57 protein-coding genes, 1 tRNA gene and 1 riboswitch (1 of these 59 only partly in view) are annotated in these 57,671 nt (G+C 39.4%); of the genes, 13 read left to right on the forward strand and 45 right to left on the reverse strand.

Annotated elements, in window-relative coordinates; all coding sequences use genetic code 11:
• From BM146_RS19335 to BM146_RS03940, 11 genes are all read right to left on the reverse strand, one after another.
• A partial coding sequence (locus BM146_RS19335) for a hypothetical protein (RefSeq protein ID WP_207649892.1) occupies window positions 1-1,005 on the reverse strand: 1,005 nt, incomplete at its 3' end.
• Between the two features lie 174 nt (window positions 1,006-1,179).
• Entirely contained in the window at window positions 1,180-1,674 is a 495-nt protein-coding gene (locus BM146_RS03895) for a Gx transporter family protein (RefSeq protein ID WP_074884638.1), read from the reverse strand.
• A gap of 31 nt (window positions 1,675-1,705) precedes the next feature.
• Window positions 1,706-2,095: a NusG domain II-containing protein gene (locus BM146_RS03900; RefSeq protein ID WP_074884642.1), complete on the reverse strand. Its 390-nt coding sequence runs from the start codon at window positions 2,093-2,095 to the stop codon at window positions 1,706-1,708.
• A gap of 136 nt (window positions 2,096-2,231) precedes the next feature.
• Window positions 2,232-3,017: a CheR family methyltransferase gene (locus BM146_RS03905; RefSeq protein WP_074884645.1), complete on the reverse strand. Its 786-nt coding sequence runs from the start codon at window positions 3,015-3,017 to the stop codon at window positions 2,232-2,234.
• Window positions 3,018-3,296: 279 nt separating this feature from the next.
• The gene (gene rpsA / locus BM146_RS03910) at window positions 3,297-4,436 is read right to left on the reverse strand and encodes a 30S ribosomal protein S1 (RefSeq protein WP_074884648.1); all 1,140 of its coding nucleotides are present in this window, start codon (window positions 4,434-4,436) and stop codon (window positions 3,297-3,299) included.
• Window positions 4,417-5,271 carry a 4-hydroxy-3-methylbut-2-enyl diphosphate reductase gene (ispH, locus tag BM146_RS03915; protein ID WP_074884651.1) on the reverse strand — a complete coding sequence of 285 codons (855 nt, stop codon included), beginning with the start codon at window positions 5,269-5,271 and terminating at the stop codon, window positions 4,417-4,419. The genes rpsA and ispH overlap by 20 nt, the downstream gene beginning before the upstream one ends.
• Window positions 5,272-5,273: 2 nt before the next feature.
• Complete coding sequence (gene cmk / locus BM146_RS03920; RefSeq protein WP_074884655.1) at window positions 5,274-5,939, reverse strand: (d)CMP kinase; 666 nt, start codon at window positions 5,937-5,939, stop codon at window positions 5,274-5,276.
• A gap of 43 nt (window positions 5,940-5,982) precedes the next feature.
• Window positions 5,983-7,239: a BaiN/RdsA family NAD(P)/FAD-dependent oxidoreductase gene (locus BM146_RS03925; RefSeq protein WP_074884657.1), complete on the reverse strand. Its 1,257-nt coding sequence runs from the start codon at window positions 7,237-7,239 to the stop codon at window positions 5,983-5,985.
• A complete protein-coding gene (locus tag BM146_RS03930; protein WP_074884660.1) occupies window positions 7,239-8,189 on the reverse strand; it encodes a MurR/RpiR family transcriptional regulator in 951 nt (316 codons plus the stop codon). Before BM146_RS03930 ends, BM146_RS03925 begins: the two co-directional genes overlap by 1 nt.
• Entirely contained in the window at window positions 8,186-8,737 is a 552-nt protein-coding gene (locus BM146_RS03935; RefSeq protein ID WP_074884662.1) for a TetR/AcrR family transcriptional regulator, read from the reverse strand. The genes BM146_RS03930 and BM146_RS03935 overlap by 4 nt, the downstream gene beginning before the upstream one ends.
• Before the next feature lie 155 nt (window positions 8,738-8,892).
• Window positions 8,893-9,591, reverse strand: a complete 699-nt coding sequence (locus BM146_RS03940) for an MgtC/SapB family protein (RefSeq protein ID WP_074884665.1) — start codon at window positions 9,589-9,591, stop codon at window positions 8,893-8,895.
• A 282-nt stretch (window positions 9,592-9,873) separates the two neighbouring features.
• Here BM146_RS03940 and BM146_RS03945 point away from each other — a divergent pair, with 282 nt between their 5' ends.
• Window positions 9,874-12,441 carry a bifunctional diguanylate cyclase/phosphodiesterase gene (locus tag BM146_RS03945; protein ID WP_074884669.1) on the forward strand — a complete coding sequence of 856 codons (2,568 nt, stop codon included), beginning with the start codon at window positions 9,874-9,876 and terminating at the stop codon, window positions 12,439-12,441.
• A 194-nt stretch (window positions 12,442-12,635) separates the two neighbouring features.
• Here BM146_RS03945 and BM146_RS03950 read toward each other — a convergent pair whose 3' ends face one another.
• The 5 genes from BM146_RS03950 to BM146_RS03970 all read right to left on the reverse strand — a co-directional run bounded on the left by BM146_RS03950 (window position 12,636) and on the right by BM146_RS03970 (window position 18,646).
• Window positions 12,636-12,941: a hypothetical protein gene (locus tag BM146_RS03950; protein ID WP_074884671.1), complete on the reverse strand. Its 306-nt coding sequence runs from the start codon at window positions 12,939-12,941 to the stop codon at window positions 12,636-12,638.
• Between the two features lie 147 nt (window positions 12,942-13,088).
• Window positions 13,089-16,163, reverse strand: a complete 3,075-nt coding sequence (locus BM146_RS03955; protein ID WP_074884673.1) for a DEAD/DEAH box helicase — start codon at window positions 16,161-16,163, stop codon at window positions 13,089-13,091.
• A 39-nt stretch (window positions 16,164-16,202) separates the two neighbouring features.
• Window positions 16,203-17,186, reverse strand: a complete 984-nt coding sequence (locus tag BM146_RS03960; RefSeq protein WP_074884676.1) for an acyltransferase family protein — start codon at window positions 17,184-17,186, stop codon at window positions 16,203-16,205.
• 43 nt (window positions 17,187-17,229) lie between these two features.
• On the reverse strand, window positions 17,230-17,730 hold the full coding sequence (locus BM146_RS03965) for a shikimate kinase (RefSeq protein ID WP_022773066.1): 501 nt from the start codon (window positions 17,728-17,730) through the stop codon (window positions 17,230-17,232).
• Between the two features lie 130 nt (window positions 17,731-17,860).
• Entirely contained in the window at window positions 17,861-18,646 is a 786-nt protein-coding gene (locus BM146_RS03970) for a histidine phosphatase family protein (protein WP_074884679.1), read from the reverse strand.
• Between the two features lie 248 nt (window positions 18,647-18,894).
• On the opposite strand from BM146_RS03970, the gene BM146_RS03975 reads away from it, so the two are divergent.
• Window positions 18,895-19,965, forward strand: a complete 1,071-nt coding sequence (locus tag BM146_RS03975; protein WP_074884683.1) for a P-loop NTPase family protein — start codon at window positions 18,895-18,897, stop codon at window positions 19,963-19,965.
• A gap of 42 nt (window positions 19,966-20,007) precedes the next feature.
• Here BM146_RS03975 and tpiA read toward each other — a convergent pair whose 3' ends face one another.
• The 3 genes from tpiA to gap all read right to left on the reverse strand — a co-directional run bounded on the left by tpiA (window position 20,008) and on the right by gap (window position 23,203).
• Entirely contained in the window at window positions 20,008-20,754 is a 747-nt protein-coding gene (gene tpiA / locus BM146_RS03980) for a triose-phosphate isomerase (protein ID WP_022773064.1), read from the reverse strand.
• A gap of 114 nt (window positions 20,755-20,868) precedes the next feature.
• Window positions 20,869-22,107: a phosphoglycerate kinase gene (locus BM146_RS03985; RefSeq protein WP_074884685.1), complete on the reverse strand. Its 1,239-nt coding sequence runs from the start codon at window positions 22,105-22,107 to the stop codon at window positions 20,869-20,871.
• Window positions 22,108-22,177: 70 nt separating this feature from the next.
• Window positions 22,178-23,203, reverse strand: coding sequence for a type I glyceraldehyde-3-phosphate dehydrogenase (gap, locus tag BM146_RS03990; protein ID WP_022773061.1), 1,026 nt, complete (start codon window positions 23,201-23,203; stop codon window positions 22,178-22,180).
• A 197-nt stretch (window positions 23,204-23,400) separates the two neighbouring features.
• On the opposite strand from gap, the gene BM146_RS03995 reads away from it, so the two are divergent.
• The 8 genes from BM146_RS03995 to BM146_RS04030 all read left to right on the forward strand — a co-directional run bounded on the left by BM146_RS03995 (window position 23,401) and on the right by BM146_RS04030 (window position 28,607).
• Complete coding sequence (locus tag BM146_RS03995; protein WP_074884688.1) at window positions 23,401-24,234, forward strand: histidinol-phosphatase HisJ family protein; 834 nt, start codon at window positions 23,401-23,403, stop codon at window positions 24,232-24,234.
• Window positions 24,235-24,243: 9 nt separating this feature from the next.
• Window positions 24,244-25,212 carry a transglutaminase-like domain-containing protein gene (locus BM146_RS04000; protein WP_074884690.1) on the forward strand — a complete coding sequence of 323 codons (969 nt, stop codon included), beginning with the start codon at window positions 24,244-24,246 and terminating at the stop codon, window positions 25,210-25,212.
• Between the two features lie 10 nt (window positions 25,213-25,222).
• Window positions 25,223-26,278: a type II secretion system F family protein gene (locus BM146_RS04005; protein ID WP_074884693.1), complete on the forward strand. Its 1,056-nt coding sequence runs from the start codon at window positions 25,223-25,225 to the stop codon at window positions 26,276-26,278.
• A gap of 4 nt (window positions 26,279-26,282) precedes the next feature.
• Window positions 26,283-26,624, forward strand: coding sequence for a hypothetical protein (locus BM146_RS04010; protein ID WP_074884696.1), 342 nt, complete (start codon window positions 26,283-26,285; stop codon window positions 26,622-26,624).
• A gap of 13 nt (window positions 26,625-26,637) precedes the next feature.
• Entirely contained in the window at window positions 26,638-27,132 is a 495-nt protein-coding gene (locus BM146_RS04015) for a DUF4860 domain-containing protein (RefSeq protein ID WP_074884699.1), read from the forward strand.
• Window positions 27,133-27,654, forward strand: coding sequence for a hypothetical protein (locus BM146_RS04020; RefSeq protein ID WP_074884702.1), 522 nt, complete (start codon window positions 27,133-27,135; stop codon window positions 27,652-27,654). It begins immediately after the preceding gene.
• Between the two features lie 2 nt (window positions 27,655-27,656).
• Window positions 27,657-28,067 carry a hypothetical protein gene (locus BM146_RS04025; RefSeq protein ID WP_074884705.1) on the forward strand — a complete coding sequence of 137 codons (411 nt, stop codon included), beginning with the start codon at window positions 27,657-27,659 and terminating at the stop codon, window positions 28,065-28,067.
• Window positions 28,068-28,244: 177 nt separating this feature from the next.
• Window positions 28,245-28,607, forward strand: coding sequence for a response regulator (locus BM146_RS04030; protein ID WP_022773049.1), 363 nt, complete (start codon window positions 28,245-28,247; stop codon window positions 28,605-28,607).
• Window positions 28,608-28,690: 83 nt separating this feature from the next.
• Here the strand turns inward: BM146_RS04030 and BM146_RS19130 are convergent, their stop codons facing one another.
• From BM146_RS19130 to BM146_RS04090, 13 genes are all read right to left on the reverse strand, one after another.
• Entirely contained in the window at window positions 28,691-28,852 is a 162-nt protein-coding gene (locus BM146_RS19130; RefSeq protein WP_177201576.1) for a hypothetical protein, read from the reverse strand.
• 106 nt (window positions 28,853-28,958) lie between these two features.
• Entirely contained in the window at window positions 28,959-29,261 is a 303-nt protein-coding gene (locus BM146_RS04035; protein WP_074884708.1) for a hypothetical protein, read from the reverse strand.
• The gene (locus BM146_RS04040; protein WP_074884711.1) at window positions 29,249-30,010 is read right to left on the reverse strand and encodes a HipA domain-containing protein; all 762 of its coding nucleotides are present in this window, start codon (window positions 30,008-30,010) and stop codon (window positions 29,249-29,251) included. The genes BM146_RS04035 and BM146_RS04040 overlap by 13 nt, the downstream gene beginning before the upstream one ends.
• Window positions 30,007-30,552 (reverse strand): helix-turn-helix domain-containing protein, encoded by a 546-nt coding sequence (locus BM146_RS04045; protein WP_074884715.1) that lies wholly within the window; start codon window positions 30,550-30,552, stop codon window positions 30,007-30,009. The genes BM146_RS04040 and BM146_RS04045 overlap by 4 nt, the downstream gene beginning before the upstream one ends.
• A 115-nt stretch (window positions 30,553-30,667) precedes the next feature.
• Window positions 30,668-32,608 carry an ABC transporter ATP-binding protein gene (locus BM146_RS04050; protein WP_074884718.1) on the reverse strand — a complete coding sequence of 647 codons (1,941 nt, stop codon included), beginning with the start codon at window positions 32,606-32,608 and terminating at the stop codon, window positions 30,668-30,670.
• 114 nt (window positions 32,609-32,722) lie between these two features.
• Window positions 32,723-34,471, reverse strand: a complete 1,749-nt coding sequence (locus BM146_RS04055; RefSeq protein ID WP_074884721.1) for an ABC transporter ATP-binding protein — start codon at window positions 34,469-34,471, stop codon at window positions 32,723-32,725.
• A 42-nt stretch (window positions 34,472-34,513) separates the two neighbouring features.
• Window positions 34,514-34,993, reverse strand: a complete 480-nt coding sequence (locus BM146_RS04060) for a MarR family winged helix-turn-helix transcriptional regulator (RefSeq protein ID WP_074884723.1) — start codon at window positions 34,991-34,993, stop codon at window positions 34,514-34,516.
• A 148-nt stretch (window positions 34,994-35,141) separates the two neighbouring features.
• The gene (locus tag BM146_RS04065) at window positions 35,142-36,761 is read right to left on the reverse strand and encodes a clostripain-related cysteine peptidase (RefSeq protein WP_074884725.1); all 1,620 of its coding nucleotides are present in this window, start codon (window positions 36,759-36,761) and stop codon (window positions 35,142-35,144) included.
• A gap of 116 nt (window positions 36,762-36,877) precedes the next feature.
• Complete coding sequence (gene ptsP, locus BM146_RS04070) at window positions 36,878-38,584, reverse strand: phosphoenolpyruvate--protein phosphotransferase (protein ID WP_074884728.1); 1,707 nt, start codon at window positions 38,582-38,584, stop codon at window positions 36,878-36,880.
• A gap of 52 nt (window positions 38,585-38,636) precedes the next feature.
• Entirely contained in the window at window positions 38,637-38,900 is a 264-nt protein-coding gene (locus BM146_RS04075) for an HPr family phosphocarrier protein (RefSeq protein WP_022773040.1), read from the reverse strand.
• A gap of 76 nt (window positions 38,901-38,976) precedes the next feature.
• On the reverse strand, window positions 38,977-40,905 hold the full coding sequence (locus BM146_RS04080; RefSeq protein ID WP_074884731.1) for a PTS fructose transporter subunit IIABC: 1,929 nt from the start codon (window positions 40,903-40,905) through the stop codon (window positions 38,977-38,979).
• Window positions 40,906-40,923: 18 nt separating this feature from the next.
• The gene (gene pfkB / locus BM146_RS04085; protein ID WP_074884734.1) at window positions 40,924-41,829 is read right to left on the reverse strand and encodes a 1-phosphofructokinase; all 906 of its coding nucleotides are present in this window, start codon (window positions 41,827-41,829) and stop codon (window positions 40,924-40,926) included.
• 16 nt (window positions 41,830-41,845) lie between these two features.
• Window positions 41,846-42,592 (reverse strand): DeoR/GlpR family DNA-binding transcription regulator, encoded by a 747-nt coding sequence (locus BM146_RS04090; RefSeq protein ID WP_074884737.1) that lies wholly within the window; start codon window positions 42,590-42,592, stop codon window positions 41,846-41,848.
• 322 nt (window positions 42,593-42,914) lie between these two features.
• On the opposite strand from BM146_RS04090, the gene fliY reads away from it, so the two are divergent.
• Window positions 42,915-43,511, forward strand: a complete 597-nt coding sequence (gene fliY / locus BM146_RS04095) for a flagellar motor switch phosphatase FliY (protein ID WP_242949335.1) — start codon at window positions 42,915-42,917, stop codon at window positions 43,509-43,511.
• Window positions 43,512-43,519: 8 nt separating this feature from the next.
• Window positions 43,520-44,656 carry a DUF4317 domain-containing protein gene (locus BM146_RS04100; RefSeq protein WP_074884742.1) on the forward strand — a complete coding sequence of 379 codons (1,137 nt, stop codon included), beginning with the start codon at window positions 43,520-43,522 and terminating at the stop codon, window positions 44,654-44,656.
• Window positions 44,657-44,867: 211 nt separating this feature from the next.
• On the opposite strand, the gene BM146_RS19340 is transcribed toward BM146_RS04100, so the two are convergent.
• From BM146_RS19340 to thiW, 13 genes are all read right to left on the reverse strand, one after another.
• Window positions 44,868-45,026 (reverse strand): hypothetical protein, encoded by a 159-nt coding sequence (locus tag BM146_RS19340; RefSeq protein WP_177201583.1) that lies wholly within the window; start codon window positions 45,024-45,026, stop codon window positions 44,868-44,870.
• A 168-nt stretch (window positions 45,027-45,194) separates the two neighbouring features.
• Window positions 45,195-46,541 (reverse strand): NADP-specific glutamate dehydrogenase, encoded by a 1,347-nt coding sequence (gdhA, locus tag BM146_RS04105; RefSeq protein ID WP_074884748.1) that lies wholly within the window; start codon window positions 46,539-46,541, stop codon window positions 45,195-45,197.
• Between the two features lie 161 nt (window positions 46,542-46,702).
• Complete coding sequence (locus BM146_RS04110) at window positions 46,703-48,154, reverse strand: cell wall hydrolase (RefSeq protein ID WP_074884752.1); 1,452 nt, start codon at window positions 48,152-48,154, stop codon at window positions 46,703-46,705.
• Between the two features lie 12 nt (window positions 48,155-48,166).
• Window positions 48,167-49,279, reverse strand: a complete 1,113-nt coding sequence (locus tag BM146_RS04115) for a Gfo/Idh/MocA family protein (protein WP_083413389.1) — start codon at window positions 49,277-49,279, stop codon at window positions 48,167-48,169.
• A gap of 27 nt (window positions 49,280-49,306) precedes the next feature.
• The gene (locus BM146_RS04120; RefSeq protein WP_074884755.1) at window positions 49,307-50,623 is read right to left on the reverse strand and encodes an SH3 domain-containing protein; all 1,317 of its coding nucleotides are present in this window, start codon (window positions 50,621-50,623) and stop codon (window positions 49,307-49,309) included.
• Window positions 50,624-50,671: 48 nt separating this feature from the next.
• Window positions 50,672-50,743: transfer RNA gene (locus BM146_RS04125), tRNA-Arg, on the reverse strand.
• Between the two features lie 45 nt (window positions 50,744-50,788).
• Window positions 50,789-51,688: a DUF5688 family protein gene (locus tag BM146_RS04130; protein ID WP_074884758.1), complete on the reverse strand. Its 900-nt coding sequence runs from the start codon at window positions 51,686-51,688 to the stop codon at window positions 50,789-50,791.
• A 130-nt stretch (window positions 51,689-51,818) separates the two neighbouring features.
• The gene (gene efp / locus BM146_RS04135) at window positions 51,819-52,376 is read right to left on the reverse strand and encodes an elongation factor P (protein ID WP_074884761.1); all 558 of its coding nucleotides are present in this window, start codon (window positions 52,374-52,376) and stop codon (window positions 51,819-51,821) included.
• 135 nt (window positions 52,377-52,511) lie between these two features.
• On the reverse strand, window positions 52,512-53,816 hold the full coding sequence (thiC, locus tag BM146_RS04140; protein WP_074884764.1) for a phosphomethylpyrimidine synthase ThiC: 1,305 nt from the start codon (window positions 53,814-53,816) through the stop codon (window positions 52,512-52,514).
• Window positions 53,817-53,850: 34 nt separating this feature from the next.
• Window positions 53,851-54,636 (reverse strand): bifunctional hydroxymethylpyrimidine kinase/phosphomethylpyrimidine kinase, encoded by a 786-nt coding sequence (gene thiD, locus BM146_RS04145; protein WP_074884767.1) that lies wholly within the window; start codon window positions 54,634-54,636, stop codon window positions 53,851-53,853.
• Window positions 54,633-55,274, reverse strand: a complete 642-nt coding sequence (gene thiE, locus BM146_RS04150; RefSeq protein ID WP_074884770.1) for a thiamine phosphate synthase — start codon at window positions 55,272-55,274, stop codon at window positions 54,633-54,635. The genes thiD and thiE overlap by 4 nt, the downstream gene beginning before the upstream one ends.
• 27 nt (window positions 55,275-55,301) lie before the next feature.
• Window positions 55,302-56,135 (reverse strand): hydroxyethylthiazole kinase, encoded by an 834-nt coding sequence (gene thiM, locus BM146_RS04155; protein WP_074884773.1) that lies wholly within the window; start codon window positions 56,133-56,135, stop codon window positions 55,302-55,304.
• On the reverse strand, window positions 56,135-56,668 hold the full coding sequence (gene thiW / locus BM146_RS04160; protein WP_074884776.1) for an energy coupling factor transporter S component ThiW: 534 nt from the start codon (window positions 56,666-56,668) through the stop codon (window positions 56,135-56,137). Before thiW ends, thiM begins: the two co-directional genes overlap by 1 nt.
• Before the next feature lie 121 nt (window positions 56,669-56,789).
• Window positions 56,790-56,894: riboswitch (TPP riboswitch) on the reverse strand.
• A 396-nt stretch (window positions 56,895-57,290) separates the two neighbouring features.
• Here thiW and BM146_RS04165 point away from each other — a divergent pair.
• Window positions 57,291-57,671, forward strand: partial view of an HAD family hydrolase gene (locus tag BM146_RS04165; RefSeq protein ID WP_074884779.1) — the 5' portion only. The gene runs 63 nt beyond the window's last position; only the first 381 of its 444 coding nucleotides appear in the window; it begins with the start codon at window positions 57,291-57,293; the stop codon falls past the right edge of the window.

Here is a 57,671-nt window from a genome sequence, read left to right on the forward strand (position 1 = left end):
TTCATCTAACTTGCTGCTGGCCGCTGCACTCATCTCATCAAGCTTATTACTTGTAGATGCATGCACTTCATCTAACTTACTGCTGGCCGCTGCGCTCATCTCATCAAGCTTTTTATTTGTGGATGTATTCACTTCATCTAACTTACTGCTGGCTGCTGAACCCATCTCATCAAGTTTTTTGTTTGTAGCTGAATGTATTTCATCTAACTTGCTGTTATTTGACGCACTCATCTCATCAAGCTTACTTCTATTAGTTTTATCCATATCTGCAAGTCTTTTCGAAGTCGCTTCAATAAGATCTTTTATATTTTTTTCCAGAACATCCACAGACTTGCTCATATCTGCTATAAAATGCTTATCGAGTTCAGAAAGCTTTGTAACAAGATCTGTATACTGTTTTAAGTTTTCATCTGTCATCTTTGCGTCATTGCTCTTAATTACATTTTTAATAGAATCCATAAGCTCTTTATTTTCAATCTGTGCTTGTGAATAATTATTCTCTATCTGATTAAATCTTTCGGAAACCTGGCTGAACTCCTTATTTAACCTATCTGCATTTTCACCTCCATTTTTCTCAATCATTTCCTTAATATTTTGAATCTGGCTGTCAGTCTTAACTACCTCACTGTGGAGCTCTTTTAAGCTGCCGCCAAGTGTAGTAACCTTCTCAGTTATTCGCTCATTTGTCTTATCTTCTTTTGTAAGCTCATAAAAAGAATCCAATCCATTTTTACCATCAACAATACTCTTATCAAGTTCCGTCAAATATTCATGAAGTTCATCAAGTTTTTCATTTGTAACTTCTTTACTTTCTTTCTCACTCTCTTTAAACTCCTCTTTTGCTGTTGCCATAGCTACCGGTGTACTGATATAGATCAATCCACCACACAGCAACAGTGCAATAATGACCGCAATCGCCACCACAACGGTATCATGTCTCTTAAGCTTTTTTAGCAAAAGCTTAACAGAATTGTTTTGTTTGTCCCATTTGCCTCTAAAAATCATAACAATGTCCCTTTCTGTAATTGCTCGCAAAAAGGCACAGATACGCCCAATGCAAGCGTTGTTAATAAAAATAAGTGGAAAATCACCGGAAGAATTTCCGTGATTTATGTCAGCTGAATGCCGACAAAGGAACATTATACACAAATCATATCAGAATGCAAGAACAATTTTAATTTAAACAGAAACCTTTATTCTTTTGACGATTATAGCGCCGATAAGTCCTATAAGTAGACCGCTGAGGATACCTGAAAGCCAGAGAACGGGAAGGTACCAGATGATTGCTTTGGTGTTTAAAAGAAGCATCGCAGCAAGGATCTGACCGATGTTATGAGTGATGCCGCCTGCCACACTCACTCCTACTGTACTGAATTTGTCAGTCTTTTTAAGGAGTATCATTACCAGTGTGCTGAGCATTCCTCCTGCAAAAGAAAAAGCGAAGCTCATAAGAGTACCAAATAATAGCGAAACTGCAATGATTCTTACAATATTGATGAAAATGGCGCTTTTGTTTCCCATTTTGTAAAGCGCAACAATTACAACTATGTTGGTAAGTCCCATCTTAACTCCGGGAATGGCCACGAAGGCAGGAAGTTGCATCTCTACATAGCTTAGTATCATTGCAAGTGCAGCCATAACTCCATATGTAGCTATCTTTTTTGTTTTGTCCATCCTTATCCCCTAACAACACTTAATCTCTGATTTAACCAACTATTGCATCGAACTCTTTTGGATCACTTTCATTGTCATCTCTTATTTCCACAACAACTCTATTTGGAAGGCATATGATTGACTGACCCTGACTACTTATCTTCCCCATGTGAACGCATAAAAGGTCAGGGCATGAAGCTTCAGTAAGGCAAGCCTCACCATCCTTAATCACAAGGTAGTTGGTGCCACCTTCATACCCTTCTATCTTAAACTCAAGATCTTCATCCAAAGTGAAAGTATATTTTTCTACACCATCTACAGATACCACAACTGTCTTTCCGGTCTTTTCCGTAAGCCTGACCCCCAGTGCTATGATAGCTGTAATAGCTAAAAGTCCGATTATAAGTATGATGTCATAGCGAATTTTGCTCTTATTTTTCATCACAGATTCCCAACTTGCCCAATTTTCCTATATTTTCTCACAACTAAACTTTAGCAATTTATTTTTCACATGTCAAAAAAAGCTGCCCTTGGCCATACGCAAGTATGACAAGGGCAGCTTATGCAATATCAAATCTTTATGCCTTTGGTTTCTCATAATAGAATGAGTTCTTACGGATAAAGCCGATATCCTTATAGTTTACGATCTGCTCTGTACTTCCGATAAAGAGGATTCCTCCCGGTGTAAGGTTAGCATAATATTTTCTGAAAATGTCATCCTTTGCTTCTTCTGTGAAGTAGATCAGAACATTTCTACATACAATGAGGTTACAATCCTTTGGATATGGATCTCTTAAAAGATCTGCCTGCTTAAATGTAACTCTTGATGTGATCTCACTTGAAACCTTCATTCTTCCGTCAGGAGTCTCTGTAAAGTATTTCTTCTTAAACTCCTCAGGTACATTTGCAATTTCCTTTTTATCGTAAATAGCAGCCTTAGCCTTTGCAAGAACTACAGCATCAAGGTCAGTTGCATAGACATTGATCTGATTAAGAGGCACATGCTTGGAAAGAAGCATAACGATCGTATATGGCTCATCACCTGTAGAGCATGCAGCACTCCAGATTTTTAATTTCTTTCCAAACTTACCCATAAGTTCAGGAACCATTTCTTTGTCCATCAGGTTCCACTGATCCATATTTCTAAAGAATTCAGAAACATTGATTGTAAGGTAAGTAACAAAAGAATCAAGGGCTTCTCTGTCCTTCTTTATAAGAGCCAAAAAGCCATCATATCCCTTAACCTCATACTTTCCGATAAGAGTATCAATTCTTCTCTTCATCTGTTTTTCTTTATATGCATTAAGGTCAATCTTAGTCAGGTCATATACGCCCTTTTTAAACCACTCATAATCATATTCCATAGATAGGCTTCCTCCTAGTAAATGTTTGTAATACCGTTTCTTACTAAATTGTATATTAGATATATTTTTATGTAAAATGAAATTATTCTAAAGATACAGTTAAAAAATAGAGAGTCGCTCGCGACTCTTCGCGCCCGAGCGGTATTGCGAAGCAATTAATTTCATTGCCGCGAGGTGCGCATCCTTAGCGGAGCGTTTTTTTTATCATAGGAAAGCAATTTCCTATGATATAAAAAAGGACTGTGGTATAAGCCACAGTCCCTTGAAAATTTTATCTGATTAGTTCTCTTCGTTCTGCTCAGCGATTACTTTGTCGATATCAACTGAAACAACGTCTCCATCTTCAACTGCTTCTTCGTTAGATTCTGGAGCAAACATAGCCTTGATTGAAAGGCTGATTTTCTTCTCTTCCTCGTTGAAATCTACAATCTTAGCTTCAACTTCCTGGCCAACCTTAAGTACATCTGCCGGCTTCTCAACATGCTCTTTAGCAATCTGAGAAACATGAAGAAGTGCATCGATACCAGGCTCAAGTTCTACAAAAGCACCGAAGTCTGTCATTCTTGCAACTTTACCCTTTACGATGTTACCTACAGCATATTTTTCTGTAGCATCCTTCCAAGGATTCTCGTTGTCGAACTTTCTTGAAAGAGCAATCTTGCTACCATCGATAGACTTAACAAGAACCTTAACTGTGTCGCCAACCTTAAATACTTTCTTAGGGCTTTCAACGCGTCCCCAGCTCATCTCTGAAATGTGAAGAAGTCCATCTGCTCCGCCAAGATCGATGAATGCACCGAAATCTGTAACATTCTTAACAATACCGTCAACAACGTCACCTGCTTTGATAGAATCAAAAAGCTTCTTAGCTGCTTCAGCCTTTTCAGCTGTAACAAGCATTCTTCTGTTTCCAATATATCTTCTTCTCTTAGGATTGTACTCAGTTACAACGAATTGAATTTCCTGATCCTGATACTTTGAAAGATCTTTCTCATAGCTATCAGAAACAAGGCTTGCAGGGATGAAGATTCTAACTTCATCAACTACTACTGTAAGTCCGCCCTCAAGTACCTGAACAACCTTAGCTGTAAGTACTTCTTTATTGTTGTAAGCTTCCTCAATTCTCTTGTTGCCTCTGTCGATGGCAAGTCTCTTGTATGAAAGAATAACCTGTCCGTCTGCGTCGTTGGTCTTAAGGACCTTAACATCCATTGTGTCACCAACTTTAACGACGGTTGTAAGGTCAATGCTGTTGTCGTTACTGTATTCGTTCTTTGTTAAGATACCGTCGGACTTGTAACCAATGTTAAGGATTATCTCGTCAGGCTTAACGTCAATAACAGTTCCCTCAACAACCTCCCCTGTGTGAATTGTTTTGAACGATTCGTTAAGCATCTGTTCAAAAGTTTGTTCTGACATAATTCTGAACCTCCTCAATAATGTTCTTTGGGGTTGATGCCCCGGCGGTAATCCCTACAAGCTTGATGTCATGATTTGTATTAAAATGCAAGTCTTCCAGGGTTTGAATAAAATATGTCTGCTCACATTTCTGGCTGCATATGTCATACAGTTTCCTGGAATTAGAACTATGAGCGCCTCCGATGACTATCATGGCATCAACCTTGGTTGCAATTTCCTCAGCTTCTGACTGACGTTCGTCGGTTGCATTACATATAGTATTCACAATATTAATATTGTAACCGTTATTTTCAAAGATTTCAACGGTTTCTTGAAATTTATTCTTGTTAAATGTAGTCTGCGACACTAATGTGTATTCAAGTTCCCTGTCTTGGCTGAAATTTTCTGCCTCTTTTGGAGAGTCAACAACAAACACCGGACCTCTCGCATAGCTGACAATTCCCTCAACCTCTGGGTGATTTGCACTCCCCACTACTATAATGCTCTTTCCCGCCTTACTCTCTTCATCCACAATTTTATGGATTCTTTTCACAAAAGGGCAGGTTGCATCGATAATATTTAGTCCTGTCTCTACAATCTTCTGATGCACTTCTTTGGTAACACCATGTGATCTTATTACTATTGTACCACTTTTAACGTCATCAAGTTCGTCAATTGAATTTATTACTTTAACACCTTTTTTCTCAAGGTCACCGACAACAATCTCATTGTGGATAATAGGTCCGTATGTATAAATATTCGTGTCTTTACCATTTTTAATCTGATCATATACAGTTTCAACCGCCTTTGTAACACCAAAGCAAAAACCTGCATGTTCAGCAACAATGACTTCCATATTCAGATTGCCTTTCTGTATAAATCAATAATTGTCTTTGCAACTTCATCTATTGTCATATCGGAAGAATCTACCAATGTGGCATCGTCAGCCTGCTTTAGAGGGGATATCTCTCTGTGCATGTCTCTGTAATCTCTCTCTATGATATCTTTTTCAATAACATCGATATCGCACTTTTCTCCCTTTGCAGTGAGTTCTTTGAATCTGCGCTCAGCTCTTACTCTTGAACTTGCTGTAAGGTAGACCTTTACATTAGCATTTGGGAGCACCACTGTTCCTATATCCCGGCCATCCATTACCACATCAGCTTCGCTTGCAAGCTTTTGCTGCAGCTCCACAAGTTTTCTTCTGACATCTCCATTTACAGAACTGGCAGAAGCCATATTTCCGACCTCTTCTGTTCTTATTTGTCCGTTTACATTTTCTCCGTTTAAAAAAACAACCTGTTCGCCATTTTCATGTCTGATAGTAATATCAGCGCTATCACAGGTCGCACTGATTTTGTCAGATTCCTCTGCCTTAATTCCGTTTTTTAACATATACAAAGCCATAGCTCTGTACATAGCCCCTGTATCAACATAAATAAAGCCAAGTTCAGCTGCTACTTTCCTTGCTATTGTACTTTTACCTGCTCCTGCCGGTCCGTCTATCGCAATCTGCTTACTCATAAATAAAACTCCTTACATAAAAATCTAAAAAACTGCTCATGTATTACATTGCAGCACTTTCACCCGCAAGATGTCCCGTTGACCAGGCAACCTGAAGATTAAATCCGCCGGTTTCAGTATCTACATCAATAACTTCTCCCGCAAAATAAAGGCCTGAAACAAGCTTGGACTCCATAGTGGAAGGATTTATCTCTTTTACATTAACTCCGCCCTTTGTAATAATAGCCTCATTAAATCCTCTTGTCCCGGTAATTGTCATTGGAACACTCTTAATAAGTTTCACAAAAGCTATTCTTTCCTCTTTTGTAATTTCATTAACCTTCTTTTCGGGATCGATTCCCGACAACTTTATCATAACCGGAATCATTTTTGAAGGAAAAAGACCTCCTAAAATGTTTTTAAAACTCTTATTAAGTCCTTCCTCAAAATCCCTCAAAACTCTCTTGTCCAATTGTTCCTCATTGAGAGCCGGTTTAAGATCAAGGAATAGTTCATATTGCTTTTCTTTATCATAATAGCAGCTAACCGTCAGAACAAGAGGACCACTGATACCAAAATGAGTAAAAAGCATCTCTCCAAAGCCGTCATATACCGGCTTTCTCTTTTTAGCTGTTCTGCTATCAATGGTGAACATTTTAAGTCCAACATTTTTAAGCGACAACCCCTGAAGATCCTTGCACCAGCTTTCCTTTATTTCAAACGGAACAAGTGAAGGGGATGGTGTTACAACGCTGTGTCCCAATTCCCTTGCAAATCTGTAACCATCACCTGTTGAACCGGTTGAAGGATATGACATTCCTCCGGTACATACAATCACAGAATCAAACTCTTCTCTTGTAATCGGATCATCAAAAGATGAGTAAGTCACTGCGCTAACATGTCCTCCTGATGCTTCAACAGATAAAACAGTTGTAGAAAATAACACCTGCACTTTTGCTCTTTTTACAGCATCAAACAAGGTCCTTATTATGTCCGAAGAATGATCAGATACAGGAAAAACTCTCTCTCCTCTCTCAATTTTCAGATGGCAGTTGTTATTTTCAAAAAAATCCATTACTGCACTATTATCAAAGCCATAAACAGCACTGTACAAAAATCTCGCATTTCTGTGAACAAAGTTAAAATAATCCTCTACAGCGCAGGCGTTGGTCACATTGCATCTGCCTTTGCCTGTGATATAGATCTTCTTTCCGGGTTTTTCATTTTTTTCAAAAATAGTGACGCTGCTGCCGCCAGAAGCTGCAGAAAGCGCCGCCATCATACCAGCTGCACCGCAGCCAATAATTGCAATTTTTTTCATTAAATATCCTCTTGCTCTGACTCATTTGACCTGTTCTGAAGCGGAAGTCCTATCATAGGCGCATCAGAAGCAAAATCTATCTCATCATTTAAATATACCTGGTAATTATTCCAGGATTCTTCCAACATTTTAAGGTTTGCTTTCACGTCAGCCGGTCTTCTCATACAAAGAGCAACAACCAGCGCATTTATGACACTGAGTGGTGCCACAAGTGAGTCAACAATTGATGCCATCTCACTTTTGGCCAAAAGATTACATGAAGAATACAAATTCATAGGTGAATGAACTGTATCTGTGATAGTTATAACCTTGGCATTTCTGTCATTGGCAAACTCCATGCATTTCAGAGTCCTCATGGAATACCTCGGAAAACTTATACCTATTATGCAGTCCCTGTCATTTATTCTTATCATCTGCTCGAACATTTCAGTAACACTTGTAGTTTTTATAAGAATATTATTACCTCGTATAGTATTCAGGTAAAAATGCAAAAAGTCTGCCAGGGGCTCACAACTTCTAAGTCCCACAATATAAACAGTCTTTGACTTCAGGATAATATCAACCGCTGTTTTAAAAGCTGCCACATCCATATTGTTTATAGTGTATTCAATATTAGAAATATCCGACTGCAGAATAGTCTGTAGTATTTCGCCGTCACTACTTCTTCCAAACTTGCGACCAACCTTTTCAACCGAACCGAATTTGTCGCTTACCCAAACCGAAAGTGCCTTTTGGAACTGAGGATAGCCCTCATATCCAAGGCTCATGGCAAATCGTACAACTGTAGATTCGCTCATTCCAACTATCTTACCAACCTCTGCTGCTGTCATAAAAACAGCCTGTTCATAATGATCGCAGATATAAAGTGCAATGGACTTCTTGCCTTTACTCATCTTGGGATAACATTCATTTATTCTGGTGATCACATCAACATCTTTTTCGAACTTCATAAACCAAATGCCTTATATGCTGACTCAAGCATCTCTACTGAAGCAGCTTCATCAAGATCGTAATCACCTGTTACAGCCATGCATGCTGCGCCGTGAATAAATATCCACATATGCATAAAGAGCTGCTGCGCATTCTTAGCCCCCATGCTCTGAGCCTTGCCAATCTCCTTTACAACATTCTCTGCTGATCCATTTACAAGATCATACATACTCTTTGTGTCCTTATCCTTTTCAGAGATAAAAAGAAGTCTGAAAAGATGTGGATATTTCTGTGCAAAACCAATATACGCAAGTCCAAGGTCAACAAATGGTGTCTCATGAGTCTTGGCACTGTCATTATAATAATCCTCGTAATATGCTGCCGCTTTATTATAAACGTCTATCTTAAGTGCATCCATATTCTCATATATACGGAAAATAGGCTGTGTTGAGCATCCTGCCTGCGCCGCAAGCTTTCTGGATGTAATCTGCTCAAAGCCCTCTTTTCTTGTTATCTTAAATGCCGCATTTACGATTTCTTTTTGTGTTATGGTTGCTTTTCTGGACATGGTATTCCTCCCCCCAACAGTAAAATAATTATGTTATTTAAAAGAGCACGCGTTATTATTTTACAAAATGAAAAAGGCTGTGTCAATCACAGCCCTTTCCTGACTTTGCGCTATTTATCAGCACATTTTTTACTTGCAAAAACTTATTTCGATCATCAAATTTCCTCAACATAACTTACAAAATCAAGTTCTGTCAGGGCATTTAGCACTTCTTTATGCGATCTCTTCCTGTCAAAATCAATGTCTACGATAAGCGCAGCATCTGATGAAAGAAGAGTCTTTTCCTTGCTCTTTGTCATGCTGCTGACTTCAAAGCCCTGTTCTGATATCCATTTTGAGAGTTTTTTTACACCTGCATTTTTGTTCACCTCGATGTAAAGGCTTAAGTACTTACTGTATTCTTCAACTACTTTACTAAGCTGCATAAGGATAACGTTAGCTATCATTATCAGTATGAAACAAACAGTGCCAACTACCAGGTAGCCTCCGCCAATTGCCATTCCCATGCATGCTGTTACCCAAAGAGTTGCTGCAGTTGTAAGTCCCTTTATCTGTTTACGCCCCGTAACAAGGATAGTTCCTGCTCCCAAAAAGCCTATGCCGCTCACAACACCTGCAGGGATTCTGCTGGTATCAGCTGAAAGTCCGGGTATCATAGCAAGATAGATGTTTAGCGCCGTGGTAACAGCACTTCCAAGACTCACAAGCGCAAATGTCTTTATTCCTGCGCTATGTCTTTTTACAACTCTCTCCCATCCTACAAGGCATCCGAAGAGCGTTGCCAAAATAAGTCTGATTGCTACCGCAGCATCGCTTGTTCCCTCTAAAAATTCAAGTACAGTCATTCCGTTCATAAAACTCACTCCATTCCCCATAAAATAATATCCAAAAGATATTTTGATAATAATTATAATACATACACTAAAGCCCGGAATCTATTTCATTCTTTGCTGTATTTATAATAATTATTCTCACTTTTTGTTTTTTATGTACTCAGCTCCTCTTTACATTGGCGCCAGTATAAACCAGCCAAATTGTCCAAAGCAAATTTCTTCTGTATGATTATCATTTTTGTGATAAAATAAAATTGTATTTTTATTACGTATTTGTTTTTCAAAATTCTCAGGAGACCAACTTTGGACTCAAGTAAAACTAATAATGCTGATTTTGAAAAATACATTTTAGATAACCTGGACAGGGCTTTGGATGAAGAATGGATAAAAGCTTACCATCAGCCCTTGATTCGCGCTGCAAACGGCAAAGTTTCCGACGAAGAGGCCTTTGCACGATGGGAAACACCAGATGGTGATATCTATCCCGCTTCTCTATTTATCCCTATACTTGACAAGCATAATCTGACCTATAAACTAGATCTTTACATGGTAAACCGGGTTTTGGAAAAGTTAAAAAGCCAGGCATCACATGATCTTTTTATTGTTCCCGAATCAGTAAATCTATCCGGGACAGATTTTAAATGCTGTGACATGGTATCTGAGATCATAAAGCTTGTTGATAAGTCAGGGCTTTCAAAGGAAAAGTTCTGCATTGAACTGTCTGAAAAGGATATTTCTTCAGACATGGATTATTACAAAGATATCATAGATAGCTTCAGGTCAGCCGGCATCAAAGTCTGGATGGATAACTATGGAAGTGGCTATGCTTCTCTTCTGATCCTGTTAAAGATTCATTTTGACCTGCTTAAAATAAACGAGGCATTTACTCATCTGATCGGTAAAGATGAGGCCGGACAAATACTGCTTACTGAGGTTGTAAAGACAGCTCTTTCACTTGGAACAGATACTGTTGCTCAAGGAATTGAAACAAAAGAACAGGCGGACTTTTTGACAGAGATAGGATGTACCAAGCTTCAGGGTTTCTACTACATCCATCCTATATCCCTGGCAGAGATTGTCGAAAGAAACGAAAAAGGCATACAGATAGGGTTTGAGAATCCTGAAGAATCATCCTACTTTGAGCAGGTAGGAAAAATAAACCTCTATGACCTGTCGCTTTCGCAAAATGATGACAAGACTTTTACGGATTATTTCGATGTTACTCCTATGGTGATTTTTTCCATAGGTAAAGATAAAGCTACATTTGTCAGATGTAATAAGAGTTTCCGCAGTTTTATATTAAAAAAATTTCCTGAGTTCAGTGCAATAAATGAGATCGACTATTCTTCTGTCAAGCCGGGAGTTGGTTATTACTCCTTCAAAGCTGCCATACAGTGCGCAGAAGATGGAAAAAGAATAATAATTGATGACAGGATGAATGACGGAATGATCGTTCAGCTGCTCATGTTCAGGATTGCAGTAAATCCTGTTACCGGTGACGCAGCTGTTGCCACAGTAATTTTGTCTGTTTCTGACCCCGACAGTAAGAACTCACTGACTTACAACTACATAGCAAGAGCACTCAGCGGGGATTATATAACACTATTCTTTGTGGATATGGATAACGATTCTTTTACCGAGTATTCTCCCCACGGCGAGAGTGGCGATATATCTTTTGAAAGAAAAGGCTCTAATTTCTTTGACCTGGACAAGGCCGACTTTGATCCTCCGATCATTGAAGAGGATAAAGAACAGTTCAAAAAATTGTTCACGAAAGAAGTAGTAGCAAGCGAACTTGAAAAGAGTGGAATATATTCCGTTGTTACAAGAATGCTTATTAAGGGTGTCCCGACCTTTGTCACTGTTAAAGCGGTAAAAGTTAAGGGAAAAGGAAACCATGTAATTATCGGCATTAACAATGTTGATACTCAAATAAAAGCCCGTGAAGTCCTTGAGCATGCAAAAGAAGAAGAAATAATATACTCCAGGATTGGCGCTCTATCAGGCAATTACATATATATTTTCTCTATTGATCCTGTTACAGGTCACTATAAGAAATATATTCCAACAAACAAACGTGTTGCCTCAGAGCTTCCTGAAGAAGGCTATGATTTCTTTGGGGATATGATAAAAATCATTCCTAAAGTTGCATATCCGGATGATGTGGATGGCATATTATCTGCTTTTACCAAAAAAAAGGTGATGAAACATGTACGGTCTGCCGGTGTTTTTGAACACCGTCACAGGCTTTTATATGGTGATTCCTTTATATATGTTGCCATGAGAGCTGTTATGGATAAAAAAGACGGAGAGGAAAAGCTGGTCGTCGGCGTTCTTGATATTGATGAAGTTGTACGACGAGAGCAGGAATACAACGAAAATCTTTATGCTGCAGAAACCAAAGCCATCATCGATGAGCTTACGGGCGTAAAGAACAAACATGCATATGTCGATACCGAGCTCATGATGAATGAAATGATTTCAGACGGCACCATCGAAGATTTTGCCCTTGCGGTATTTGACTTAAATGGTCTCAAACAGGTAAATGATACTTTAGGTCATCAGGCCGGTGACGAATACATCCAAAAAGGCTGCTCGACCATTTGTAGATATTTCAAGCACAGCCCTGTATTTAGAATTGGTGGTGATGAATTCGTAGCAATAATCCAGGGTCTGGACTACCTTAACAGTTCATCTATAATGACCAAACTAAAAAAGCACAACATCAAAAATCACTACAAGGGGGACGTTGTTGTTGCAGCCGGTCTCTCTAAATACACGAAAGGCGACAGAACACTATCCCAGATTTTTGAGCGTGCTGACAAAGAAATGTACAAAAACAAAAACGAGATAAAGCAGTACAAAAAATAAACTACTTTTATATAAAAAAGAATGTCGCTTGCGACATTCTCGCGCCGAGCGCGGTTGCATTTATGCAACATCTTCCACTCGCGCGAGTGCGCTTCCTTAGCGGAGCGATTTTTAATATCATAGGAAGCAATTTCCTATGATATTAAAAGATCGGTGGTCATTTAGACCACCGATTAAAGAATAAAACTATTAAATTACTCGCTTTTGTCTTCCTTCATTGTCTGCTGACCACTATTTCTTATCATATTGATTCCTTCAATGGCGACCTGATAGATCATAGCCATCTCACGGGAAGCAGGGTCATTGTAGCTGCATTTAGACTTAAGAGTTTTAAAATGCTGCTCAGCCTTCTCAATTACAGGCTTTGTGATCATTATTCCATCGCAATACAGCGTTCCTGTCTGAGCATCATATTTTGAATCTTTATATTTTGTCTGTGCAAAATCCCCTGCACCCATACTTGCTGCAAGCTGATTGATAAGTTCTTCTCTACCTGACATTAAAATCCCCTCCTGTTTCAAAAGATTGCATTTTTCTTTAAAAAGTAATCATATTATAACGCAACGCCACTGATATCATTAATAAAAAACTGTAAAATCTAAATCGTAACAATTAAATCTACAATTAATGTATTGTAATCATGCCCTTCATCCAAGCAATTCAAGCAGCTCTTCTTTGGAAAGTTTAGGCGTACTCAGAGCATCAGAATTAAGAAGCTGATCAGCAAGCTCTTTCTTCCTATTCTGGAGATTTATTATTCTCTCCTCAATTGTATCTTTCATAACAAGCTTATACACAGTAACCACATTCTTTTGACCTATTCTGTGGGCTCTGTCCGTGGCCTGATTCTGAACTGCCACATTCCACCAGTGATCGTAGTGAATAACTATGTCTGCTGCCGTAAGATTAAGTCCCGTTCCACCCGCCTTTAGCGATATGCAGAACACAGATGTATCATCTTCCTGGAATGCATCCACCATCTTTATTCTATCTTCTTTTTTAGTTGCCCCCGTCAAAAGATAATGCTTTATATCCTCTTTAACAAGCCTTTGCACAAGTCTGTCCAGCATTGACGTAAACTGTGAAAATAAAAGAACTTTGTGTCCGCTTTCAGCCGCACTTTTTATCATTTCGATCACAAGATCCACTTTAGCCGCGCCACCATCGTAATTATCATAGATCAGTCCCGGATCACAGCAAAGTTGCCTAAGTCTTGTAAGTTCAGCCAAAATAGCAATTCTGTCTCTTGTAACTTCTTTTTCATCTTTAGAATTAACTAAGAGTTTTACCCTCTGAACGTGGGCTCTGTAGAGTTCTTCCTGAGGCTTTGTCATCTGAGTGACAATGGTTTCCTCAAGCTTATCCGGAAGGTCTTTTAACACATCCTTTTTTAGGCGCCTTAAAACAAATGGAGAAATCATCCTCTTTAGACGCTCCATCTCTTCGCTATCACCATCAACTGTAACCGGAATCTCAATTCGCTCCTTAAAGCTCTTATAGTTAAAAAGATATCCCGGCATACAGTAATCAAATATGCTCCAAAGCTCGCTCAACCTATTCTCTATAGGAGTTCCGGTAAGAGCCACCTTAAACAAGGCTCTTATACCTTTTACAGTTTTTGCAACCTGAGTGGTTGGATTTTTGATAAACTGAGCCTCATCAATTATCATGCACTCAAAAGACAGATATTTATAAAGCTCCGCATCACGTCTTAAAAGGTCATAAGAAGTTATGATAATATCTGTTTTTTCCTCGTCTATCTCAGATGTAATCCTCTCCCTGTCAGGCTTTATGCCTACAGCAAGTTCGCACTTTAGCTGAGGTGTAAACTTTTTTATCTCATGCTGCCAGTTATACACAAGGGACGCCGGGCACACTATGAGACTGCAGTGATGTTTATTACTGCTCCTTTCATTGTCTTCTTTTATGGACAAAAGAAGCGACAATATCTGCAAAGTCTTTCCAAGCCCCATATCATCGGCCAATATTCCACCAAAGGCATTTCTCTTTAATGCCTTAAGCCAGAAAAATCCCGTCTTTTGATAGTCTCTAAGTACTCCCCGAAGACTTTCAGGTACCGTAAACTCTTCTTCATAATCACCGGCAAAAGAGTTTACAAGGTTCTTAAAATCCCTGCTCTTACTGATATAGCTATAGTCAAAATCCTTGCTCTGATCAGAGAGTTCCTCCAAAAAAAGTGCCCGAAACCTGGGGACCGCAACATGCCCCTCTTCAAGGTCCTTTTTGGATAGCATAAGGCCATCGGAAAGAGAATAGATAACTCCCATTTCCTTGCTGGCAAGGTCAATTACATCCCCGTTTTTAAGCTTAAAAAACTTCCTTTTTCTGTCATATTTATGAAGTATCTCATCCAGTTCTTTTACTGAAATATCCTCCGGTTTTATAGATACTTCCAAAAGATCTGAAACAAAAGAAACGCCGAAATTCACCTTGGGCGCAGCTTTTATATTTATCTTGTGAATGGCATCTGAAAGATATACCTCGCAAAGTCTTTCAAGCTGTGGAAGGCTTTCAGTCAGAAAACCATATATTTTATCTTCGCTGTGATTATCAGCCTTTAGCAAAAGAAGTCCTTTTTTTGTATCAAGTTCATCAAAGAACGGGCTTATACTTCTGGCTGTCTGATTCTCCTGATACATGTCTCTTTTTATCTTTATTTCTTTTTCTGATTCCTTATCCGAAGCACTCTCCGAATAATCCGTTGCAAATATATGATAGATCTCTTCATTTATGGTATCGGCATTATATACCGCCTGAACATCACAAGAAATCGTAAGAGAGTCCGGCATATCCACATATATCCTGAACTTAGGCACATCAGGCGAATACCTTGAGGGATCAAATCCATCAAAGCTCACATTCATATATTCCTGAAGAACCGGTAAAAGACCTGTTGTGAAAAGAGTCAGATCTTTTTCCGCGATAAAAAGCTCGTTGTCTGTTCTTCTTGCAGAAAGGAAGTTTAAGAAAGGCAGTATCTGCGCCACATCCTTTCTTGGAATCACATGGATCTTTTTGCGCCTCTCAAAATAAATGTTGGAATGCCCTTCAAACATGGTAAAAGAGCTGGTTTCAAAATTCACTCCGGTTGCAGCCTTCTCGATATTTAGATCAATTTCAGGGAATACTATGGCCTTTTGAAGGAGCCTTTCTTCTGTGAAATGGGCTCTGAAATCTGCGTTCAAAAAATAGAGTTCATCAACAGAATTCATGAACTCATCTATCTCGACTCCGGACAGTTCAATCTGCTTGCTGTGCCCTTTACCATATGGATACAAGGATGCATTTTTTTCTCTGAAATAATCATTTAAAAACTCAATTATCCTCTGAGTTTTATCTGAAAATGCTGCCATGTCATGGGTAAAGGTAAGATGCTTGCCATAGCTTACTGTCTCTCTTTCAGCCACAGCAGTAACGAAATCTGAAATATCTTTTAAAACATAACTTACTCCCCCTGCACTGCAAATATTAAAACTAAGCTGCATCTTGTCCCTGTTATAGGAAACATGGGGCTCAAGCTCGACAAGCGCAGTCTTTTTGTACATTGCAGGTGAAGTACTTTCAGGCGAATATGCCTTTAGAAGTTTCTTGGTCTCAAATGAAGTGTAATGGTACTCTTTTGGAGCATCAGAAATAAACCGTCTCCCTGAGGCGGTGACAAATGTGCTTCTTAAATTATCATCTTTACCATTAATATTCATATCAATACTTAATTATAGCACAGCAAAGCCCTACTTTCCTCAAGTAGGGCTAATATGTGATTCTTTTTGAATAATAAGCACACCGGTTATTTTGCTGATAAGCCTTTTGTAAGCTGTATTTAGTATCTCCAATGATAAGCCAAAGCATATGACAAGAGATAGCATAGCTGCAGCAGCCACGTTGCTCCAGGTATTTGAAAAAGATAATACCTTACTCTGGCCTACAGCCTTGATTACAAATATATGGACAAGATAGATACAAAGACTGTTTCTCCCCATTATTGTAAAAAAGTACTCTTTTGAAGGCATAAGGCCTATGAGGCTAAAAGTAATGATAAATGCCAGTACCATCATGATAATTCTCATCTCAATTCCGGCTGCATTGCTAACCTTAGTTGATGAATAAGACTGGATATACTCATACATCTTAACCGGAATGATATGCTTATAGTATAGCGTTGTTGTTAATACTATACTTCCTATTAGTGCCAAGGCCAAATACAGCTTTTTTATCTTCTCTATCCATTTGAAAGAAAATTTGTATCCTATCAGAAAAAAAGTAAAAAAGCACACTGCCCTGGATATAGACATAAATCTGTCAGCATTTGGACATGTCCCTATGTAAAGTGTAAAAAGAATTGAAAGAGGCACTGCAAACCTTATACCGTCAATCGCTCCTACAGATATTCTCCAAAAGCACAAGCACAACAGATACCAGTAAATAAGCTGTGGAAACAGGAAATTAAATGGTGAATCCACGTGCCAGGGAGAGATTGCAAAAAGCGTATTAAATATCAGATATGTTACAAGGTATTTGACAACAACTTCTGACACAGAGCTTTTTGATCTGCTGGCAAAATACCCTGAAATAAAAACAAAAGCAGGCATATGGAATGAATAGATAACTGCTCTTAACGCTCCATATGTGTCATTAACTCCATATAAATATTCCAAAGAATGCCCTAGAACGACAAGGAATATTAACAAAGCCTTTATATTATCAAATTTAAAATCTCTTTTCATAACTTCCCCTTACCTGTCATATTCTAACAGGTAATATATACCATTAGCTGATTGCAGAAAGAATATCAGCAATTACTTCCTCCATTGTATGGGTTCCCTCATCAATGGTATAATCAGCATATTTCTCATATAGAGGAGTTCTTTCGTTGTAAAGTGAGACTAAAGACTGTCCCTCTCTCATGACAACTCCTCTCTGCTTAACATCATTCAGACGCTTAGTAAGGACATCCATGGAGACTTTCAGATACACAACTTTTCCTATATTCTTGTAGTGCTCCATGGCTTCTTTTCCATACACTACGCTTCCGCCGGTGGAAATAACGGTCTTTTCAGTTTCAATTTCGGAATTGATCCTGTTTTCCAAATCTACAAATCCATCTATTCCTTCTGCTTCTATAATCTCAGAAAGCTTTCTTCCATCTTTCTCCTGGATCACTATATCCGCATCAATAAAGTTATATCCAAGAATCTTCGCAAGAATTACACCTACTGTGCTCTTTCCGGAAGCAGGCATACCTATCAGTATTATATTGTTTTTTTTCATAATCGCTCCATTTTTCCAGCCTATTGATAGCAGGTCAAAAGATATCCTTCCTGCCACCACGAATACCAAGTAACTATATCACACTTAAGGCAATTGAACCAATCGTATTGGATCGCAAAAAACTTAATTATCAGTGTCGTTCGTCCATATTCTCATACTTTTCGCAGAATCTTGCGGAAAATGAAGCTTTTTCGCCGCCCATTGATAAATGCGTTGTATCGCCAACCCGAAGTGTTCTGAAGGTTACAATGCCCTTTTCGCGCTCCTCAGTTACAACTTCAGTGACTGAGGTAGGAGCTGTTGCAAGGAACTGAAGCGGAATAAATGGTGATACATTCCATAGATGTGATAACAATACACCGGTTATACCGAAATGGCAAAAAAAGGCCAATGTCTTGTCATTGCCATTATCAGTCTTATATATTAGGCCATCTCTTTTATACCCATGGCCAGAAAGAAGCGCGTCAAAATTTTGTATGACATTATCGTATTTAGGGAGCATATCAGATGCCTTTACAAGGTCTGAATCACGCCATCCAATAACATCAAAAAGCTCAGGATGATCACCATAGTATGAAGGAAGCATATCCCATAATATACGCTTGTGATATAACCCTGTGCTTTCATCTTTTATCAGTTCTGTTTTATATGCCCTTTTTGTCTCATCATCAGCAATATTCGCATCAAATTCAGCAGGAAACTCTCTGAGCCAGTCGCAGGTTGTAGCTGTCATATTAAGCTCTTTTAACGAATAATCTGCTGTAGCCCTTGCTCTTCCCAGAGGTGAGACAAAAGCTTCATCTATACCAAAATTTTTAATCTGTTTTGCCAAGAGCTGAGCTTCCACTTTGCCCTTATCTGTTAATCCGTCAATCTCATAATTTGGGTCTCCGTGCCTTATAAATATCAGTCTCATTCTTTTGTCTTATCCTTTTCTTATGTTCATTACAAAAACACTATTCTCTTTATTTTTTCCCAACTATGATAGCACGTTTTTAGACATAGATACACGCTCATTACTCTTCCCATGTTACTACTCATTGATAAACAAGCTGGAAGATGGTATAAATTATATTGAATTATATAGTTTCCTTGAATTATATAGTTTTATATAGAATTATATAGATGAATTAAATTATATAGATTTATATAGGATGGTGGATTATGGCAAGTAAAAACCCTTATACAATAAGTTTTGGAAAAATCCCGACTCAGTTCATCAGTAGAAGTAGCATAATTGACAGCATTACTGATGCTCTTGACAGTGAAACCCCCGATGAGCAGGCCTTTAAGCTAACAGGAATCAGAGGAACTGGCAAGACAGTAACATTAACAGCAATTGAGCGCTATTTTAGAGAAAGAGATGAGTGGATTGTTATTGGAGTACGCCCTGACGCAGAAATAATGACGGATATTGTATCAAATCTATATAGTGCTGTGCCCGCTTTGACTAAGTTCATAGATGCAAATCTAAACTTATCTGCTTTTGGAATTGGCCTTAACCTTTCAAAGAAGAGTCCTGCAACAAGCATGGATTATGTACTTAAAACGTTATTAAGAGAACTTTCAAAAAATGATAAGCGGCTTCTCATAACGATTGATGAAGCAAGGAAGACGAAGGGCATTATTGATTTTATACAGGAGTTTCAAATTCTCATAAGGGAAGAGTTTCCGATAAATCTTGTGGTTGCAGGGCTTTATGAAGACATCGAGAGTATAGAAAACACTGACGGCCTTACTTTTTTCCTTCGCGCCACGAAGTTTGAGATGACTCCTCTGAATATCACCTATATAAGATCAGATTATCAGAATACTTTGGGCGTATCCTATGATGATGCAGAGAAAATGGCATTTATTACAAAGGGATATGCTTTCGCATATCAGGTGCTTGGAAAATACGTATGGGATTCTGGTAAAAAAGCCCTTACAAAAGAAGTCATTATGAAGTTCGACGAAGTTTTAGCAGATAAAGTATATAAGAAGATATGGAGTGAACTGGCACCCAAAGATAAGTACTTCCTGAGCTTTATTGTAAAGAAAGACAAGATGGAAGCAAGTGAACTATTGGAATTAACAAAGCAGAACCATAGCTCGTGGTCTATTCCCCGGGCAAGGCTAAAAGAAAAGGGAATTATTGATGTAGAAACTCGTGGAGTTGTATCGATCAAACTTCCACGATTTAAAGAATTTGTAGATGAGCAAATTGCTCTCGAGGGTGAACTACAAAATGCATGAAAAAAACGGGCATCTGAGGATGCCCGCTTTTTATATCATTTATTATGCGTTAACGATCTTGCCGAAGTCTGGCTTAAGTGAAGCTCCGCCAATGAGACCACCATCGATGTTCTCCTTAGAAAGAAGCTCAGCAGCGTTGCCGGCATTCATTGATCCGCCATACTGGATACGAACTTCATCAGCTGTAGCCTGATCATAAAGCTTAGCAATAAGCTTACGGATAAGTCCGCAAACTTCTTCAGCCTGGTCAGCTGTAGCTGTCTCGCCTGTTCCAATAGCCCAAATAGGCTCGTAAGCGATAACAAGCTTCTTAACCTGATCAGCTGTTACGCCATCAAGATCCCATGTAATCTGTCTCTCGATCCATTCCTTGTATGTGTCAGCCTTACGAAGTGCAAGTGACTCACCACAGCAAAGGATAGGTGTAAGACCTGATGCAAATGCCTTCTTAACCTTCTGGTTAATGAGGATATCGTTCTCACCGAAGATATCTCTTCTCTCTGAGTGTCCGATAATAACATACTCAACACCTGCATCCTTAAGCATAGGAGCTGAGATCTCACCTGTAAATGCACCGTTATCTACGATGTAGAAGTTCTCTGCACCTACATGTACGTTTGTACCCTTAACAGCCTCTGCTACAGGTACGATATCGATAGCTGGAACGCAGTAAACTACGTCTACAGCATCATTCTTTACTAAATCTTTAAGCTCAGCAACAAGTGCAACAGCCTCGCTAGGAGTCTTGTTCATCTTCCAGTTGCCTGCGATAATTCTTCTACGTGCCATTTTTATCACCTCTAATATTTTATTCAAAGGAAGTTCTGCTCTCGCTTACACTCGCCAGAACTAAGTAGTAGTCTAAGCTCGATAAAATCTCGCTAAGACATTACTTATCATTCATTACGCTCTATCGTCAGCAGCGTATACGCCAGGAAGCTTCTTGCCTTCGAGGAATTCAAGAGAAGCTCCACCACCTGTTGAGATGTGGCTCATCTTGTCTGCAAAACCAAGCTGGTTAACAGCTGCTGCACTATCACCACCACCGATGATTGTTGTAGCTTCTGTCTCAGAAAGAGCCTTAGCAACTTCCTTAGTACCATTTGCAAGAACAGGGTTCTCGAATATACCCATAGGTCCGTTCCAAACTACTGTCTTAGCAGACTTAACAGCTTCTGAGTAAAGCTCGATAGTCTTAGGTCCGATATCAGCGCCTTCCTTGTTTGAAGGAATCTTATCTGAATCAACGATTGTTGTAGCGATTGATGGGTTGTCGATAGGGTTAGGGAACTCATCGATGCAAACTGTGTCGATAGGAAGAAGAAGCTTCTTGCCTGACTTCTCAGCCTTTTCCATCATCTCTTTACAATAGTCAATCTTGCTGTCATCAAGGAGAGAGTTACCAATCTCATATCCCTTAGCCTTAAGGAATGTGTAAGCCATACCACCACCGATGATAAGTGTATCGCACTTCTCAAGAAGAGTGTTGATAACATTGAGCTTATCAGCAACCTTTGCACCACCAAGGATAGCTACGAAAGGTCTTACAGGATTCTCTACTGCATTTCCAAGGAAGTCAATTTCCTTCTGCATAAGATATCCAACAGCGTTATTTCCGCCTTTTTCTTTGATGTACTTTGTTACAACTGCTACAGAAGCATGTGCTCTGTGAGCTGAACCGAATGCATCGCAAACATAGTCATCAGCAAGATCAGCAAGCTCTTTTGCAAAAGCCTCGCCAGCCTCTTCAGGCTTTGTCTCTTCCTTGCCTCTGAAACGAGTATTCTGAAGAAGAACAACATCTCCCTCTTTCATAGCCTCTACAGCACCTGTTGCTGCAGCGCCTGTTACGTTGTAATCATCAACAAACTTAACGTCCTTGCCAAGCTTCTCTGAAAGTCTCTTAGCTACAGGAGCAAGTGACTCACCCTCGTTAGGGCCATTTTTTACTTTTCCAAGGTGTGAGCAAAGAATAACCTTGCCGCCATCCTTTATAAGCTTCTTGATTGTAGGAAGAGCTGCAACGATTCTTGTCTCGTCTGTGATCTCGCCGTTCTTAAGAGGTACGTTGAAATCGCAACGAACAAGTACGCGTCTGCCCTTTACGTTGATGTCATCAACTGACTTTTTATTAAGACTCATCTTTTTTGTCTCCTTTTCGTTTTAAAAAAGGTCCGGTCCATTTGGACCGGACCTTTTAGTTAATCCTTAATTACTTAACAAACTTTTCAAAATATTTGATTGTACGAACCATCTGTGATGTGTATGAGTTCTCGTTGTCATACCATGAAACAACCTGAACTTCATAGAGGCCATCGCCGATTGCTGTAACCATTGTCTGTGTAGCATCGAAGAGTGAACCATATGTCATTCCAACGATATCTGAAGATACGATCTCATCCTCGTTGTATCCGAATGTCTCAGGATCTGAAGCTTTCTTCATAGCTTCGTTGATTGCTTCCTTTGTAAGTTCCTTGTCAGACTTAACAACTGCGAAAAGAAGTGTTGTTGAACCTGTTGGAACAGGAACTCTCTGAGCAGCTCCGATGAGCTTGCCGTTAAGTTCAGGGATAACAAGACCGATAGCCTTTGCAGCACCTGTTGAGTTAGGAACGATGTTAACAGCGCCTGCACGTGCTCTTCTAAGGTCACCCTTTCTCTGTGGTCCGTCAAGGATCATCTGATCACCTGTGTAAGCATGGATTGTAGCCATGATACCAGACTGGATAGGTGCGAAATCGTTAAGAGCCTTAGCCATAGGTGCTAAGCAGTTTGTTGTGCAAGATGCAGCTGAAATGATGTTGTCATCTGCTGTAAGTGTCTCGTGGTTAACGTTATATACGATTGTAGGAAGATCATTTCCTGCAGGAGCAGAAATAACAACCTTCTTTGCACCAGCGTTGATGTGAGCCTGAGCCTTGTCCTTTGATGTGTAGAAACCTGTACACTCAAGAACAACGTCTACTCCGATTTCTCCCCAAGGAAGGTTATTAGCATCAGCTTCCTTGTAGATTTTGATTTCCTTACCGTTTACAGTAATGGAATCCTCGCCGTAAGATACCTTATCAGCGTATTTGTACTTGCCCTGTGATGAATCATACTTAAGAAGGTGTGCAAGCATCTTAGGCGCTGTAAGATCATTGATTGCTACGATCTCTGTTCCTTCGTGCTCAAACATCTGTCTGAATGCAAGACGACCGATACGGCCAAAACCATTGATTGCTACTTTAACTGCCATTTTAAGTTCCTCCTAAAATGAATTATATGTTTAGTTGCTGTTACATATCATATTTGATAAATTTTTATCAGCAATTCTTATTCTAATAGACTTTTAGGTATAAATCAAGTAAGATTGCAAAATTTTATGCTAGAATATGCTTAAAAAAAACTAAAGATATATTTCTCAATATTGATAACTTATGGAGCGATAACACCATGAATAATTTTCTTCCACCAGACTATCACATGCACACACATAATTCCGGAGACAGCACAGCACCAATGGAGGAAATGATCTTATCCTCTATTAAAAGAGGCCTAAATGAGATTTGTTTCACAGAGCACTTGGATCTTAACTACCCTCTTTTGCCGGATCTTCCGCCAAATGTCTTTGACCTTGACATAAAAGCCTATCGTAATGAGTTTTTATACTATAGTAAAAAATACAGCGACAGGATCACTCTGAATTTCGGTGTTGAAATAGGAATGCAAAACGATTGTGTTCAGGAAAATCTCTCATTTGTAAGGGATAACAATTTTGATTTTGTTATTGCTTCGCAGCACTTATTAGACAAAAAAGACCCTTTCTACCCTAATTTCTGGGAAGGCGGCAGCATTGAAAACATTTTCAAAAAATATTTCGAGGAAACACTTGAAAACGTAAAAGGCTTTACAGATTTTGATGTTCTTGGACATATAGATTACATTGCCCGCTACGTTCCCGATGGCGACACCTCTTATTCTTACTCAAAATATAGCGATATAATCGATGCTATTTTGGAGTATCTCATAAAAAATGATAAGGGACTTGATTTAAACTCTAAGGTTCTTGCCTACGAAGACAAAACTCTTTTACCAAATCCTTGTCCTGAAATAATAAAAAGGTACAAAGAACTGGGCGGCAAAATCATAACCTTCGGGTCTGATGCGCACACTCCTGAAAGGGTTGCTACTCACTTTGAAGAAATGACAGAACTTGCAAAAAAGAGCGGATTCACCGAGTACTACACCTTCAAAAAAAGAGTCCCAACAGTACATAAACTATTGTAAAATATAGTAATGAAGATCAGATTTCTTTTTACAAAGAGAATATTGATTGTTCTTGGTGTATTATCCCTTGCAACTATAGGTTGCGGCAACGAATCAGAAGGTCCACGCGATGTTAGTGCTTCCTCCGAAATTTCAGTTTCCGCTCCCACAAAAGGCACAAGGGACAATACGCCTGTTTGTCTTGTACCTGAAGCTAGCGGGACAGTTATATATGAGAATGAATTTGCTCATCTTGACGCTTCCAACACTTCTGAGGGATACGTAATTGTCAGATATACAGGAGAATCCCCCAAGGTCAAGCTTCAGATCACCGGGCCTGATGAGACTACATATACTTATAATCTTAATTCACGAACTCCCACTGATGAAGTTTTCCCTCTTCAGTCAGGCAATGGTGAATACCTTGTAAATGTTTATGAGAACATTGAAAAGACTCAGTATTCTATGGTTTTTTCCCAGATGGTCGAAGTAAATATTTCCAATGAGTTTTCACCTTTTTTATATCCCAACCAGTACGTCAATTTCACAAAAGATAATGCGGCTGTTTCCAAGGGTCAGGAACTTAGTTATTCCTGCAACAACGATCTGGAGGTTGTATCATCTGTGTACAACTTTATGATTGATAACATCACTTACGACTACCATGAAGCCGAAACAGTTCAAAGCGGCTATATTCCTGATATTGATGAAGTTCTTTCAACCAAAAAAGGAATATGTCTCGATTATGCAGTTCTTATGAGCAGCATGCTGCGAAGCCAAAGGATTCCCACCAGAATGGAAGTAGGCTATGCCGGAACTGCCTATCACGCATGGATAAGCACTTATATCACGGATGTTGGTTGGGTTAACGGAATCATAGAGTTTGACGGAACAAAGTGGTCACTCATGGATCCAACCTTCGCATCCAACGTCAATGAAAAAGAACTAAAGAGCTTTATTGGAGATGGATCTAATTACTCCGTAAAATATATCTATTAGGGATTGGATTATGAAAACAAAAAGAAAAATCAAACAACTAAACAGCTACGAAATATCAAGTTTTTGCAGACAGCTTGCTCTTCTCTTAAGAGCAGGTATTGCTCCTTCAGACAGCATTGAAATATTGTCTGAAGATACCGATGACTCTTCCATAAAACAAATTCTTGATTCCATCAGCCTGGTTCTAAGAAGTGGTGAAAAATTCCATGTTGCCCTGGCTATGAGTGAAGTTTTCCCGGACTATGTTTCTCACATGGTTACAATTGGAGAAGAATCCGGAAATATAGACGTTGTTATGGACTCTCTTGCTGACTACTACGAACGAGAGGACAACATTCAGTCCAGTATAAAAAGTGCCATCAGCTACCCTCTCGTCATGGTTTTTATGATGCTTGTTGTGGTTATGGTACTTGTCTTAAAGGTTCTTCCGATTTTTGAACAAGTCTTTGCACAGCTAGGAACGACAATGAGTGGCTTCTCCCAGTCTCTTTTAAATCTCGGAAATCTGCTTAACAGATACTCCTTCATATTTGTTACTTTTTTGGTTCTTTTGGCAATTTTATTTTTATATATCACTTATACGATATCAGGTCGTAAGGCTTTCAGAAAATTCATTGGTGGATTTGCACCGACCAGAAAGCTTATGCAGGAACTTGAAAGTGAACGTTTTGCAAGCGGAATGGTACTTACTCTTTCAAGCGGTATGGATACCTTTGAAGGACTTGCTTTGGTAAAAAAGCTAGTGGAGTCAAATGAGATGAAAGAAAAAATTGATAATTGTAAAGAAATGCTCATTGACGGAAGCAGTTTTCCGGAAGCTCTTTTGGCTTCTAAAATATTCACCTCATTCTATGCACAGATGGTAGATGTTGGTTTCAAATCAGGAGCAATGGACAAGGCAATGAAACAGATTGCTGACAGGTTTGAACGCGAGACCCAGAGAAAAATCTCATCCATAATTTCTATTATTGAACCTACTTTGGTAATAATACTCTCCATAATAGTCGGAATGATTCTTTTATCAGTGATCATGCCACTTATGGGCATAATGACATCTATAGGATAATCAAATGAGAAACAGATTTGAAAAGAAAAGAAATATATTAACCATATCTGATAGTGTATACAGGATTCTTTCCGCAGTAATTTTTGCTGCTATTATCCTGTTATTTTACTTTGCCGTTGACGCTTCAGGAAAAAACACCATCGAAAAACAACAGGAATCTCTGGAGCGGGCTTTAGCCAGGGATATTGTACAATGCTACGCGATTGAAGGCATGTATCCACCGGATCTGTCATATCTTGAAGATCACTACGGGCTCACCTATGACAAAACCACATTTTTCGTGGATTATCAGCCAATCGCTTCGAATCTTTATCCTGATGTAACCGTCCTCAAAATAAACAACTAAGCAGGAGAAACATATGGATTATATAAGAAACAAACATCATATTGTAGATGTAGCATTCATACTGTGTCTCATGCTTTTATTTATACTGTCTGCGCTTTCAGTTATTTCTCTGGGTGCCGGTATCTACAAAAAGAATGTGGATACAATGAAAAGCAACTATGACCACAGAACTGCCTGTGCTTATATCACTGAAAAAGTCAGACAGTCCGATAATAATGGCGCAATTTTTGTCACAAACCTTTTTGGACAGAACACTCTTGTTTTGCAGGAGGAAGTAAACAGTACTTTATACAATACTTATATTTATGACTATAACGGATATCTGATGGAGTTGTATGCAAGAGCGGACCTCACAAACTTCTACCCCCAGTCAGGTCAGAAGATCCTTGAAATCCACTCTTTTGATGTCTCATATGTAAATGAATCTCTTTTATCTGTAAATATTGTATTAGAGGACGGCGAAAATGAAGTCGTCTATATAGCAAAAAGAAGCACAGAGGAAAACTAAATGAACCAAAGAATCAATTCAAGAACAAGCCTTTTCCTTATGGAGCTTATAGTTGCAGTATTCTTTTTTTCACTTTCTGCCGCGGTATGTGTAAAACTATTTGTAGCCTCCCATGAGTTGGCTGACAAAACAGTTAACTTAAATCACGCTGTCACATGGTCCCAGTCCATTGCAGAAAGCTTTGTCAGTGCAAAAGGCGACATAAATGAAATTGGCAACTTATACCCTTCAGCATTTATTTCAGATAATAATCTCATAATCTTTTTTGATGATAACTGGGAATATATGGATGGAAATTCAGCAAAAGCTTCATTTGAAGCAATATTGAGCACAAAAGAAATGCCTGCATCCAAAGCGTATTCAGATGTCACAAAATATAATATCCAGCTCAATGGTAATGCTATCTGTGGCACTATTAAGATTGTAGATGTCAGAGGTCTTGATGAACCGATTCTTGAAATTGATGAAAACAATCCGAATATCATCCACAGTATATCTGTTGACACTTATAGGGGAAATTAAAAATGTCAAAAAGTAAAAATCTTCCGGGTGCCCACGTTGGAAGCGCATCTATATTACTTATTTTTACAGTCTTAAGTCTCATATCTTTTGCCTGTCTATCCCTTGTAAACTCAAGGGCAGACTATAACTTGAGCAATAAACTTGCAGAACGTGAACGAATATACTATAATGCATGTCACCAAGGAAATGCTTTTCTTGCGGCAGTAAATTCAGGGTATGATTATGGACTTGAAAATGGTATAATCAAAGAAAGTATACAAATTAATGACAATCAAACTCTCGATATTACGTTAAGTGTAAATACTGTAAACAATTTGAGCACTTCAAGCAATTTCTACAGCATTAAGCAATGGCAAATCGTCAACCACGAGGATTTCGAGTATGATTACTCTCTCCCCGTTAAGCAAAACTAATTAATTTGTTAAAACAATTTTCTCAGAGACTTTATCAAATTTTAATTATTTGCATAACGATTTAACGCTTATTTTCAAAATGTTGTGATACAATAATTTATGTACTGAACTACATTAAATTTAAAAAAAGAAATTGTTTTAATTGTCTCATACTAAATTACTTATTGGAGGTTCAATATGGGAAAAAGAATACTCATTACTGATGACGCCGCTTTCATGCGTATGATGCTTAAGGATATCCTTTCCAAGAATGGATATGAGATTGCCGGCGAAGCAGAGAACGGAAAGATTGCAATCGAAAAATATAATGAGTTGAAACCCGACCTTGTAACTCTCGATATCACAATGCCCGAGCTTGATGGTATTGGAGCTCTAAAGGGAATTAAGGCTGCAGATCCTAATGCGGTTTGTATTATGTGCTCTGCTATGGGTCAGCAAGCAATGGTTATAGAATCTATTCAGGCTGGTGCCAAGGACTTCATCGTTAAGCCTTTCCAGGCTGACCGTGTTCTTGAGGCCGTTAAAAAAGCCATCGGATAATAATACTTTGCGAATTTCAAAAAACCAGTAATGACTGCGTCATTACTGGTTTTTTTATGCTGAATCATGGTAATTTCCGTGGCTCAATCATAGAACGATATTGTCACTCTTCCTGGAATTCCTCTGTCATTCCGGCCACCTTCGCAGTCTCCAAGACCAAGTGGTCCCATAGGAGCCATTGCGTAGCGGTTCTTGATTTCGAGCTTACCAATCTTGATAGGCTCAAAAAGTCCTTGGTACTTCATTAAATCTCCTCCTTATTTTTAATGACATACGCCATTTGTTATTTTTTTGTCATAATATGCATTAATTTTAACCTATGATTTTTTTCCAAGCCATCAACAAAAAGTTTCATACGCTAAACAATAAATTTATGTTAAGCCGGACATGCTTTTTCTCCATAAAAATAGCCCTACACCGTTTTTTAAACGGCATAGGACTATTTATTAAAGTGGGTTTATGAACCTTTTTATAATTAAAACTTACTGCTGTGTACTGTGTCTGAACAGAGGAAGGATCAAATGCGAAGCCCATAGCCGGTGAGCAAGGAGCATTGTGGTTCTGCTCATCTTCCCAGGCAAGAGATTCTGCTGAGCCTGAGCCATCAAGTGGCCACTGAATAAAAGAGTTATTCTTTTCTTTTAGCTTTTGCATAATAAACCTTTGTACCTGTCTAATTGGTATTTCAGAACCGTTAGAGCCCTGGATTGTGGTTCTTCTCTTAATGCCACCTCTAACTTACCATAATCGATTTTCAATGTCACACCTGCTAACTGTGCCTGCATTTCCAGACTGGATGAGAAGGGCTGCCCATATGCCAATTCAATATTCTCATCAATAGAATTATCCATTGGAAAGCGCGTAAAATCACTAAGAAGACCAGCTCCATTGTCAAACACAGGTGCTTCAAAACATTCTTCTGTTTCAGTATCCACAATTATTCCAAGATTATTAAAATGCCTGTCGGTATTCAATATAAGCATATCAAATGAAAGTATTTTTGACAGATAATCACTGCAATCAAACCCTGTGTAATCACGTATAAATTCTTTTATAAAATTTATCCTATCCTGAGGATCATCCATAATGATAATGCGCTCAGACAGGTTCCCTCCAAAATACATATCATACAATCTTTGAAAACTCAAAAAAGAACATCCTTCTTTTAAAAAATTCTGAGATCTGCATCCTTTTTTCCCATTGATAGTACATTCTTCGTATCCGACAAAATAATCCACATTCGAACAGGAAAGAACAAGCGATGCCAACTGCTCAGTTTTTCCTTCATAACCTGCTCTGTTCTCTTTATACCAAAATCCCTTATCAAAGTATTTTGGCTGAGTTCCCTTTGAACTTCCTGCAACCATCACCATCGCACGAGGGCTTAACTTGTAGTCTCTCATATCAATTTGACATCCTTCCATTTTATTTTTTCATCGTGAAGCTTAATCCAAAAAGTATCTTCATAAGTCACTCCGTGAGACAGTTTAATAAATTCATAAGGATTATTGGATGTAAGATTAGCTTTTTCTAAAATTCTGTCAAGGTCCGCCCGTCCATCCTCGTAGCATCTGTCCTTCAAAAAAGAATAAAAACGCTCTAAATTAAGCCTGTTTCCGGAAAAAGGTTGTCCTATACCATCTTTCTTTATTTTGTTGAATTTAATATTTTTTCTACTTCTATCAAGTTCCACTATACACACTATTTCATCTCGATCCATAACATCATACACTGTATAATCTACCGGAGTCAGGTGTATATCCATGCCAAGCACATCCAATATAGAAAGAAGTGTATCTAAAGAAGGCATCTGCTTTCCCGATTCAAATCTACTATAATTTGACTGTTTAATACCGCATAGCTTCGCCATCTGCACTTGAGTCATTCCAAGAGCTTTTCTTCTTTTCTTTATTTTTATGATTATTTCTTCAACATTTTGCTTCATGCGTTATTCCTCTGTAATTAGAATATATCATTTTTGATATATTATCAAACAAAAAAAGAGCTGCAAAAATGATTTCTCATTTTTTACAGCCTCTCGTCTTTATAACACTCATTTTTTATGCAGTTTCTTCTGCCTTATTTCCTGTATAAAGCTGGTAGTAACGCTGCTTCTTGGCAATAAGTTCATCGTGAGTTCCCTGCTCTACGATACGACCCTGTTCAAGGACTACTATACAGTCACTGTTTTTAACAGTTGAAAGCCTATGGGCAATAACAAAGGTAGTTCTGCCCTTCATGAGCTTATCCATACCATCCTGAACAATCTTTTCTGTTCTGGTATCAATTGAAGATGTCGCTTCATCAAGGATAAGTACCGGAGGATCTGCGATGGCAGCTCTGGCAATAGCCAGGAGCTGGCGCTGTCCCTGTGAAAGATTTGCTCCATCACCTGTGAGCATTGTGTCATATCCTTCAGGAAGTCTTTTAATAAATCCGTGAGCATTTGCAAGCTTAGCTGCTGCAATTACTTCTTCGTCTGTTGCATCGAGCTTTCCATAGCGGATATTGTCTCGTACAGTTCCGGTAAAAAGATGTGTATCCTGAAGTACTATTCCAAGTGAACGGCGAAGGTCAGCTTTTTTGATCTTGTTGATATTGATATTGTCGTATCTGATCTTACCATCCTGAATATCGTAAAATCTGTTGATAAGGTTTGTGATTGTTGTCTTTCCTGCACCTGTTGAACCAACAAAAGCAATCTTCTGACCAGGCTTTGCGTGAAGGACAATATCGTGAAGAACCATCTTTTCATCTGTATAACCAAAGTCTACGCCATTAAATGTAACATCACCTTCCATTGGCTGATAGGTTGTAGTGTTGTCAGCCTTGTGATAATGCTTCCAAGCCCAGTGACCTGTGTGATGATCTGCTTCAACAACCTGTCCGTCCTTGATTTCTGCATCAACCAAGGTTACATATCCTTCATCTGTCTCAGGCTTTTCATCAAGAAGTCTGAAAATACGCTCTGCACCTGCAAGTGCCATTATGATTGAGTTAAACTGCATGCTTACCTGGTTGATAGGCATTGAGAAGCTCTTATTGAAAGTAAGGAAACTTGCAAGAGCACCAACAGTGAAGCCAACAGCAACTGAATCAGAAAGAGCTATCGCACCACCGATCATAGCACAGATAACATAACTTGTATTACCAAGCTGAGCATTTATCGGGCCAAGAGCACCAGAAAAGCCGTTAGCCTTAAAGGAACTCTCATAAAGCTGCTGATTGAGCTCATCGAATTTTTCGATTGCTTCCTGCTCATGATTGAATACTTTGATTACTTTCTGGCCAGTCATCATCTCTTCGATATAACCATTTAATGAGCCAATGTTCTTCTGCTGAGCTACGAAATTTTTACCTGAAGCCTTTGTTGCCTTAGCTGAGCAAAACAGCATAATTCCAACCATCAAAAGAGTTATCAGAGTCAATGGAATACTGAGCACAACCATAGAGATCAGAACGCTCACGATTGTGATCGCACTGCTGAGCATCTGTGGAATACTCTGGCTTATCATCTGTCTTAAAGTATCAATATCATTGGTGTAGATTGACATGATATCGCCATGGGCATTTGTATCAAAATACTTTATAGGAAGACTCTCCATGTGGACAAAAAGCTCTTCACGAAGTTTTCTTAGTGTTCCCTGGTTTATGTAGATCATGACCTTTGCCTGAACGAAAGCTGCGATCACACCTAATCCATAGAATATCGCAACTCTTCCCATCGCAGCAAGAAGCGGGCCATAATCACTGTTTCCGCTATCGAGCATAGGCTGAATATAGGAATCAATAAGAGTCTTTGTAAAAAGAGTTCCCTGTACACTTGAAAATACTGTTAACAGTATGCAAACAAGCACAGTTATCATATGTAAAGGATAGTATTTAAACACATATCCCATAATTCTCTTAAATAAAGCACCGGGGTTTTGTACCTTTGGTCTTGGCATTCCTCGTCTGTTCCCACCGCCGGGACCTGTTTTTATCTGTTTTGTTTCTGCCATTATTTAGCCTCCATCTATAAATAAAAAGTTATAAACAATGTGGAAGTTATGCCTCCATCTGAACATCTCCGGCATAACACATTCGAACAAGCTTAAAAAACACAGCCGGTTCTCTTAGCCAGCCTGATCAAAGTCCGCATCTCCCGATGCTCCGGTCTGTGACTCATATACTTCCCTATAAATATCATTGGATTTAAGAAGTTCATCATGTGATCCAAATCCATTCACCTTACCATCGTCCATGACGATTATTCTGTCGCATCCCTGAACTGAGCTTATACGCTGAGCAATGATAAGCTTTGTGGTTCCAGGTATTTCCTCTGCAAAAGCCTTCCTGATTTTGGCATCTGTAGCTGTATCAACAGCACTTGTTGAATCATCAAGGATAAGGATCTTAGGCTTCTTTAAAAGAGCTCTTGCGATACAAAGTCTCTGTCTCTGTCCACCGGAAACATTGGTTCCGCCCTGCTCGATCTCTGTGTTATAGCCCTGAGGCATCTTCTCTATGAATTCGTCAGCGCAGGCCATTCTGCAGGCTCTCTTGCATTCTTCCAAAGATGCATCCTTATTGCCCCATCTGAGGTTATCAAGAATTGTTCCGGAGAACAGCACATTCTTTTGAAGTACTACAGAAACCTGATCTCTCAAAGTCTCAAGGTCATAATCTCTTACATCGATGCCGCCGACCTTAACTGAACCGCCTGTGACATCATAGAGTCTGCTTATCAGATTTACCAAAGAAGATTTCGCAGAACCTGTTCCTCCGATGATACCTATTGTCTCGCCGGGATTTATCTCAAGATTTATGTCTTTTAACACCGGTTCTTCTGAAGTCTGGTTGTATGCAAAGCTTACATGGTCAAAAGAAATACTTCCGTCCGGAACCTCTTTAATGGCCTTGTCATTATTTGTGATATTTGTTTTCTCTTCGATAACTTCTGCGATTCGCTTACCGCTTGCTGAAGCCATTGTGAGCATAACAAAGATCATAGCAAGCATCATGAGGTTCATGAGGATTGTCATACAGTAGGTCAAAAGACTCATCAGATTACCTGTTGTGAGGCTTCCACCAACTATCATATGCGCACCAAGCCAGCTGATAAGGAGAATGCAGATATACACTGTACCTGTCATGATAGGGCTCATGAAAACAACGTTGGATTCAGCTTTTACAAACATGTTGTAAATATTAAGAGCAGCTTTTTTAAATTTATTGTTCTCGTAATCTTCTCTTACATAAGCCTTTACTACTCTGATTGCTGATACATTTTCCTGAACACTCTCATTTAGAGCATCATACTTTTCAAATACTTCTTTGAAATATTTAGTTGCCCTGTTCATTATAAATACCATGATAACTGAAAGAACTGCCACAGCAACCAGATAAATAGAAGCAAGCTCTGCATTTATGGTAAATGCTGCGATCATGGCAATAATAAGAGATGAAGGTGCTCTCATAGCCATTCTGAGTGTCATCATATAGGCATTCTGGATGTTTGTTACATCGGTTGTAAGTCTTGTTACAAGACCTGAAGTTGAGAACTTATCTATATTCGAGAACGAAAATGTCTGGATATTATCGAACATAGCCTTTCTCAAATTTCTGGCAAAACCAGCTGATGCCTTAGCTCCAAAATAAGCTCCACCAAGGCCGGCAAGAAGTCCAAGAATTGCGATCACGATCATCATGCCGCCTGTTCTAAAGATCAGAGCCATGTCGCCGCCATATATACCCAGATCGACGATTCTGGCCATCAGGATTGGAATTACCATTTCACAGATAACTTCTCCAATCATACAGATTGGAGTCATTATGGAAGGAAATTTAAATTCCTTTATTTCTTTTAGTAATGTCTTAACCATATATTTCTCCCTTTATAAAATAATTAGGGTAAAACCCTATAATTAACATCTGATATTTATCGAACCCATATTATCTATGACTTTGTCCAAAAGCTTTCTTAAGGATTCAATCTCTTCTTCTGTCATTCCATTAACCAGATAATAGTCAGTGTTTTTTCTTCGCTCCCTTCGTTTATCAACAAACTCCAGTCCCTTTTCTGACAGAGTAACATTTCGGCACCTGCGATTGTCAGGATCTGTCACGTTTTTGATCATGCCCTTTTCTTCCAGCCTCTTCAAAAGACCTATCGTAGTCGGATGCTTGATATGAAGAGCTTCAGAGATATCCTTTTGAGTCACTTTTTTATCTTTGTGCTCATCAAGGTACGAGATCACCATAACCTGAGAAAAAGTTATATCATCTTCCTTAAGCTCTCTATTGAACATTGCAACAAAGCCCTCATGGATAAGTTTGAACTTAAAGCCTATGGGCTCATGTTCACGGTCTCTAAAAAACTCATTTTGTCCGTCTGTGCAACTCATTTGTCCCTCTCTTTTCGATATTTTTCGTTGAAAAGAATGTCTTTTCCATAAAAAGAAAACATGTAGTTAGCTACATGTTATATAATACGTAGCTAGCTACATGTTGTCAAGAAGTCACTGCACAACTTCATAAAACTTTCATATTTAATTATTCCTCTACTTCAAACCAGTCATCCTGATCTTCATCGTAGTAGTAGTATCTGTCCTCATATTCATCGTAATAGAACAGAGTATTGGTCTCGTCATCATATAGATAGAGGACATCATCTTCATACATGTACCAGATCTTTTCTTCGTGATCATATACCCAGTCATTTTCATAATCATCGCCATCAAAGAAATACTGCCCCGAGCCACCGCTGCTGTAGTTAAAACCATAATCGCTTTCGTAGGATCCCCAGCCGCTCCAATCATCCTCAAAACCACCATAATCGTAGTAGTCATCATATCCGTCGCTTGAAACAAATGATCCCAGCCATTCGATATACTCATTGTCTAAAGATATGCCTTTAAAGACATCTTTCAACTTGTCATAAAAGTCAGAGTCTCCATAGGGCAGCGAAACCGAGAGGCCTGTAAGCTCATTTTTGTCTGATGTGTGCCCGTAATATGCCACAGAAGCCTTAAGTACAGACATAAGCTTTTTGGCCTCATCACTGTTGTTATCCACACTTTCCATAAGGGCCAGTATGTCGCTTATGTAATAATCTGAAAGAGTTACATCGCTACCATCAGATCCCCAAAAATCCCATTCCTCAATCGCTCTTCCTTTAGCCTTATGGTTTCTACTGTAATTCTTGTCAAGAAGCTTATATTCATTTTTATATGCATAATTTTTCCAGGCATTGAATAAATCTGTGGCAACTGATACGTTAAAAAGAGCAAGACAGGCTGAATCACCGCCATCTTCATTTTCGTTGTCTGTTATTATGTCATCAATAATATATTTTCCCAAAAGAGGTGTTGCCATTCCCGGATTTTCTTCAAAAGACTTCATCCACCTGTTGTAGTTCCAACCAAGTCCTGATTCAAAATCCTCTGAAAGGAGAGCATATTTGCAATAAGGCGAAAGGGCGTAACAGGTTTCCATGCTGGCCATAATACAGCAGTCCATTCCGATCATGTCAAATTGAATGTCACTGTTTTCAGCAAAGGCCTTCGCCATCTCATCAATAGTCAGACTTTCGTCTTCATCCTGCCACTCATCATAGCCAAATCCATAAACCGGGCCGCCGCCATGATTCCAAAATACAAAAAGATATCTGTCAGCAGGATACTTTGTTTTACAAAAGCCCACAAATTCCGATAACGTATCTTTTGCTGTGCAGTCAAGCTGTCCCAGATTATCTCTCACCAAAACAAGATTTCCGTTATCTACTTTGTATGTCTGTGCCGTTTGTGAAGATATCCCAAAGCCATGCCACTTTTTTGTCCCCATGGTCTGAATAATGACATTTACATTATTCCCTATGGCAGAGGTAAGCATCTCCTCTATATCTTCACATGCCTCCCCCGCCTCTGACTCAAGGTCTGATCCATTCATGTAGATCATTATTGTGGCTGATTTTGCGTCAGTATCCACAGATACCACATCAATATCAGCATACGGATTTAAGGCACTGTTTTCCTGTGACTGCTCTGTTACAGCATCACTTGTCTGTACCGTCTCAGGACTTTCATCATCCGTAGGTATTAGCATGATAACAATAAACAAGATCCCCAGTATTGCCAGAAGTATCAGTATAGTTTTCCCTATCTTTTTAAGCATTAAGTCCTCCCCATTTTCCCAACGCAACTAAAAACTGCCAGAATACGCTCTGTATCCCGGCAGTTTCATTTTACCATATGTTTATGCTATCTAATTATATAAATAATCTAATACCATCATTCTTTTGCAGACTCTTTCAAAAGAGCTACGATTTCTTTCTCGTTATCAAGGGCCATGACTTTCTCAGCCAGCTTATCGGCCTCTTCCTTGCTCCACTTAGAGATAACACATCTTGCAGTAAGAACAAGAACAGGATTAACGCTGAATTCTGTAAGTCCAAATGATATAAGAAGAGGAATCAGCATAGGATCAGCTGCAGCCTCACCACACATTCCTACAGGAATTCCTGCCTTTCTTCCACATTCTATGATGTTCTTTATTGAACGAAGCACAGATGGCTGGAAGGTTGAATAAAGATATGCAACATCAGCATTTCCTCTATCAACACTCATTGTGTACTGAGTAAGGTCATTAGTTCCGATTGAGAAGAAATCTGCTTCCTTTGCAAGAATATCAGCTATAAGTGATGCAGCAGGAGTTTCGATCATGCAACCCACTTCAATATCCTTGTCATAGGCAATTCCCTGCTCATCGAAATCCTTTTTGATCTCCTCTACCAGCTCTTTTACCGCTCTAAGTTCATCAACGCAAGTTACAAGCGGGATCATGATCTTAACTTTACCAAATGCACTTGCTCTGACTATTGCACGGAGCTGTATCATATAACTGTCTTTATTGCCAAGACAATATCTGACAGCCCTGTATCCAAGAAATGGATTTTCTTCTTTCTTCATATTGAGATAAGGTATATCTTTATCTCCACCGATGTCCAGAGTTCTGATGATCACAGGCTTTCCACCCATAATCTCAGTTGCCTCCTTATAAGCAGCAAACTGCTCATCTTCAGTAGGCATGTGATTGTTATCCATAAACAAGAACTCTGAACGGAAAAGACCTATTCCTTCACCGTCACATTCAATGGCCTTTTTAGCATCCTTTGGAGTACCAATGTTACAGAAAAGTTCAACAGTGTCGCCATCAAGAGTCTTAGTTTCTTTTCCAAGGAATCCCTTGAGTTCAGACTGTTTTTTGATGAACTCTTCTCTCTTTAAAATGTACTGTGAAAGCACATCTCCCTCTGGGTTAATATATACATTGCCCTCAGTTCCATCCACAATGGCAGTGTCTTTATCCTTAACAAGCTTTGTAATATCAGGCACAGAAAGCACTGCCGGTATTTCCAGCGCTCTTGCCAAAATAGCTGAATGAGACGTCTTACCACCAACCTCAGTAAGAATACCAACAACGTTTTCCTTGTTGATCTGAGATGTCATTGATGGAGTAAGATCTTTAGCCACAAGAACTGTTCCCGGAGCAACCTTACTAATATCTATATCCTTTATACCAAGGAGAATTTTGAGCATAGAGATCTTAACATCACTGATGTCTGAAGCTCTCTGACGCATCATATCATCGTCCATCTTTGAGAACATGCCAATGAACATGTCACAAACTGCCTCTACAGCAGACTCGGCACACTGACCCGAATCGATCATTTTGGTCATCTCTCCGGCCATGGAAGGATCGGAAATCATAACTATATGGCCCTCGAGGATTTCAGCTTCTTTTGGACCAATCTTCTTCCTGATGTCTTCAGCCTGAGCAGTTGTTTCGGTTATGAATTCCTCTACAGCTTTATTAAAACGTTCTTTTTCAGCTTGTATATCTTCAATTTTTTTCGCTTCAAATTTAAGATCGTGCTCAACAATAACGCAGACACTTCCGATTCCTATTCCGCGTGATGCGGCGATTCCTTTAAACATTCATACCTCCTAATGAAGTTCTGCTCTCGGATCTCCAATCCTCGCCAGAACGTCAGTCTCCTAATCCACTCTCAACAAGTTCTACAGCCTTCTTTAAAGCTTCTGCTTCATCAGGACCGTCGCACTGGATCTCGATCTCAGCACCGCACTTGATGCAAGCGCTCATAAGCATCATAACACTCTTAGCGTCATAAGCTGTTCCGTTGAAAACAACCTTAACATCGCTACTAAAAGGAGTTACTGTCTGACAAAAAAGACTTGCCGGACGCATGTGCATTCCCTGTTCATTTGTTACTTTTACTACCTGTGATACCATTTTTTAATCCTTTCTTAAATGAAAACCTAATGTACAGCCATTAAAAAATGGCTGTACATTATCTATTTGTGTTATATCAGTCTTCAACATTCTTTTTAAGAAGACCAAGCATAAAGCATCCTGCAACAGATCCAATCAAAAGTGCTACAAGATACATTGCTACGTTACCAACTACAGGGAATACGAAGATTCCGCCGTGAGGTGCTCTAAGTGTACACTTAAATGCCATTGAAAGAGCTCCGGCAATACCTGAACCAACCATAAGAGATGGGATTACTCTGATCGGGTCAGCTGCTGCAAATGGAATAGCACCCTCTGTGATGAAGCAAAGTCCCATGATAAAGTTAACAGGACCAGACTTTCTCTCTGCCGGAGTAAACTTATTCTTAAAGAAGATAGTTGCAAGAGCAATTGCGATTGGAGGAACCATACCACCAACCATGATTGCAGCCATGATCATATGACCAGTCTCATTCTGGTTAGCAAGACTTGCAAGTCCAAATGCGTAAGCAGCCTTATTAAGAGGGCCACCCATATCTGTTGCCATCATTGCTCCAAGAAGGATACCGAGAACTATCATAGAACCTGTTCCCATTCCTTCAAGAAGAGCTGTTATCCATGCATTAAGAGCACCAACGATAGGGTTTATCGCACACATAACAAGTCCGATGATAAAGATACCGCAAAGAGGATAGATAAGTACAGGTTTGATACCTTCAAGTGCCTGTGGAAGTTTCTCACAAATCTTTTCCATGAAACGAACAAGGTAACCAGCTGCAAAACCAGCAACCAAAGCACCAAGGAAAGCTGAAGGAACATCTCCGCCAGGTGAAACGAAAGTTGCACCTGTGCTTGCAAGTGCGCCACCTACAAAACCAACTGCAAGACCTGGACGGTCTGCAATACTCTGTGCAATAAATCCGGCAAGAATTGGAAGCATAAATCCAAATGCCGTACCACCAATTGACTTAAACCATGCGGCAACAGGAGTGTTGCTACCAAAGTTACTTGGATCAATTGAGAAATCATCCAAAAGGAATGCGATAGCGATAAGGATACCACCACCAATAACGAATGGAAGCATGTGTGATACACCATTCATAAGGTGCTTATAAGCCTGACGTCCTACTGATTCATTTGAATCGTCAGAAGCTGCTGTTATCTTTCCTGAATGATGGTAGATTGAAACATTACCGTCAGTTGCCTTCTTAATAAGGCCCTCAGGATTATGGATAGCTTCTTTTGTTGATGTTATGACAACAGGCTTTCCATTGAATCTGCCCATATCGATGTTTTTATCACATGCAACGATAACTGCATCTGCCTCTTCAATCTCTTTTGCAGTAAGTACGTCTTTTGCTCCGGCTGAACCATCTTTTTCAACCTTGATATTTATTCCAAGCTCTTTTGCCTTAAGCTCCAGAGCTTCAGCAGCCATAAATGTATGAGCAATACCTGTAGGACATGCTGTTACACCAACAAGCTTCTTAACTGATGGTTTTGATGCAGGTGCTGCAGCTGCTGCCTTGGCACTTGCCTCTTTATCCTTTTCAGCTTCCTTATCATCGATAATCTTAAGGAACTCATCAGCTGTCTTAGCTTCAACAAGCTTCTTGGAAAATGACTGATCCATAAGAAGAGTCATAAGCTTTGAGAGAACTTCCAAATGTGTGTCAGCTGCTGTATCAGGTGCAGCGATCATGAAGAAAAGATTACTTGGATTCCCGTCAAGTGACTTGTAATCGATTCCTGCAGGGATTGTAATTGCAGTAAGACCTGCAGTCTTTACTGCAGCGGACTTTCCATGAGGAACAGCGATACCCATCCCGATAGCTGTTGATCCCTTCTCTTCTCTTGCAAGGATTGCTTCTTTAAACTTAGCGGCATCATTTAAGTTGCCAACTTTTGAATGAAGCTCGATAAGTGCATCGATTGCGCTATCCCTGTCTTTCGCAGGGGAATTCAAGAGTATACCCTCTCTTTTCAGTAAATCTGTGATTTTCATAGTCCCTCCTTGTATGCCTTATAGGCTAATATATAGTTCGTGTATTGCCTGTCCTGTTGCCAGATCATCTGAAAAAGCAGTTGCACTTCCAGCAGCAGTACCCATTTTGAGAGCCTCTTCATAGCTCCCTTTATTTAGATATCCGGCTATGAAACCTGCGACCATTGAATCGCCTGCACCTACCGAATTTCTAACCTTCCCCTTTGGAACGCCTACACGGTATTTTTCACCGGTCTCAGTAATGAGCATTGATCCGTCACCAGCCATTGATATAAGAACATTTCTGGCGCCCATTTCCTGAAGTTTTCTGGCATGTTCCTCGATTTCATCATCGGTCTTAAGGACCGTTCCAAACATCTCACCAAGTTCATGGTTGTTTGGTTTTATCAAAAATGGATGATATTTAAGAACATTCTTTAAAAGATCCTTAGTAGCATCCACTACAACTTCTATCTTTTTATCGCAGACAAAAGAAATAATTTTCTCATAAACGTCGCTTGGAAGAGAATTTGGAATACTACCTGCAAGTATAAGAATGTCACCATCCTTAAGCTCTTTTATCTGTGCAAACAGCTTATCCAAAGCATCAGCAGGAATCTTAGGTCCCTGAGCATTTATCTCTGTCTCAGCCTGACCTTTTATTTTTACATTAATTCTGGAGATTCCATCACTGAGCTTAATAAAGTCAGCCTTTATTCCTCTCTCAATAACACTTTTTTCAATCGCCTCTCCGGTGAAACCTGCCACAAATCCAAGAGCAGTATTGTCTATTCCTAAGTTTTTAAGAATAGTGGATACATTGATTCCTTTTCCACCAAAGTAACATTCCTCAGAATCAGAGCGGTTTGTCATTCCCGGCAAAAGGGAATCGCTCATTCTGACAACATAATCAATTGCCGGATTAAAAGTTACCGTATAGATCATGTGTTTCCTCCTTACTTCAAACAATCTTCACGATTGTCTTACTACTATAATTCTTACTGGGCTCTTTATCCGTTATAATGCAGCAACTTGTTATGTCTGCAAAAGTAACCGAACTTACCTGACCAAACTTGGTATGGTCCGCCAAAACATAAGAGATATACGCATGCTTGACCGCTTCCTGTTTTACCAGAGCTTCATCCACATCCGGGGTTGTAAAACCGGCAGGTATTGAAATACCATTGGTTCCCATAAAAGCTTTGGTAAAGTGATATTTACTAATGCCTTCGATACAATCCGGTCCTATAATAGCCTCTGTTGAAGCCTTACACCTTCCACCAATAATCATGGTGTTAAGTCCCTTTTCCAAAAGCTTTTTGGCATGCACTATTCCGTTTGTTATGTATTTGGCCTTATTGTTCTCAATATACTTAATCATCTCAAGAGTTGTCGTACCAGAATCAATATAGACAAAATCCTCATCATAAATCAGGGAAGCAGCATATTTACTGATTGCATCTTTCTCTTCCTTGTTAAGCGAAGCTTTTGCTGATACTGACGGTTCAAAAGTTGTCACATCTCCTGACATAACAGATGTAGCACCGCCAAACACCTTGAGTATCTTTTTTTCGTCATGAAGAACAGAGAGATCACGACGAATCGTAGCAGCAGACGCATCAAATTTCTCCATGAGTTCTGCCACCGTAACCGCATTGTTATCATTGACATATGAAACTATAAGATCACGACGCTCTTGTGTAAGCATATTGCCCTCTTTTAGATTTTATTGAATAAATGATAACATCATACTCAATCATAATCAATCAATATTAATCACAATTAATCACTGATATACTTGTTAAATACTCACAAAACAAGCACAAACGCTCAATATGTGTAATTTTTGTGACCAAAAATGAGCATCTACTTCCACTTCTTATATTATATATGAAAGCTCATAAATATATTCTTAAAAAAGAATAAATATCAAGGTTATACCGTAAATCTTTCTTTACAAAAACGCTTTTAATAAACTAAAATATTGTTAGGGTTTATATTAAATCATGGAGGTAATTGTCTTGGAAGGAATGATTTTAACAAATGAACAGGTTGATATCCTAGGTGAGATTGCCAATATAAGTATGGGAAATTCCGCAACAACTCTCAGCATGATGGTAAACAGAAAGGTAGATATCACTACCCCTAATGTTAAAGTCATTAAGAGAAGCGAAGCCCTTGATGATTATGAAAAAACCTGTATTTTTGTGCAAATCCATTATGTAAAAGGTTTGCAGGGAAATAATGTACTCGTTTTAAAAGAACACGATGTCAAAGTCATGACTGACCTTATGATGGGCGGAGATGGAACAAATACCGATAGCGAGATCACAGAACTTCATTTGTCAGCAGCATCGGAAGCAATGAATCAGATGATGGGCACAAGTGCCACGAGCCTGTCCTCCATGCTGGGAATTGCAACTGATATAAGCACTCCTATCGTCAACCAGATTGACGTAGAAAGCATAAAAGTTTTTGAAAAAATGTTTGATACCACCTATGATAAATTTGTTAAAATAGCATTTAGGATGACGATAGGTGACCTTATCGATTCCGTTATGGTACAATTATATCCGGTACAGTTTGCTGAAGATATGTGCCAAAAATTTATGAACAAAGGAAAATAGTATTTATAATGAATAAGGCAGAAACACTAGAAATCAAGAAGCAGTTCACCCCAGACAGGTGCACTATCGATCACATCTGCGGATGCTATGTTGATCATGAAAAAAACAAGCGACTCACTTTTAGAAAAGCCTTTGGACAGATCCCAGAGGACGAAATGTTTAAATATCTGGATATTTTCCAGCACACACTTGCAGGATCATTTGGCAAGAATCTGATCAGTCTTGAGTTTCCTCTTGACCAGGAACAGCCGGGAGGGACTCAGGACTTTCTTTTGACACTCCGCAATTCAAGACTTGAAGATGATGAACTTTTGGAGGAATTCTACGACAAGATCATCGCCAATTACATCAACGGAGAAAACTACTACATCATCATAGTTCATGCAGTATATGATATTCCGGGTGTTACAAACGATGGAATTGAAATGGAAGATGCTTCAGACAAGATATATGATTACATTCTTTGTAGCATTTGCCCTGTAAAGCTTTCAAAGGCAGGTCTTGGCTACAACGAATCAAAAAATGTTATTGAAGACAGATATCGCGACTGGATAGTGGAAGGCCCCACAAAGGGTTTTCTTTTCCCGGCTTTCATCGAAAGAGATATGGATATCCACAATATGCTTTACTTCACAAAAAAGCCTGATGACCTTCAGCCTGAATTTGTAGAAGCTATGTTCGGCGGAAGAGCTCCAATATCCGCTCCCGAGCAGAAGGGCATCTTTGATGCGGTTGTCCAGAACACCATAGGTGAGGATGCTGACTATGACATCATGAAGAACATCCATGACAACCTAAACGATATGATTGAAGATCACGCTGAAGACCCTGAACCGCTCGAGCTCTCCAAAAAGGACGTCAAACAACTACTGCAGGACAGCGGTGTATCCGAAGAACGTCTTGGATATTTTGAGGAGAACTACACTAAATGTGCAGGCGATGAGGACTTTCCTCTTCTTGCAAGCAACATAGCAAACACGAAGAAATTCGACATTGAAACTCCTGACGTAGTGATCAAGGTTAAGCCTGATCGCACTGATCTTGTAGAGTCGAAAATTGTCGACGGAAGGCAGTGCCTTGTGATCGCAGTAGATGATCATATTGAAGTAAACGGAATCAACGTTAGAACATTCATGAATAAATAAGAGCAAACTGCAATAAAAAAGCATGTTGCTTGCAACATGCTCGCGCCGAGCGCGGTTGCATTTATGCAACATCTTCCAATCGCGCGAGTGCGCTTCCTTAGCGGAGCGATTTTTTATCATAGGAAGCAATTTCCTATGATAAAAAAAGAGCTTTTACTTGTTTCATATCATTTGAAACATAAGTAAAAGCTCATTTTAATTTACTACATAATCAACGCATGCCGCGAAGCATCTCAATAGCTGTTTGTGGATGATCCTCGGATTTATGTTTATGATCATCGTACTTGTTAAGAAGTCTCGCACGCATCTCTTCAGGATGGTTATATAATTGATCCATCACTCGGTCAAAGACCTGTTTCCATTCACCCATATCGTCGCCTCCATACAAAAGACCAACAACAGTAGCGTGATTTATATTATCTGTTTTTCATAAGCTTTGCAATGTCATTTTACACAAAAAAGTATGAAATAACTGTGTCCTCGAAAAACAAAAACAGTCTTCGATCATAATAATGAATCTTTTATTCACCTGTAATTATCAAACAATTCCCTGAGCCTTCATAGCCTCAGCGACCTTAAGGAATCCGGCAATATTTGCGCCTGCAACATAGTCGCCTTCCTTGCCATATTTCTTTGCTGCTTCGGAAATACTCTTATAGATGTTAACCATAATGCCCTGAAGCTTGTTGTCAACCTCTTCGAATGTCCATGAAAGTCTCTCGCTGTTCTGGCTCATCTCAAGAGCTGATGTTGCAACACCACCTGCATTAGAAGCCTTACCACAGATGAAGAGTACTCCATTGTCCTGAAGGTACTTTGTAGCTTCAATTGTTGAAGGCATGTTAGCACCCTCACATACAGCTACTACTCCATTTGCTACAAGAGCCTTTGCATCATCAAGATCAAGCTCGTTCTGTGTTGCGCATGGAAGAGCTACATCACATTTAACGTTCCAAACGCCGTGCTCACCGTTCTTTTTCTCATGATACTCTGCTGACTTTCTTGCAGCAGCATATTCTGAAAGACGTGCTCTCTTAACCTCTTTTACTTCCTTAAGAAGTGCAACATCGATTCCTTCAGGATCATAGATCCAACCTGTAGAATCAGAACATGTAACAACCTTAGCACCAAGCTGCTGAGCTTTCTCGATAGCGTAAATAGCTACGTTTCCTGCTCCGGATACAACAACTGTCTTACCTGCAATATCCTGGCCATGATCCTTTAAAAGTTCCTCTGTGATATATACAAGACCATATCCTGTAGCCTGTGTACGAGCAAGAGATCCACCATATGTAAGTCCTTTACCTGTAAGAACTCCTTCATATACGTCTCTGATTCTCTTATACTGTCCATAGAGATAACCTATCTCACGTCCGCCTACACCGATATCTCCTGCAGGAACGTCAGTATCAGCACCAATATGTCTGAAAAGTTCTGTCATGAAGCTCTGACAGAATGCCATAACTTCTCTGTCTGACTTGCCCTTAGGATCAAAGTCAGAACCACCCTTACCACCACCGATAGGAAGGCCTGTAAGAGAGTTTTTGAAAATCTGCTCAAATCCAAGGAACTTGATAATTCCAAGATTTACTGAAGGATGAAAACGAAGTCCTCCCTTGTAAGGTCCAATTGCTGAATTGAACTGAACACGGAAACCGTTGTTTACCTGAACCTGTCCTTTATCATCAACCCATGGTACTCTGAAAAGAATCTGTCTTTCAGGAGTAACAAGTCTCTCCAAAAGAGCATCCTTACGGTATTCTTCTTCGTTAGCTTCAATAACAACACGGAGTGACTCAAGTACCTCCTTGACTGCCTGATGGAATTCTGGCTGAGCTGGGTTCTTTTCTACGACGTAATCGTAGATCTCATCAACGTATGACATTTCATTCTCCTTCCTGTGCATTAGCACATAAAAACAATGTAATAAAAAGGGGCGTAAGAAACCAAAGGTCTCTACGCCCCATTGCGCAGACATCACTGCATGTATACGATTATACATTTTAGTAATTTAAAGTGCAATAGTAAAATCCAATTTATTTTCAATTATTCATCAGAGTTCTCTTCTTGGTTTTCTTCAGAATGTTCTTCAGACTCCTCTGAATTATCTTCAGAATTTTCCTCTAACTCTTCTGTTTCTTCAGAATTCTCCTCATTTTCAGATTCTGAAGATGATTCACTTTCGTTGTTTTCGGAGCTTTCAGTCGTTTCCTCGACTTCCTGTACTTCTTCCTCTTCTTTCTCTTTTACGATCCAGCGGTAGAAGAATGCATGATTACCAATCATCTCATATTCGGCAATTCCATAATAATCCGCCCAATATCTTGTCATGAAAAAGAGATAGTCTCCTACGCGGGCTCCATCCAAAACCTCCTGAGCCGCACGTATACATGTGGAATTGGGGCCATTTGATATGATAAGCTCAACTTTTCCTGAACGGTATGAAGCAAACTGCATGTTCTGCGTTATTACACCCACAACTGTACTTGGGAAAGCAGAACTCTTAACTCTGTTCATGATAACCGACCCTACTGCAAGCTTACCTGTATATGATTCTCCATCAGCCTCAGCCTGTATCGTCGCTGCAAGCCATGTAAGTTCGTCTGCACTTGCAGAATAAGAACCTGAAGTATCTTCCTTGGTCATTGCAAGTCTCTCTGCTATCTGTTTAGCAAGAGCAGCCTGCGCTGCAGCCGTTTTTGCTTCCAGGGCTTTCATCTTGGCATCAAGTTCAGTTAGCTGTTTATCATAGTCAGCAAGTTTATTTTTTTCAGAAGAAAGTGAATTTTTGGTACTGCTAAGCTGTCCTCTTACTGTGTCAGTAAGATCAGCCAATTCATCATGCCTGTCATCAAGCTGTATCTGATATTGATCAAGTTCTGCCTCTTTCTCTTCTACGACAGCCTTTTTGTTCTCAATATCAGCCTGTAATGCCTGATATTCGCCAATCTTTCGCTGGTCATATTCAATAATGGCATTCAAATATTCAAATTTTGTTAAAAATTCCTGGATTGAACCTGATTCCAAAAGAATTTGCAGAAGTCCGGAACCTGAACCATTTTCATAAGTTGACTTAAGCCGTTTCTTTAAAAGATTATATCTATCCTGTTCCTCAGCTTTTGCCTGCTGAAGTTCAGAATTCAGCTTAACGATTTCTGAAGACACTTCAGCCATTGCCGCTTCTGCTTCGGAAATCTCTTGGTTGAGCGAATCAAGTTTATTGGAATATCCATTAATTGTACTCTGCAATGCACTGCTTTGAGTTTCCAGATTGGATACGTTACTCTGAGTCTGGGCTTTCTGTCCCTGAAGGGCACTGATAGCATCCTGAGTTTCCTTTGTCTGCTTTTCAAGATCAGAGATTTCCGCCTGAGTTTGTGCTTCCTGCTGCTGCATCACAGCAATAGTATCATCATATTCATCAGCATAACTGACAAATGGAATATTTCCAGCTATTATCACTATGAGCAAAATCCCAACTAAATACTTCTTTTGCATAAACTCCTCGACTTACTCTTCTATAGCCCCCACATTCTCACCTTGTCTTTCATCAGAAGTTCCCTCGACCTCTTCAGAAGTAATAGCCGTTTCTTGTATATCTTCTGTAGTTTCTATTACATCTATCGCCGGAATCTCTGTTTCCCTCTCGATAGGAAATACTATTCCGTTAGTCTTTCTTATAAAATCCATCATATTAAGGATCTTAAGACTTTCAGAATGAGGCATTTCAGGACATTCCAGCCACTTTTCATTAAGCGCTCTAACGCATGCCTCAACCTCGTACTCATAACCTGTTTTCTGCTTAGGACGTTTGTAATAAGCAGTCTTTTTATGGTCAGAGTCATAAACAGTGATTCCCTCAAAATTATTTATATTATCTACAACTATATATCCCTTGGTTCCATAGATAACACCATTTCTGTCGCTCAACGAAAGCCCGGACGCATTAAGTACTGCCATTTTGCCATCTCTGTACCTAAGTGTAATGCTATCATGAAGATCCATTCCAAAATTGTTAAAAGAACACATGGAAACAATATCAGTCACATCATTTCCAAATACCATTGATGCAAAATTAAGAACATATACTCCAAGGTCAAGGAGAACACCACCTCCAAGTTCAGGTTTGGCAATTCTCTCTTTGTACGCAATGTTGTATCCGAGATTTGCTGTAAGCATAGTAGGTTCGCCAATAACTCCGCTTGAAAGAATCTCCATGAGCCTGTTTCTCATAGGCATAAATCTAACCCACATAGCTTCTACTACAAGGAGATTTTTCTCCTCAGCCAGATCAAATATCGTTTTTGCCTGCTGTTCATTCAGCATAAAAGCCTTTTCACATAAAACGTGCTTGCCATTTAAAAGAGCCAGCTTCACATTCTCAAAATGCTCAGAATGCGGAGTTGCAACATAAACAAGGTCAACTTTGGGATCAGCTACAAGGCTTTCATAAGATCCATAATATCTCTTTATTCCATATTGGGCTGCAAATGCTTTAGCCTTCTCTTCAGTTCTGGAACCCACAGCATAACAGGTAACTCCCTTAGTATTCTTAATGGTTTTGGCCATTATACCTGCAATTTTGCCGGTCCCCATTATAGCAACTCTTGTTCGTCCAAACATACAGTGCGCCTCCTTATTCTGGTCTAATTACTCCAAAAATTCAGATTTGATATATCCTGTATTTCCATTATACTCTACTTTTGCCCAACCGTTAGCATACTGCTCTATTACATTGACAGTTGAACCGGAATAAATCATTGCAAGAATTTCAGATTCTGTGCTTTCTGACTTACGAAGTCTTACTGTATCTTTAACAGTCATCTTACCAGTCTTAGTAGATGTACTCTTGTTTGAAGTGGATTCTGCCTCTGTTTTTGTCTCTGTTTCTGCCTCGGTTTCTGTCTCAGTCTCCGTCTCTTGCTCTGTACTATCAGCTGAAACAGTTTCTTCACTTACAACTTCAAAGAACTCAGTCTTTACATATGCAACTCCGCCATTATATTCGATTCTGCTCCACCCGTTAGCAAGAGCCTCCAGTTCTTTAAACTCTTCGTCCTTGACTGTCTTTCCAAGAACATCCGCAGTCTCACTATCTGATTTTCTGATATTTATTACATCAGTTGCCTTAATAGTACGAACTGTTACTGTCTCAGGTTCTGCCTCCTGCTCCTCTTCGCTGGCTTCTTCTGAACTTTCATCGCTTGCATCAGCAGATTCTGAAACTGATGAGCTTGCCTCAGAAGATGCGAGTGCTTCTCCAACTGATACCTGTATTCCTGATCTCATCTTAGTCAGAAGTTCTGCCAATTCTTCATCAGAGTTGACCATCTCATTGTAGCTGGATGCAACCTTATTGTTCAGGTCAATGACGTCCGCCTGAACATTTACATTCTTTATATACTCAATCTCATTGGCATCAGCTATATCACCATTGATATAAAGATTACCATCCTCATCAGTACAGATGTACATTGTTTCAAGTCCGGGAATTGCTTTTTCATACTCATAGAGCTTAACCTCGTTATAAACGTATGCCACATAACTTCCGTTCAATGGACCAGGCTTTGTATATACAACGATGTTCTCAAAATCATCTATATAGTCTGCAGCCGCAACAGCCTTAAGCGCCTCTGTTTCATCAAGTCCCTTGTAAATAGACTTGATAGTCTCTGAATCTCCATTAGCCATTGCAGTGTAATAAGTATTAACAAGAGCATTCACATCAGGATATGCATTCTCCTCCATTGTCACATCCTGAATCTCAAAAGTTGCTGCCGCATCAGAATCTGCCGGAGCCTCAGCAAGCATCGCAGCCCTGCGGTTTGCAGTGATAGCAATCACAACAGTAATAGCAACAGCCAAAACCAGAATAACAGGCATAAGAATCTTTTTATTATCACCCAAAATTGCAAATATATCCTTTTTTTCATTTCTCCATGAATTAAAGTCATTTTTCTTTTTCATTATAAAAAACCTCTGAATAAGTAATAGTCCCCACTATACCAGTAAACATGCACCCGACTGGACTCGAACCAGCAACAAAGGCGTCGGAGGCCTACGTTTTATCCATTAGACTACGGGTGCATACATACCCGAATATAATATCATATGCGCACTCTAAAGTCCAATTTAAATAGCCATTTCCTCTTGTAATATTCCCATTTTACCTGTGTTTTTGTCATAATAATAAACATTATCACTGAGCACTTCTCCATCCTCCACAACAGTGCAATTTACTTCTTTTACCATTTTATAAAGATAGTGTGGATCTACTACCATTTTCTCCGAAGGAAGAACTATCACCTCATGCACAGATGAAGGGATTATGATCAGATTACTTTTGAGTGCTTTGGAAATTGCCTCCATAGCCCCGGGATACAAAAATGCTCCTGCTCCGTTAATCTTAGAACTGTTTGATAAAACGAACATTTCAGGGAGGGTTCCAGCAGTCTGCATTTCCCTCAAGGCAGGAACATACTCGTCCATATTACAAAATGACAGAGGCAGAATTTTGGGTGCATTCTCATATACATTCTCCCAGAGTTCGTCAGCAGAGACCTCCCATTCACTTAAATGCTCATTCTTTATAGTGATAAGTCCTCTTCCAAATATTTCATCCTGAACCAGACAAAACGGGACCATGGCAAGATCTGCAAATTTCTTATGAGGGATGTCCCTAAGAATTTCTTCATTCTTGTAGTAATTAACAACCTTAAACGCCAAAAGACCTGCCACCTTCGAAAAATCAGTAAAAAAAGACACATCTATGTTCTTCCCCGGCGCATACTGGTTATACATTTCAACAATTTCATTTACAATGCTCATGGTAATCATCCCATCCATAAATTTATCGTAGAGATTATCAATATAAATTGTAGGAGCTACGTTTTCTGTCTGCTTTCTGATTATGAGTGCGTGATTGACTACTCCATTATTCTTGGTAATCTCCTTAAACTCCACATCCACAGCATTTCCAAGTGCGTCTTTAACTTCCTCTGTCATGATTCTTCCAAATTCTAATATATTCATTTTCGTATCCTCTCCATTTTGAATTATTGATAAAAGTAAAAAAAGAAGACAATAGTCCAAATAAACTATTGTCTTACATTCGTTTCTATAAAATTATGATCTAAATGAATCAGATACGGTTATATACAGATTAAACTCTTGAAAGGTACTCACCTGTTCTTGTATCAATCTTGATGATATCTCCTTCGTTAACGAAGAGAGGAACATAAACAGTTGCACCTGTCTCAACAGTTGCAGGCTTTGTAGCACCTGTTGCTGTATCGCCCTTGAATCCAGGCTCTGTCTCAGAGATTGCAAGCTCTACGAACATTGGAGGCTCAACTGCGAATACACTTCCATTATAAGAATTGATCTTACAAACTTCATTCTCCTTTACAAACTTAAGAGAATCGCCAACCTGCTCAGATGTAAGTCCGATCTGCTCATAAGTCTCTGAATCCATGAAGTTGTAAATATCGCCATCCTGATAGAGATACTGCATATCTTTTCTATCGATACGAGCTGCCGGGAATTTCTCAGTAGGACGGAATGTTGTCTCTTTAACACCGCCATTGATGATATCCTTAAGCTTTGTTCTTACGAAAGCAGCGCCTTTACCAGGCTTAACGTGCTGGAATTCAATAATCTGACATACGTTGCCATCGATTTCGATGGTCATACCATTTCTGAAATCACTTGCAGAAATCATAAAAAATCCTCCTAAAAAACGTCACTATCTGCGTTTAAGAAAGTAACAATATAAATTTTTACATCAAACAACTAGTATAGTTTAAACTATAGACTTGTTTTTTTCAACTATTTTTTTACGGGATAGTCTATCTAATTATAATATGTCAATATGTTCTCCAGCAAGTGCTTTGTTCATACTCCTGACGGCGCAGAATTTACCGCACATAGAGCAGGTATCATCAAATTCAGGTGCTCTGTCAGCTCTTATCGCTTTTGCAGTTTCAGGGTCGATTGCACACTCCCACTGTTTATCCCAGTCAAAGTTCTTTCTGGCATCAGCCATTTCATTGTCGATATCCATGGCATGTGGGATTTTTTTGGCTATATCAGCAGCATGCGCCGCAATCTTAGAAGCGATTATACCCTGCTTTACATCATCTACATTCGGAAGCGCAAGATGTTCAGCCGGTGTCACATAACAAAGGAAAGCAGCTCCTGCTGCCCCTGCGATAGCACCACCTATTGCAGATGTAATATGGTCATATCCCGGAGCAATATCTGTAACAAGAGGTCCAAGTACATAGAAAGGAGCTCCCATACAGATTGTCTGCTGCATCTTCATATTTGCTTCGATCTGATCCATAGGCACATGTCCAGGACCTTCAACCATGACCTGAACGTCTTTTTCCCAGGCTCTCTTTGTCAGTTCTCCAAGTCTTACCAGTTCTTCTATCTGGCATACATCGCTGGCATCCGCAAGACATCCCGGTCTGCAGGCATCTCCAAGTGAAATTGTCACATCATGCTCTCTGCATATTTCAAGGATTTCATCAAAGTATTCATAGAAAGGATTTTCCTCTCCCGTCATGCTCATCCATGCAAAAACAAGTGAACCACCTCTTGAAACAATATTCATTTTTCTCTTATGTTTTTTTATCTGATCGATGGTCTTTCTGGTTATTCCACAATGAAGTGTCACAAAGTCAACGCCATCCTCAGCATGAAGCCTTATAACATCGATAAAATCTTTGGCTGTAAGTTCAGAAAGATCCCTCTGATAGTGGATAACACTGTCATAAACCGGCACTGTTCCCAGCATTACAGGGCACTCTTCGACAAGCTTTTTTCTAAAGGGCTGTGTATTTCCGTGGGAAGATAAGTCCATAATGGCGTCAGCGCCCATGTTTACAGCCGCCATCACTTTTTCCATCTCAACATCATAATCCTTGCAATCCCTTGAAACTCCAAGATTTACGTTTATCTTTGTTTTAAGCATTGAGCCTACACCCTTTGGTTTTAGGCACTTATGGTTCTTGTTAGCACAGATTGCCACCTGTCCCCTTGCTACAAGGTCCCTTATTTCTTCTGCTGATCTGTACTCATCTTTTGCAACAGCCTCCATCTGAGGTGTTATAATCCCCTTCCTTGCAGCATCCATCTGTGTTGTGTAATTTGTCATACCTTTTCTCCTCAAGTTTTTATTTTGTAAATATTCACTTCAAATTATGCAAAAGAGGCCCTCGTCCTCTACCGATATCGAGCCTCGCCGATATGCACTTTTCAATATATTCTTTTGCTCTTTTTACCGACTCTTCCATGGATAAGCCTTCAGCCAGATTGCAGGCAATAGCGCTTGATAACGTGCATCCTGTGCCATGGGTGTTGGGATTGTCTATCCGCTTACCTTCTATAAAGATAGGATTTTTTTGATACAGGCAATCACAAGCTTCATCCTCACTGTCAAAAGAGCTGTGTCCGCCTTTTACCAAAAAGCTGCAGTCATATTCTTCTGACAAAAACATGGCAACCTCTTCCATATCTTTCTTTGAGCCTATTTTCCTTCCACTTAATATCTCAGCCTCCGGAATATTAGGCGTTACGAGATCACACAGACAAAAGAGCTCGTTTTTAAGGAACTCTCTCGCTTCTTTTTTTGAAAGCTCTGTCCCTGATGTTGAGCCAAGAACAGGGTCAAGTACGATATTTGATGCCTTGTTTGCAACAAGCACGTCCCGTACAGCCTTCATAACATCAGCGTCAGGAAGCATTCCTATTTTTATGGCATCAGGCCTTATGTCATCAAATATTGCATCAAGCTGTTTTTTTACAAATTCAGCTTTCACCACCATGATTCCGCTGATTCCAAGCGTATTCTGCGCAGTCAAAGCCGTGATAACGCTCATCCCGTACATGCCATGAGCTTCAATAGTCTTAAGATCTGCCTGAATCCCGGCTCCGCCCGAGCAATCACTTCCTGCTATTGTAAGTACTGTTTTCATGCTTTTAGTTCCTCGTATGCCTTAAGCAGCTCTTTTGCCGCCTCGTATGAGTCTTCTGCCTTCATGATTGCTGAAACAACGCATATTCCAGCGATTGGAGCATTTTTCAAAACATCAATATTATCTTTATTAAGACCGCCTATGGCATTAGCAGGAATAGGCACACTATTGCAGATGTCAGTCAGAGTCTCAACAGATGTGAGAACCGTTTTTACCTTGGTAGTCGTCGGATAAATAGCTCCAACTCCCAAATAATCTGCACCGTTTTGATATGCTTCAAGGGCTTGGGGAACTGTCTTTGTGGTGGCGCCTATTATTTTCTTTTCACCCAGGATTTTCCTTGCTTTATCCACCTGCATATCGCTCTGTCCAAGATGAACTCCCTCAGCATCTACAGCCATGGCAACGTCCACTCTGTCATCTATTATTAATGGCACATTGTATCTTTTAGCTATTTCATGAGTCTTTGCCGCAAGTTCAATGTAGTCTCTTGTACTCTTGTCTTTTTCCCTTATCTGAAGCATGGTCACTCCGCCTCTTAAAGCATCTTCCACCTTCTTCAAAAAAATCTCTTCAGCCAGGTTAGTACTATCTGTAACCAGATACAGTTTCATTTGCGTTCTGTCTATTCTGCTCATTTAACTTTTTCCTGCTTTCCTCGTAAGTTATATATTCTGGAGTTTGATCCGTTTTTCGATGATATCCTCGTTTACAACTGATAGTTCATCCAAGAGTTTTATAAGAAAACTTCCACAGCCTATTGGGCTGCACCCTTCATACATGTCCTTTTGATTCTTTAATAGTTCTTCCCTTGCCAGCTCGCCTGCAATTCCAAAAAACGCACAGGCTTTTATAACTTGATCAAGACTTTTATCATGGGCCAGAAAGCTTGCACATACTGCTCCAAGCATACAGCCTGTACCTGTGACAGATCCCATTTCCGGAACTCCGTTTAATAAAAGAAATGTCTCTTTTCCATCAGTTATGACATCAGTCTCACCGCTGCATAAAACAACTGCATTTAAACTTGTTGCAAGCTTTATTGAAGCCTTGATGGAATCCTCTTTTTTTAAGCTTTCATCGGCATCAACCCCAAGTCCCCTGTAGTGCTCATCAAGAAGTGCCTTTATCTCGGAATTGTTGCCCTTTATCAAAAAGAATCCTTTAAATTTCCTGCTCTTATCACGCATTAAGGCTGCTCTTTTATTTATTAATCCCAGCACAAAATTTCTTCTTAGTTCCGAACACGCAACTCCTACCGCATCAAGCACAATAGGCAGCTCTTTAAAAAGAGCCGCCTCAAAGGATATTTTCATGGCTTCCATCCTGGTATCAGATATATTTCCAAGATTTAAAAGAAGCGCTGATGCATCATTTGTTATTTCTTTTACCTCCAATGGATGCTCAGCCATTATAGGCTTATCGCCAATAGCAAGCACCGCATTGGCACACTGCATCATAGATATTGGATTTGTAATACAATGGATCAAATCAGCCATTATGCCGCCTTCTCTTTTGTATCAATGTCTTTTAAACTGTTCTGAATCTTTGAAAGAGCGCCTGCTGCCTCCAATCTGTTAAGAAGTACGAATGCGATACTTCCACCGATCAGCGTTCCGCAGATAAATGATGGTACATAGAAGAACCATGTAAGTCCCTGTTTTCCCCAGATATATGTCATTACAGGGTAAGAAACAATTGCACCTATGATTCCTGTTCCAATGATTTCACCAAGAACAGCTGCGATGATCTTTCCTTTAGAAAGTTTGTAGAAAATACCGGAAAGCGCTGCACCAAATACAGCTCCTGTAAGAGCAAGCGGAGGAATGCCCATGATCATCATTCTGATAACTCCGATCAGGATCGCACACAAAAATGCATAGGCAGGTCCCATAAATACAGCACAGGTGATGTTGATAAGATGCGCCATTGGGCACATTCCCTCAATTCTCAAAATCGGTGATATTACCACCCCGAGTGCAACGAACATTGCAAGCATCACCATCCTTAATAACCAGTTACTTTTTTTCATACCTTTTCTCCTTTTCTCAGACGGCTTTGCTCATAATATTCACAAGGGTCCTATCCGCTCTGCGTTTTTCCCATAAACGCACGAAGCGGAAGTAACCTTGTTTGGTTGCTTCCGCGAATATTCTCCTATGTATCAGGCATCCCTACGTTGGCATTATCCAAATCAGGTTCTCGGTCGAAGGTCGCACCTTCCTCTCAGCCTGTAATACAAGCTCCCGTCTGTTAAATTTTCCTTTCTCTTTATACACCAATTCAATAGCAGGTGCAAGGGGAATTTTGCCATTTATATATCTTTATTTAGCTTCTGTGCTTGGCTGGTTTGATGATTTTTCTTTAACCGCACCCCTATTTTCAAATTTGTTTTTCCTGAGCAACCATTATTTTTTTAACCACACCCTTTTTCTCCCAAATCTTTTTCCTATACAATCCTAATTCAACCAACTGCACCCTTTTTTGAGGGTGCAGTTAAGACAAAACAGTCAATATGGGAAATATATTTTTTGAAAATGGGGTGCAGTTGGAACAAAACAAGTCACATAGGAAAGCCAATAACAGTTTGTGGTCACACAAGGGATTGTAGTATGATTATTTGCATAAAAAATAGACAATATATGAGGAAAAATATGAAGAACAGTCTGCATATGAATAATCAGCAAATGATAAAAGGGTTATTCTTTGATTTTGATGGAGTTATCACGATTGAGAGTCAAGGTTCCCCAACAATTATTTCCTATATTTCCCAAGAGGCAAACATTCCATACGAAACAGTTGAGAAGGCTTACTACAAGCATAATGATGACTTGTTATACGGAAATATTACACATAGAGATATGTGGGAAGATTTTTGCACGGATGTGGGCAAACATATAGATTATCAAGTGCTTGATAAAGCGTTTATGAATATTACTATCGATGAAAAGATAGTTGATTATATAAAAGATAAGCATAACAATTATCTAATTGGAATGATAACTGATAATAAAGCAGATAGGATAAATACTATT

It is taken from the genome of Butyrivibrio proteoclasticus, from assembly GCF_900115735.1.
GTDB lineage: Bacteria > Bacillota > Clostridia > Lachnospirales > Lachnospiraceae > Butyrivibrio > Butyrivibrio proteoclasticus_B.

Coding starts and splice junctions, on each gene's coding strand:
- BM146_RS03895 (WP_074884638.1), bottom strand. CDS start 1,674: ATGGACAAAACAAAAAAGATAGCTACATATGGAGTTATGGCTGCACTT.
- BM146_RS03900 (WP_074884642.1), bottom strand. CDS start 2,095: ATGAAAAATAAGAGCAAAATTCGCTATGACATCATACTTATAATCGGA.
- BM146_RS03905 (WP_074884645.1), bottom strand. CDS start 3,017: ATGGAATATGATTATGAGTGGTTTAAAAAGGGCGTATATGACCTGACT.
- rpsA (WP_074884648.1), bottom strand. CDS start 4,436: ATGTCAGAACAAACTTTTGAACAGATGCTTAACGAATCGTTCAAAACA.
- ispH (WP_074884651.1), bottom strand. CDS start 5,271: ATGGAAGTCATTGTTGCTGAACATGCAGGTTTTTGCTTTGGTGTTACA.
- cmk (WP_074884655.1), bottom strand. CDS start 5,939: ATGAGTAAGCAGATTGCGATAGACGGACCGGCAGGAGCAGGTAAAAGT.
- BM146_RS03925 (WP_074884657.1), bottom strand. CDS start 7,239: ATGAAAAAAATTGCAATTATTGGCTGCGGTGCAGCTGGTATGATGGCG.
- BM146_RS03930 (WP_074884660.1), bottom strand. CDS start 8,189: ATGAAGTTCGAAAAAGATGTTGATGTGATCACCAGAATAAATGAATGT.
- BM146_RS03935 (WP_074884662.1), bottom strand. CDS start 8,737: ATGTCCAGAAAAGCAACCATAACACAAAAAGAAATCGTAAATGCGGCA.
- BM146_RS03940 (WP_074884665.1), bottom strand. CDS start 9,591: ATGAACGGAATGACTGTACTTGAATTTTTAGAGGGAACAAGCGATGCT.
- BM146_RS03950 (WP_074884671.1), bottom strand. CDS start 12,941: ATGTCAGGTAGAGAAGAACTTATCAATCAGCTTGCAGCAAGTATGGGT.
- BM146_RS03955 (WP_074884673.1), bottom strand. CDS start 16,163: ATGAATATTAATGGTAAAGATGATAATTTAAGAAGCACATTTGTCACC.
- BM146_RS03960 (WP_074884676.1), bottom strand. CDS start 17,186: ATGAAAAGAGATTTTAAATTTGATAATATAAAGGCTTTGTTAATATTC.
- BM146_RS03965 (WP_022773066.1), bottom strand. CDS start 17,730: ATGAAAAAAAACAATATAATACTGATAGGTATGCCTGCTTCCGGAAAG.
- BM146_RS03970 (WP_074884679.1), bottom strand. CDS start 18,646: ATGAGACTGATATTTATAAGGCACGGAGACCCAAATTATGAGATTGAC.
- BM146_RS03975 (WP_074884683.1), top strand. CDS start 18,895: ATGGCAAGTAAAAACCCTTATACAATAAGTTTTGGAAAAATCCCGACT.
- tpiA (WP_022773064.1), bottom strand. CDS start 20,754: ATGGCACGTAGAAGAATTATCGCAGGCAACTGGAAGATGAACAAGACT.
- BM146_RS03985 (WP_074884685.1), bottom strand. CDS start 22,107: ATGAGTCTTAATAAAAAGTCAGTTGATGACATCAACGTAAAGGGCAGA.
- gap (WP_022773061.1), bottom strand. CDS start 23,203: ATGGCAGTTAAAGTAGCAATCAATGGTTTTGGCCGTATCGGTCGTCTT.
- BM146_RS03995 (WP_074884688.1), top strand. CDS start 23,401: ATGAATAATTTTCTTCCACCAGACTATCACATGCACACACATAATTCC.
- BM146_RS04000 (WP_074884690.1), top strand. CDS start 24,244: ATGAAGATCAGATTTCTTTTTACAAAGAGAATATTGATTGTTCTTGGT.
- BM146_RS04005 (WP_074884693.1), top strand. CDS start 25,223: ATGAAAACAAAAAGAAAAATCAAACAACTAAACAGCTACGAAATATCA.
- BM146_RS04010 (WP_074884696.1), top strand. CDS start 26,283: ATGAGAAACAGATTTGAAAAGAAAAGAAATATATTAACCATATCTGAT.
- BM146_RS04015 (WP_074884699.1), top strand. CDS start 26,638: ATGGATTATATAAGAAACAAACATCATATTGTAGATGTAGCATTCATA.
- BM146_RS04020 (WP_074884702.1), top strand. CDS start 27,133: ATGAACCAAAGAATCAATTCAAGAACAAGCCTTTTCCTTATGGAGCTT.
- BM146_RS04025 (WP_074884705.1), top strand. CDS start 27,657: ATGTCAAAAAGTAAAAATCTTCCGGGTGCCCACGTTGGAAGCGCATCT.
- BM146_RS04030 (WP_022773049.1), top strand. CDS start 28,245: ATGGGAAAAAGAATACTCATTACTGATGACGCCGCTTTCATGCGTATG.
- BM146_RS19130 (WP_177201576.1), bottom strand. CDS start 28,852: ATGAAGTACCAAGGACTTTTTGAGCCTATCAAGATTGGTAAGCTCGAA.
- BM146_RS04035 (WP_074884708.1), bottom strand. CDS start 29,261: ATGCAAAAGCTAAAAGAAAAGAATAACTCTTTTATTCAGTGGCCACTT.
- BM146_RS04040 (WP_074884711.1), bottom strand. CDS start 30,010: ATGAGAGACTACAAGTTAAGCCCTCGTGCGATGGTGATGGTTGCAGGA.
- BM146_RS04045 (WP_074884715.1), bottom strand. CDS start 30,552: ATGAAGCAAAATGTTGAAGAAATAATCATAAAAATAAAGAAAAGAAGA.
- BM146_RS04050 (WP_074884718.1), bottom strand. CDS start 32,608: ATGGCAGAAACAAAACAGATAAAAACAGGTCCCGGCGGTGGGAACAGA.
- BM146_RS04055 (WP_074884721.1), bottom strand. CDS start 34,471: ATGGTTAAGACATTACTAAAAGAAATAAAGGAATTTAAATTTCCTTCC.
- BM146_RS04060 (WP_074884723.1), bottom strand. CDS start 34,993: ATGAGTTGCACAGACGGACAAAATGAGTTTTTTAGAGACCGTGAACAT.
- BM146_RS04065 (WP_074884725.1), bottom strand. CDS start 36,761: ATGCTTAAAAAGATAGGGAAAACTATACTGATACTTCTGGCAATACTG.
- ptsP (WP_074884728.1), bottom strand. CDS start 38,584: ATGTTTAAAGGAATCGCCGCATCACGCGGAATAGGAATCGGAAGTGTC.
- BM146_RS04075 (WP_022773040.1), bottom strand. CDS start 38,900: ATGGTATCACAGGTAGTAAAAGTAACAAATGAACAGGGAATGCACATG.
- BM146_RS04080 (WP_074884731.1), bottom strand. CDS start 40,905: ATGAAAATCACAGATTTACTGAAAAGAGAGGGTATACTCTTGAATTCC.
- pfkB (WP_074884734.1), bottom strand. CDS start 41,829: ATGATCTATACGGTAACTTTTAATCCGGCAATTGATTATGTTGTCAGA.
- BM146_RS04090 (WP_074884737.1), bottom strand. CDS start 42,592: ATGCTTACACAAGAGCGTCGTGATCTTATAGTTTCATATGTCAATGAT.
- fliY (WP_242949335.1), top strand. CDS start 42,915: ATGATTTTAACAAATGAACAGGTTGATATCCTAGGTGAGATTGCCAAT.
- BM146_RS04100 (WP_074884742.1), top strand. CDS start 43,520: ATGAATAAGGCAGAAACACTAGAAATCAAGAAGCAGTTCACCCCAGAC.
- BM146_RS19340 (WP_177201583.1), bottom strand. CDS start 45,026: ATGGGTGAATGGAAACAGGTCTTTGACCGAGTGATGGATCAATTATAT.
- gdhA (WP_074884748.1), bottom strand. CDS start 46,541: ATGTCATACGTTGATGAGATCTACGATTACGTCGTAGAAAAGAACCCA.
- BM146_RS04110 (WP_074884752.1), bottom strand. CDS start 48,154: ATGCAAAAGAAGTATTTAGTTGGGATTTTGCTCATAGTGATAATAGCT.
- BM146_RS04115 (WP_083413389.1), bottom strand. CDS start 49,279: ATGTTTGGACGAACAAGAGTTGCTATAATGGGGACCGGCAAAATTGCA.
- BM146_RS04120 (WP_074884755.1), bottom strand. CDS start 50,623: ATGAAAAAGAAAAATGACTTTAATTCATGGAGAAATGAAAAAAAGGAT.
- BM146_RS04130 (WP_074884758.1), bottom strand. CDS start 51,688: ATGAATATATTAGAATTTGGAAGAATCATGACAGAGGAAGTTAAAGAC.
- efp (WP_074884761.1), bottom strand. CDS start 52,376: ATGATTTCTGCAAGTGATTTCAGAAATGGTATGACCATCGAAATCGAT.
- thiC (WP_074884764.1), bottom strand. CDS start 53,816: ATGACAAATTACACAACACAGATGGATGCTGCAAGGAAGGGGATTATA.
- thiD (WP_074884767.1), bottom strand. CDS start 54,636: ATGAAAACAGTACTTACAATAGCAGGAAGTGATTGCTCGGGCGGAGCC.
- thiE (WP_074884770.1), bottom strand. CDS start 55,274: ATGAGCAGAATAGACAGAACGCAAATGAAACTGTATCTGGTTACAGAT.
- thiM (WP_074884773.1), bottom strand. CDS start 56,135: ATGGCTGATTTGATCCATTGTATTACAAATCCAATATCTATGATGCAG.
- thiW (WP_074884776.1), bottom strand. CDS start 56,668: ATGAAAAAAAGTAACTGGTTATTAAGGATGGTGATGCTTGCAATGTTC.